The sequence below is a fragment of the Ruegeria sp. AM4 genome (assembly GCF_056540665.1).
Map to the genome: position 1 here is coordinate 278,544 of NZ_JBQFXD010000001.1, position 55,896 is coordinate 334,439.

Sequence of the window (55,896 nt, forward strand, 5' to 3'; positions counted from 1 at the left end):
AGGGTCCTGCGCGATCGGTTCGACCGGTTCCGGAGGCATGTTCAGCGCTTCGAGAATGGCCGGATCGGTGGCGGACGGGTCAACCTGCTCTTCGACCTCGGGCTCAACGGACAGTGCTTCGAGTATCGCCGCATCTGTGGCGCTCAACGGTTCCTCGACCTCTGCTTCAGGGGCTTCGGTTTCCGGTTCAACAGCTGCAACGTCGGTCTGCGGCGGTTCGATGACCTCGGATTCGGGGGTCGCCTGCGCTTGTTCCTCGACGGCGGGCGGGCTGTCCGGCCCCATGATCGACCACGCGCCCAGAGCCATGCCCAGAAAGACGGACGCCGCAACCGCCGGAATGGCATAGCGCGCAAGGTTTCGACGTGATGGTTTTGTTCCGCCTGCCAGAGCAGGTGTTGACCGGAACGCCTCGGGCCTGGTGGCACCGGCGATTGCATGCACTGGCATCTCCGGTTCGACAACCAGGCTGGGATCATCAGACGTTACCGTGTCGTTCGCAGCTGCGTGTTCGTCAGTCGTTTCTGCCACTACGGGCGCCGCCAACCCCTCGGGTGTTTCTGGCGCGACAACTTCGTCTGGACCTTCGGGGGTTTCAGCTACATTTGCGGGTGCATGTTCGTCAGTCGTTTCTGCCACCACGGGTAGCGCCAACTCCTCGGGCGTTTCTGGCGCAACAACTTCGTCTGGGCCTTCGGGCGTCTCCGCGACATCCGCAGGTACAATCTCGTCAGGCGTTTCTGCGTCAACGGCGGGTGTCGGCCCTTCAGATGTTTCCGGCTCAACAACTAGGTCTGACGCATCGGTCGTTTCCGTGTCGTTCGCCTGTGCTTGCTCGTCGGTCGTTTCTGCCTCAACGGCGAATGTTGGCTCCTCAGGCGGTTCCGCCTCAACAACTGAGTCTGGAGCTTCGACTGCTTCCACAACATCCGCAGGTGCAACCTCGTCAGGCGTCGCTGCTATGGTCGGCGTTGGCTGCTCTGACGTTTCTGACGCGGTCGCAGGGGCTGGCTGTTCCGGCATTTCCTGCTCAGCCGCAGGCAATTGATCCTCGAATGTTCCCGGCTCGGTGTCCGTTCCCTGATCCTCAGGCGCTTCAAGTTCGCTGGGTGTCGTCGGATCGACGATTGGTTCCGGCTCAGAGAGAATGGCATCGGGTTCGGAGGCGAGGGCATTGTCTACGTCGTCGGTCCCCGTCGGCACTGGCGGTGAAGCATCGGGCGCAGGGTCAGCCGCATCGACCGGCCATTCAAAACCGTGTCCGTGCAAGGGAGGTTCCGCCGTCTCGCCTGCTCGGAATGCTTCGGGGACAAATCCGTGTGCAACCGCAAAGGCGCGCGCTTCGTCCAGCGTCTGTCGGGCAACAGCGGCAACCTGTGTCTCGGGATCCGCCGCGACGGATGTATATGCAAGTTCCGACAGCGCATAGGGCGTCGCCTCTGCCAGCGTGATCTCGACTTTGGCGGCAGCGTCCTCGGGGCTCAATCCATCGGTGTCAACGGTCAGTAGGCGCAATTGATCAGGCGGGATGATCAGCGCGCATCCAAGGTGATTGGCCAGCGCGAATCCCTTATCCCGCAGCGCCTGCATCTGCTCGGCCAGATCGGGCACATCCAGCGGTACGGTTCCAACGCAGTACCATTCCCCATCCGAATGGTGATGCAGCGAGATGCCGTTTTCAGAAAATGACAGCGCAAAGGCGGGTTTCATAATCCGGATGAACCATAATTGTCAGTTTCATTGCAAACGCTTTGACGCCTGCCGCAAGAGCATAAAGCAGGAAGCTGCCGAGGGAAAGAAAAAGCCGCGATTCCCCCTTGCCGTGTATTGCCCCAAGACCCCATCTTTGGGTTACGTCAGCAGGAGGGATCACCTTGAAGACACTTGCCTTTTTGACAGCAATGACCGCCGCCGTGGCAGCCTTGCCCGCCCATGCGGAGGAAGGTCGCATCACCGTCAGCGGCACTGGGGTCGCATTGGCCGAGCCGGACATGGCCACATTGACCCTTGGCGTGACCAATCAGGAAGACGAGGCCGCAGCTGCGATGGCGGCAACCTCGGCAGCGGTGGCGCAGATTCTGAAACGGCTTGAGGATATGGGGCTTGAGGCACGCGATGTGCAGACCCGGGATCTGTCGCTGTCACCGGTCTGGGCCGGGCGCAGCGGGCAAGGCAACGAGCCGCCACGCATTACCGGCTTTACCGCGTCGAACCGCGTTCTGGTCCGGGTGCGCGATCTGGACAGCCTGGGGCAGATCATGGACGCCGTGATCTCGGATGGTGCCAATGACTTTGGCGGGCTGAGTTTCAGTGTGCAGGACCCAAAACCGCTTGAGGCCAACGCGCGTGCAAGCGCGGTCGCGGATGCGATGGCAAAGGCCGACCAGCTTGCCCAGGCAGCCGGGATCCAGCTGGGATCAGTGGTGTCGATCAGTGATCAGGCCAGCGGGGTTCGTCCGGTCGCCCAGATGCGAGAGATGGCGATGATGGATAGCGCCGGCGTACCCGTCGCGGGTGGCGAGGTATCGGTTTCGGTCAATATCCTGATGGAATTCGAAATCGCCGACTAAGTCAGGTGTCTGCCCGGGCCATCAGCGGCTGCCGTTGTTGGCCCGAGGCGTCGAAATTGTCGGACGACAGCCAGCTTTCAAAAGCTGCACGTATGCGGGGCCAGTCTGTATCAAGGATTGCATACCAGGCCGTGTCGCGATTGCGCCCTTTATAGTGGGTCGCCTGACGAAAGATGCCTTCGAAGGTGAAACCCAACCGCTCGGCCGCACGCCGTGACGGCGCATTCAGCGCGTCGCATTTCCATTCGTAGCGGCGATAGCCCAGCTCGTCGAACACGCGGCGCATCATCAAGTACATGACCTCGGTTGATTGCGGTTTGCGTTGCAGCAGGGGCGAAAAGTGGATGTGACCCACTTCAATCGCTCCGGCGGCAGGTTCGATCCTGAGATATGAGGCCATACCGACCGGAACCTCGTCCTGGTCCAGCACCGTATGAAACATCGGGTCGGCACCGGCGCAATTGGCCTGCGCCCATTCGACAAAACCGGCCTCGGCATCGAAGGGGCCGTAGGGCAGGTAGGTCCAGTTGCGACCGTCCATGTCATTGGCAAACGCCCGGTAAAGCCCGGGCGCGTGTCTGTTAATATCCAGTGGCACGACCGAGCAGAATTGACCCTGCATCGGCGTATAGGGCGGCGTCGGGCGAGGAAAATCGCCCGTCACAGGCTTGCCGATGGGTTGGCCCAGCTCGTTGGTGTCGTGCTCGGTCATGGCTCAGGCGCTGGCTTTGGACAGGGCCTGATCCAGATCGGCGATCAGATCGTCGGCGTCCTCGATCCCGATCGATACGCGCACCACGTTTGCGCTGGCGCCTGCCGCCTCTTGCTGTTCGGGAGTCAACTGGCGGTGGGTTGTCGAGGCAGAGTGGATGATCAGCGACCGGGCGTCGCCCAGATTGGCCACATGGCTGAAAATCTCGAGCGCGTTCACCAGTTTGATGCAGGCGTCATAGCCGCCCTTGACCGCGAAGGTGAACAAGGCACCGGCACCGCGCGGATAATGCGTTTTGACGCGCTCATGATAGGGCGAGGAGGGCAGGCCGGCATAGGTCACATATTCCACACGTTCATCAGCCTCGAGCCAGGCGGAAATCTTTTGCGCGTTCTCGACATGCCGTTCCATCCGCAGCGACAGGGTCTCGATACCCATCAGCGTATAGTGTGCTGCTTGCGGGTTCATGGTCATGCCCAGATCACGCAGGCCGATGGCGATACTGTGGAACGTGAAGGCAAGCGGGCCGAACGTCTCGTGGAACTTAAGCCCGTGATAGGCCGGTTCCGGCGTGCTGAGCGAGGGGAACTTGTCGTTCGCCGACCAGTCGAACTTGCCCGAATCCACGATGCAGCCACCGGTGACGGTGCCGTTGCCGGTCAGGTATTTGGTGGTCGAGTGTACAACCAGCGTCGCGCCGTGCTCGATCGGGCGGCACAGATAGGGTGTGGCCGAGGTGTTGTCGACGATCAGCGGAATGCCCGCGCCGTCCGCCACATCGGCAAGCGCGCGAATGTCGGTGACATATCCGCCCGGGTTGGCGATGGATTCGCAGAACACCGCGCGGGTGTTTTCGTCGATTGCGGCTTTGACGGCGTCAAGATCATCGGTGTCCACGAATTTTGCCGACCAGCCAAAACGTTTGATGGTCTGGCTGAATTGCGTGACCGTGCCACCATAGAGACGAGTCGAAGCAACCACATTGCAGCCCGGCCCCATCAGCGGAAACAGCGCCATGATCTGCGCCGCATGGCCCGAGGAACAGCACACCGCGCCAACGCCGCCCTCAAGTGTTGCCACGCGTTCCTGCAGAACCGCGACGGTGGGGTTGGTCAGGCGGGAATAGATGAACCCGACCTCTTGCAGATTGAAAAGTGCTGCCGCGTGGTCGGCATCGCGAAACACATAGGCCGTGGTCTGATAGATCGGTGTCTGACGCGCGCCAGTTGCCGGATCAGGGCGGGCGCCCGCGTGGATTTGCAGGGTATCAAAGCCGTATTGAGGGCCGTCAGACATATCGAAATCTCCTGTTGGAATCCTTGTTGCCAAAATGTCTAGGACATTGCCTGCGCATACACAACGGCGCTGTCAGCGCTGCCACAACCCCTTTGACTTGATGGTCTTGCGGATGACCTGTTCGCGCTGGGGCAGGTTGTCGCGATCAAACATGTCGCGGATTTTCCGGCCCTTGCCCTGGAAGATCAGCTTCTTCATCGGATCGTAGGTCTTGAGGACTTTTTTGATCTTGTTGGGGGCGCTGACCGTTTCCAGCACGTCGATCACCTGATCCCTTTCGCGTGCATAAAGCAGCGGGAACAGGCGATAATGGCAACTGACCGCACCATCCAGCAATCCACCGGGCAGGGCATCGCGCCCGCCGCCGAACGAATGGATCACAAGCGGCAGCGCCGCCTGGTCCAGCCAGGGGTCCAGAACCTGCCCGGTCAGTTCGGGGATATTCTCGTCACGAATGGCGCGCGCGTATTCAAGATAACGTTCGCCAAACAGTCGCGGGCATTTGTAATAGAAATAACCGGCATTGAAATACAGGAACCGCCGCCAGTATCCCTGCGGCTGGCTTGTATCCAGCGAGCTTTCGAAATCCAGCCCGAACCGGTCATAGAGCGCGCGCCATATCGCCTCGTACCCAGGGCCATAGAGCGTGGGCTTGGGCCAGGTCCCTTCCACCTTCAATGATGCGCCGGGGCGATCGAAATCAAAGGGGATCTCGGACAGCTCGCCCGTGATCAACGTGTCGCTGTCGAAGAAGACAAAGGGCTCACCCTCGGGCAATGCCAGCAACGCCTCGATCTTGTTGCCGTTCGGATAGCTTTCGCCGAAGACATGGTTGTTAAAGGGGACGATCTCGGCTCCCAGATGGTCCAGCGCTTTCAGGACGTCCGGGTTCTGAATGCTTGGGTTGCTGGCCCACAACGGCCCCGCCTGCGGGACAGCGACGATCAGGCGGCCGGAAAACCTGGGCGATGAATGCCGCAAGGAGGCGGCGAACAGCACCGCTTCGTACTGGACGCGGTTGTTTTGCCCGATCACGACGACGTTGAATTCAGGGGGCTTCGCCTGCATTAATGCGCTTTCTGGTTGTGGCCGGGTCGCGGCTCTGCTGCTTTGGGATTACATGATGCGGGATGGGCCGTCAAAACCTGATGCGCGCAATGGTTTGAAATTCGTAATCCAATCGCCATGTAATTTGGTATCAGCCAGACTGGAGGTTCTTCATGCGGGTCAATGCAGATTTCAGCCAACGTGTTGCGGTTCATTTTGACGACACCGAGTGGGTAGCGTCGCCGGCAGCCGGGGTCGAGCGCAAGATGCTGGACCGGATCGGTGACGAGGTCGCGCGCGCCACGACCATTGTTCGCTTTGCGCCCGGCAGCGCATTTGCTGCCCATACCCATGACGGCGGCGAAGAGTATCTGGTTCTCGACGGTGTCTTTCAGGACGAAACCGGGGATTTCCCGGTTGGCAGCTATGTACGCAATCCTCCAACAAGTTCGCACACGCCTTCGGCCAGCGAGGGTGCAACCATTCTGGTCAAGCTGCATCAGTTCGACCCTGACGATCGCACTCAGGTCCATCGCTCGGTCAACGGTTCAGGGAACGTAAAGCTGTTCAGCGACGCGCATGAGGATGTCGAAGTTCAGAATTGGCCCGCAGGCGCGACTCTGCCGTTGGAGGCCGACAAGGGACTCGAGGTTTTTGTGATCGAAGGCGGATTCGCCGAAAACGGCGAGGATTTTGGCCCATGGGACTGGTTGCGCCTGCCGCCGGGGACGCAATCCAGCGCTGTTGCCGGAGAAGGTGGCGCGCGGGTTTGGGTCAAATCCGGCCACCTTGGCGGGATGGTCTAAGCCGTCGCTGGCCCAAATTTCAGGCAAATCTCTGCTAAAACCGGGCTGATCGGCCCGGTTTTTCAATTTTTTGACCATTTGGCAAATTTTACCAATTGATAAAAAATTTGTTTGTGGCAAGCTGGGGTCATAACAAACATATCTACAGGGAGTAGAGTGATGGCACAGGGCCAGATGGCACCCGGCATCGTCGCCGGGCGGCTTTCCAGCGATGAGCTGACCTCGAATTTCACCGATCTGCATCCGCCACTGGCCCCGCACGAGGCTGCCGTGGCCGCTGATCGCTGCTATTTCTGCTATGACGCGCCATGCGTGACGGCCTGTCCAACGGATATCGATATTCCGTTGTTCATTCGGCAGATTCAGGCGGGACTACCGCAATCCGCCGGGCGGACGATTCTGGAACAGAATATTCTGGGCGGCATGTGCGCCCGCGTCTGTCCGACCGAGACACTTTGCGAAGAAGCATGTGTGCGCGAAACAGCCGAGGGCAAACCGGTCGAGATCGGACGTTTGCAGCGTTTTGCCACCGATGACGTGATGGCGTCTGGCGCACATCCATTTGAGCGTGCGCCGACCACCGGCAAGACCGTGGCGGTCGTCGGGGCAGGGCCTGCGGGTCTGGCCTGCGCGCATCGGCTGGCAATGCTGGGCCACGACGTGGTGATCCACGAATCCAAGCCAAAACCCGGCGGTCTGAACGAATACGGGATCGCTGCTTACAAATCGACCAACGACTTTGCCCAGGCCGAGGTGGACTGGTTGTTGAAGATCGGCGGTATCGCAATAGAAACCGGGTCCGCGCTGGGTCAGACGATCTCATTGGATGGGCTGACCGAAAACTACGACGCGGTGTTCCTGTCGATCGGTCTTGCGGGCGTGAATGCGCTGCGCTCTCCGGGTGCGGACAAGGATGGCGTGCGCAATGCGGTCGATTTCATTTCCGACGTACGGCAAGCCGGTGATCTGGCGCATCTGCCGGTCGGACGGAATGTTGTCGTGATCGGCGGCGGCATGACAGCGGTCGACGCGGCGGTGAAATCAAAACTGCTGGGTGCAGAGCACGTGACGATTGCCTACCGCCGCGACCGCGATGCCATGGGCGCCAGTCGGTACGAACAGGACCTTGCGGCTTCGCATGGGGTGCGCATCATGACCAATGTTCAGCCGGTTGCGGTCCACGGAAATGGCGCAACGGCCGAGATTGAGCTGGAATACACCTCCAGCACTGATGGCAGTCTGACGGGCACGGGTGAGATGATCCGCCTGCCTGCTGATCAGGTCCTGAAGGCGATTGGTCAGCAACTGGATGGCGCGCCCGACGGGTTGCAGCTCGACGGCAACAAGATCGCAGTCAGCGGGGCCGGGCGCACATCGTTGCAAGGCGTCTGGGCCGGGGGCGATTGTGCTGCGGGCGGTGACGATCTGACGGTGACTGCGGTTGCCCAAGGGCGCGATGCTGCGATGGACATCCACGCAACACTGGAATCGTGATAGGGTAAGGCACCCAATCCCCATTCCGTTGCCGAGGTATAGCCATGTCTCAGATAGAAGAAGCCGTTACCCGTCATTATACGACCGGAGCCTTGACCGACAGGGTTCGCGACGCGTTGATCGCCAGCGGCGTCGACCCGGATGCGGCGACGGTTGCCGATCTGAAAGCAGGTGATGAGTTCCATACCGGCGGCGTGGCGGCGACCGACAACCTGTTCAACCAGTTGTCTCCGACCCATGCGACCCGTGTACTGGATATCGGATGCGGCATCGGTGGCACATCGCGCTATGTTGCCGATCGCTACGACTCGACCGTCACCGGGGTCGATCTGACGCCTGAATTTGTCGAAACGGCCAAAGCGCTCAGCGACCTTGTGGGCCTGTCCGACAAGGTCGAGTTTCTGGAAGGCAGCGCGCTGGACATGCCCGTACCCGATGCCGGTTTCGATCTTGCGGTCATGCTGCATGTCGGCATGAACATCGAAGACAAGGCGGGCCTGTTCGCCGAGGTGTCGCGCGCACTGGCGACGGGTGGCACCTTTGCCTTGTTTGATGTGATGGGCGGACCGACCGAGGAACCGCTGGCCTTCCCACTGCCCTGGTCGACGCAGCCGGAAACGTCTTTCGTGCATGCGCCTGAGACCTACAGACAGGCCGCCGATGCGGCGGGCTTGACACTGGAAACCGAAAACGACCGCACCGACTTTGCGCTGGAATTCTTTGAAGAGGTGTTCGCCAAAATGGCCGAGGACGGGCCAGCGCCTTTGGGCATTCATCTGATGATGGGCGACACTGCGCCCGAGAAGTTCCAGAACTATGTCGCGAACCTGAAAGCCGGGCGCATTCGCCCGACAGAAATGATATTCAAGAAAACCGGCTGAGCCGGTGAGGAGGACCCAATGGCCGACCTGACAACAGACTTTCTGGGGATTTCCAGCCCGAACCCATACTGGCTAGCCTCGGCACCGCCAACGGACAAGGAATACAACGTGCGTCGCGCGTTCGAGGCCGGATGGGGTGGCGTGGTCTGGAAGACTCTGGGCTCAGAAGGCCCGCCGGTTGTAAACGTCAATGGCCCGCGCTACGGCGCGATTTATGGCGCGGACCGGCGCTTGCTGGGTCTGAACAACATCGAATTGATTACCGACCGGCCGCTTGAGGTGAACCTTGAGGAAATGGCACGGGTCAAGGCGGATTATCCTGACCGCGCCCTGATCGCCTCGATCATGGTGCCGTGTGAAGAAGGGGCCTGGAAAGCCATCCTGCCGCGCGTCGCCGAAACGGGTGCCGACGGAATCGAGCTGAATTTCGGCTGCCCGCACGGGATGAGCGAGCGCGGCATGGGATCCGCCGTAGGGCAGGTGCCGGAATATATCGAGATGGTCACCCGCTGGTGCAAGCAATACTATGACCGCCCGGTGATCGTGAAGCTGACACCGAATATCACCGATATTCGCAAACCAGCGGCTGCGGCCAGAAATGGTGGCGCGGATGCGGTGTCGCTGATCAACACGATCAATTCGATCACCAGCGTTGATCTGGACACGTTCAGCCCCGAACCGTCGATTGACGGCAAAGGCAGCCACGGCGGCTATTGCGGTCCGGCGGTCAAGCCGATTGCCCTGTCGATGGTGTCCGAGATTGCGCGAGCAGAGGCGACCCATGGCATGCCGATCTCAGGTATCGGCGGTGTCACCACATGGCGGGACGCCGCAGAGTTCATGTCGTTGGGATGTGGCAACGTTCAGGTTTGCACAGCGGCGATGACATACGGGTTCAAGATCATTGATGAACTGACCGCTGGCCTGTCCGAGTGGATGGACAAAAAGGGCTATTCCAACGTTTCCGAAATTGTTGGTCGCGCCGTGCCGAATGTCACCGATTGGCAGTATCTGAACCTCAACTACATCGCCAAGGCCAAGATCGATCAGGATCAGTGCATCAAATGCGGACGTTGCTATGCGGCGTGTGAGGATACCAGCCATCAGGCGATCTCGATGTCTTCGGATCGCGTGTTCGAGGTGATGGACGACGAATGCGTCGCCTGCAACCTTTGCGTTGATGTCTGTCCGGTTGAAGGGTGTATCTCGATGGAGCCAATGGCGGCTGGCGAGGTCGATCCGCGCACCGGTAGGACCGTGCAGCCGGATTATGCCAACTGGACCACGCATCCCAACAACCCGATGGCCAAGGCCGCCGAGTAGGGGAAACTGGTATCCCAAAACACTCGGTTCGGCGTTACACTGTTGCTGTCAGACATGATCGAAGGAGACTGTCATGCCAGCCGTACCGCCGGGCCGAAGCAAAGGTGGCAACAAAGTTTCGAAACTGGATCGGGACACGTCGAAAAAGAACGTTGCCTTGTCGAAGGCAAAGCAACGCGAAGCCATGGCTGCCAAGAATTTTGCGCAGCATCAAAAGCAGATCAAGAAAGACCGGGACGCAATCCTCAAGCTGAAAAAGTCTATCGACGGCATGATGGACAAGCTGAAAGAGGATCAGACACTGGATCGCCGCTTCATGGGTCAGGTGATCAAGAAAGTCAAAGCGCTGCAGAACTTCGACAAGTACGTCAAGGCATCGGCGCAACAGCACTCTGCCGGGGTTCAACAACCCAAAATGTACACCGCGATTGTCAAGGACGCGGGAAAAGTGCCCAAGATCAATACGGTCAATACCATCGGCGATTTCACGGTATTTCTGGCAATGGCGATTGTCATACTGAACCGCATATTGGCCATGAAACCGGCCAAATAACGTTCTGGGTCAGGGCGTTAGAAGTTTACGATAAAGTGTGTCGATAAACGGCTCGGCCCCTTCGAACGGATCTTCGTCCCCCAGAATGGCCCGCACCTGGACATCGAAATCCGCGTAATGCTGGGTCAGCGCCCAGATCGAAAAGATCAAATGATGCGGATGCAGGCGGGCGATTTTGCCTTCATCCATCCAGCGCGTCAGAATCTCGGTTTTTTCGTCCACCAGGGCTTTGAGTTCGATGGACAATGCCTCGTGAATACGCGGAGCACCCTGGACCAGTTCGTTGGCAAACAGACGGCTTTCGCGCGGCAATTCGCGGCTCATCTGCAGTTTGCGGTGAATGTAGGACAGGATCTCCTGCATTGGTTCCCCGTTCTCATCCAGATCGTGCAACGGGGCCAGCCAAACCTCGAGCAGACCAGACAATAGCGCCGTGTGGATCGCCTCTTTCGACGGGAAGTAATACAGAAGGTTTGGTTTGCTCAAACCGGCCTCGGTCGCGATCTGATCAACGGTCGAGCCGCGAAATCCGTTGGCAGAGAACACGTTCAGCGCGGCCTCGAGTATGGCCGCGCGGTTTTTCTTTTGGATGCGAGTCGGTGCGCGGTCTTTGGGCATATCTTCCGGTCGTCTCATTTTCCGCCAAACGGGCACCAAATATGCCGAAAATTCCAGCGGCGCCATGCAAATTCTTGACTGATGTCGAACCCGTGATAGCGTGAGTTTGACCAGATGGTCAAATCAAGACACGAATAGCGAGCAAAATTCGCAAGCAACAGGGAAAGACACTATGGCAGCTCCGGCGCAGAATCTCAGGATCAATGGCGACAGGTTGTGGGACAGCCTGATGGAGATGGCCAAGATTGGCCCGGGTGTTGCAGGGGGCAACAATCGTCAGACGCTGACGGACGAAGACGCCGAAGGGCGCGCGCTGTTTCAGAAATGGTGCGAGGATGCTGGCTGTTCGATGGGGCTGGACCAGATGGGCAACATGTTTGCCCGGCGCGAAGGCACTGACCCTGATGCGCTGCCGGTCTATGTCGGCTCGCATCTGGATACGCAACCCACGGGGGGCAAGTATGACGGTGTGTTGGGCGTTCTGGGCGGGTTGGAAATCATCCGAACGCTCAATGACTTGGGCATCAAGACCAAACACCCGATTGTGGCGACCAACTGGACCAACGAAGAGGGGACCCGCTACGCTCCGGCGATGCTGTCTTCGGGTGTGTTTGCCGGGATGCATACGCAGGATTGGGCCTATGACCGCGAGGATGCCGAGGGCAAGAAATTCGGCGACGAATTGAAGCGGATCGGTTGGCAGGGCGACGAAGAGGTAGGTGCCCGCAAGATGCATGCGTTCTTTGAATTGCACATCGAACAGGGGCCGATTCTGGAAGCTGAGGGCAAGGATATCGGCGTTGTCACCCATGGTCAGGGCCTGAGCTGGACCCAAGTTACTGTCACCGGAAAAGACGCGCATACCGGCTCGACCCCGATGCCGATGCGCAAGAACGCCGGGCTGGCGATGGCGCGGATATTGGAGAAAGTTGATGAGATTGCGTGGTCTCATGCCCCCCATGCCGTGGGCGCGGCGGGACATATCGACGTTTATCCCAACTCGCGCAATGTGATCCCTGGAAAGGTCGTATTCACTGTCGATTTCCGCTCGCCGGAATTGGAGGTGATCACCGATATGGAAAACCGGTTACGCGTCGCCGCCGAAGACATCGTCGACGAGATGGGCCTGCAAATCGAATTCGAGAAGGTCGGCGGCTTTGATCCGGTGAAGTTTGACGACGGTTGCGTGGCCGCCGTGCGCGACGCGGCCGAGCGGTTGGGGTATTCGCACACGGATATCATCTCGGGCGCGGGGCATGATGCCTGTTGGATCAACCGGGTGGCTCCGACGGCGATGGTGATGTGCCCGTGCGTGGATGGGCTAAGCCATAACGAGGCCGAAGAGATCAGCAAGGATTGGGCCGCAGCCGGGGCAGATGTGCTGTTCCATGCGGTCGTCGAAACAGCAGAAATCGTGGGATAGGGGGCGCTGCCGCCGTCGCCCATTGGGCGACTCCCCCGGGAAAATTTTGGCCAGATGAAGCAAGCGGCGCAGACCGCATCAGGGAGTTTAACATGAGCACTGTAATCAAGAACGGAACCGTCCTGACGGCGGATTTGACCTACAAGGCGGATGTGAAAGTCGAAGGGGGTGTGATCACCGAAATCGGGCGCGAACTAAAAGGCGATAAGGAGCTGGACGCGACCGGATGTTACGTCATGCCAGGCGGTATCGATCCCCATACGCATCTTGAGATGCCGTTTATGGGGACCTATTCCAGTGACGATTTCGAAAGCGGGACGCGCGCGGCGCTGGCAGGCGGTACCACGATGGTGGTCGATTTTGCGCTGCCAAATCCGGGCGAAAGCCTTTTGGATGCGCTGAAGCGCTGGGACAACAAGTCGACACGTGCGAATTGCGACTATTCGTTCCACATGGCGGTGACATGGTGGGGTGAGCAGGTTTTCAACGACATGAAAACCGTTGTCGAAGAGCGTGGCATCAACACATTCAAGCATTTCCTGGCCTACAAAGGCGCGTTGATGGTGAACGACGATGAGTTGTTCGCATCGTTCACTCGGCTGGCCGAGCTGGGTGGGATCGCCATGGTCCACGCCGAAAACGGGGATGTTGTCGCCGAACTCAGCGCCAAACTGCTGGCCGAAGGCAATACCGGGCCCGAGGCGCATGCCTATTCGCGCCCGCCGCAAGTTGAGGGCGAGGCGACCAACCGCGCCATCATGATCGCCGATATGGCGGGTGTGCCGCTCTATGTCGTGCATACGTCCTGTGAAGAGGCGCATGAGGCCATCCGGCGGGCCAAGATGCAGGGCAAGCGGGTCTGGGGCGAGCCTTTGATTCAGCACCTGACCTTGGATGAAAGCGAATACTTCCACCACGACTGGGACCATGCGGCGCGTCGGGTCATGAGCCCACCTTTCCGGAACAAGCAGCATCAGGACAGCCTCTGGGCAGGTCTGCATTCGGGCACGCTGAGCGTTGTGGCCACCGATCACTGCGCCTTTACGACCGATCAGAAACGCTATGGCGTTGGAGATTTTACCAAAATCCCGAATGGAACGGGCGGGCTTGAGGACCGAATGCCGATGCTGTGGACACATGGCGTAAATACCGGGCGTCTGACGCCTCAGGAATTTGTCGCGGTGACTTCAACAAATATCGCCAAGATATTGAATTGTTATCCGAAAAAGGGTGCAGTCCTTGTGGGCGCGGATGCGGATCTTGTGGTTTGGGATCCAGAGAAATCAAAGACCATCACGGCCGATACGCAGCAATCGTCGATCGACTATAACGTGTTTGAAGGCAAAGAGGTCAAAGGTCTGCCTCGGTTTACCCTGACCCGTGGTCAGATCGCCGTTCACGATGGCGAAATTCGGACACAGGAAGGTCACGGCGAGTTCGTCGCACGTGAGGCGAATAGCCATGTGAACAAGGCGCTGAGCACTTGGAAAGAGCTGACCGCGCCGCAGCCGATCGAACGAACCGGCATCCCGGCTACAGGCGTATGATACATGCGGGCCGCCCATTCGGCGGCCCAAAGTCAAGTGTTTTCAAGGCGATGGAATGACAACTGAAACAACGACCCAGCCCGTTATCGAGGCCAGGCAGCTGGACCTTACTTTCCAGACCAATGACGGGCCCATCCACGCGCTGAAGGATGTGAACCTGACGATCGACAAGGGTGACTTTGTCAGTTTCATCGGCCCCTCGGGGTGCGGCAAGACCACGTTCCTGCGCTGTATTGCGGCTTTGGAGACGCCGACAGGCGGCGCGCTGACCGTCAACGGGATGACCCCGGACGAGGCGCGGCGAAACCGGGCTTACGGCTATGTGTTTCAAGCGGCGGGGCTGTACCCTTGGCGCACCATTGCCAAGAACATCAAACTGCCGCTTGAGATCATGGGATATTCCGCGTCCGAGCAGGATGATCGCGTAAACAAGGTGTTGGAACTTGTTGATCTGAAAGGGTTTGGCGGAAAGTTCCCGTGGCAGCTTTCCGGTGGCATGCAGCAGCGGGCCAGCATTGCGCGCGCGCTTGCATTTGATGCCGACATCCTGCTGATGGACGAACCCTTCGGGGCTTTGGACGAGATCGTGCGGGATCACTTGAACGAACAGCTTCTGGCGCTGTGGGCGCGGACCGGCAAGACCATAGGGTTTGTCACCCACTCGATCCCCGAGGCGGTGTATCTGAGCACCAAGATCGTCGTCATGAGCCCGCGTCCGGGGCGGATAACGGATGTGATCGACAGCCCTCTGCCCAAAGAGCGACCGCTGGATATTCGGGATTCACCAGAATTCATCGAAGTGGCCCATCGCGTGCGCGAAGGGCTGCGCGCCGGGCACGGGGATGAGGTCTGATGCCGAGCGATGTGATCAGAAGGGCGACGCCAGATGATGTCCCGGCCTGCGCACATGTGATTGCCACTTGGATCGCGCAGACGGATTGGATGGTCGATGAATTGCCCGAAGCCGATTTGGCCAGGCTCATCCGCGAGGCCTTCCCCGCGCGCGAAATCTGGGTCGCGGGCGATCCGGTGGATTGCTACATGTCGGTTGATCCCGAGGCGCGAAAGGTTGGTGCCCTCTATTGCTTGCGCACCGGTCAGGGAATGGGTAAGCACCTGTTGGACAAGGCGAAATCAGGACGTGATTTTTTGTGGCTGACGACCCATGAGCCCAATGTGTCTGCCCAGAGATTTTATCGTCGCGAAGGGTTCATTGCGACGGGCACCGAACCGCCGGAACCGCCCGAGACATTGACGATCATTCGGATGGAGTGGCGGGTATGAAGCAGATCATTGCCGTTCTGACCGTCGTGGCCGTGATCGTGTTGTTCTGGTACGTGGCGAGCGTTCCGATGAACATCAAGGGCACTCTGACTGAACTGGAACGCGGCGGGGCTGAAGTGCAGCCGCCGACCGCAAGCGCACGCCGCGATCTGGGAGTGGTCGGGCTGGTCCTGAGCAACAGTTTCGCCATTCCCGCGACATGGGAGCAAAAGAAACCCCGGCTGCCGTCTCCGCATCAGGTGACAATCGAGCTGTGGGAAACCACGATCCTGAAAAAGATCACCTCGAAACGGTCGCTGATCTATCACGGATGGGTCACGCTGAGCGCGACGGTGCTGGGTTTTGTGATCGGCACCGGGCTTGGCATACTGCTGGCGGTCGGGATCGTGCATAGCCGGGTCATGGACCTGTCGGTCATGCCCTGGGCTATTGTCAGTCAGACCATACCCATTATCGCTCTGGCCCCGATGATTATCGTGGTGCTTTATTCTGTCGGCGTGCAGGGGATTATCCCAAAGGCGATCATTTCGGCCTATCTCAGCTTCTTCCCAGTGGTGGTCGGAATGGTCAAAGGGCTGCGCAGCCCCGATGCGATGCAGCTGGACTTGCTGCGAACCTACAATGCCAGCCACGGGCAGGGGTTCTGGAAACTGCGTCTGCCCGCGTCGATGCCTTATCTGTTCGCGTCGCTCAAGATCGGGATTGCGGCGTCTCTGGTCGGGGCGATCGTTGGTGAGCTGCCCACGGGTGCGGTGGCCGGTCTGGGCGCACGTCTGCTGGCGGGCAGCTATTACGGACAGACCGTGCAGATCTGGTCGGCCCTGTTTGCGGCGGCCATTCTGGCGGCCTGTCTGGTCGGGCTGCTTGGCCTGATCGAACGGGTGGTTCTGAAACGAATGGGGATGGCGCAATGATGCTTGTATTCTCAGCCCTGTTGGTTTGGATCCTTGGCTGGTGGCTGAACAGTCGGCTGGCCAGCGGGCCACAGGCCGACAGCCGCTTGGTGCGGTTTCTGGCCCCGCTGATCTTTGGGCTGACGATTGTTCTGGCGTGGGAGTTGATCGTGCGCGGGCTTGAGGTGCCTCTTGTCATCCTGCCCGCACCGTCGGCGATCGCTTTGCGCTTTGGTGACAGCCTGCCAATCCTCTGGGCGGACTTCGTGCAGACGATCCTGAAAGGTGCGCTCAGCGGCTACATCATTGGATGTGGTGCGGCGTTCCTGATGGCCATCGCGGTCGATCGCTGGGATTTCCTGCGATTGGGGCTGTTGCCGGTTGGGAATTTCGTCGCGGCGCTGCCGATCGTCGGAACCGCGCCCATTCTGGTCATGTGGTTCGGGTTCGACTGGCAATCCAAGTCTGCGGTCGTGGTGGTGATGGTTTTCTTTCCGATGCTGGTGAACACCGTTGCGGGCTTGCGCGAGGCCACCGCCATGCAGCGCGACCTGATGGAGACCTATGCCGCAACCTATTGGCAAAGCTTTCTGAAACTACGCCTGCCGGCGGCGATGCCGTTTATCTTCAACGGGTTGAAGATTTCGACGACACTTGCCCTGATCGGCGCTATTGTGGCTGAATTCTTCGGTTCACCCATCGTGGGGATGGGGTTCCGAATCTCGACCAGCGTGGGGCAATTGTCACTGGATATGGTCTGGGCCGAGATCGTGGTCGCCGCCCTTGCTGGAACTGCGTTTTATGGCCTTGTGGCCGGTATCGAAAAGGCGGTGACGTTCTGGCATCCGTCACAACGAGGATAACAAACAAAATTCAACAGACCCCGAAAACGGGGCACCCATAAGCAACTAGGAGAAGTGAAGATGAATAAGCTACTAAGCGGGGCGGTCGCAGCCTTCAGTCTGGCAGCCAGCACGGCGTTTGCGGCGGATGAGGTGACATTGCAACTCAAATGGGTCGGGCAGGCGCAGTTTGCCGGATACTTCGTGGCCGAAGCCAAGGGGTTCTATGACGAAGAGGGGCTGGATGTCACGATCAAACCCGGTGGCCCGGATATTGCGCCGGAACAGGTCATCGCCGGGGGTGGCGCTGACGTCATCACCACCTGGATGGCAGCCGGTCTTGCAGCACGCGAGCGTGGTGTTCCACTGGTCAACATCGCGCAGCCCTTCAAGACAGGTGGACTGCAGGTCAATTGCCTGAAATCGACCGGGGTCGAGTCGCCCGAGGATTTCCCGGGCCGCACGATGGGGGTCTGGTTCTTTGGCAACGAATATCCGTTCTATGCCTGGATGGCCTCGTTGGGTATCGAAACGGATGGGGCCGACGACAACGGGGTCACGGTTCTGAAACAGGCATTCTCGGCTGATCCGCTGATTCAGGGACAGGCGGACTGTATCTCGACGATGACCTACAACGAATACCGTCAGATCCTTCAGGCAGGGATCACACCCGAGGAACTGGTGACGTTTAACTATCTTCAGATGGGCTTTGGCATGTTGGAAGATGGTCTCTATGTCATGGAGGAAAACCTGAGCGATCCCGCATTTGTCGACAAGATGGAGCGCTTTGTGCGCGCGTCGATGAAAGGTTGGGAATATGCTGCGGCAAATCAGGAAGAGGCTGCTGAAATCGTGCTCGAGTTCGACGAGACCGGCGCTCAGGAACTCGACCATCAGGTCTACATGATGGGCGAGGTCGCCAAGCTGATCGAAGGATCAACCGGGGCACTGGACCCGGCGGACTACGAACAAACGGTCAAAACTCTGCTGTCTGCCGTGTCGACCGAAAACCCGGCGATCACCAAAGAGCCCGAAGGCGCATGGACACATCAGATCACGGATGCCGCGCTGAACTGACCGCTCTGACATCGCGAAATTCGACGCGGTCCCGGTAGGGGCCGCGTTTTCTTTTTGGACTGCCGCATTTGTGACTGTACTTGGTGTCAAACTGGCATAGTATTTCCATGTAAATGACCGCATCTAATGCGAAAAATCTCTAAAATGGAAGAAAATGCAGGGATTTGCATCAGAATTCGCAATGGCATCCGCTCTGATCCTGAAAGGGGATCCAGAGCTGTGGTCGATCGTGCTGTTGTCCTTGCGGGTTTCGCTGTTTGCGGTGCTGATTTCTGCGGTGATCGGTATGCCCTTTGGCGCGGCACTGGCGGTTGCTCGTTTCCCCGGTCGGCGGGCGATGATCGTGCTGATGAACGCTCTGATGGGCTTTCCACCGGTTGTTGTCGGGCTGCTTGTGTATCTGATGCTATCTCGGTCGGGGCCTTTGGGCGTGTTGGAACTGCTTTACACACCGACAGCTATGATCATCGCGCAGGTTGTTCTGGTCACGCCCATCGTCGCTGCGTTGACGCGGCAAGTGGTCGAAATGCTGGCCGAGGAATATGCCGAACAGCTGCGTTCGCTGGGCGTGTCACGGTTGGCCTCGGTGCCGGTACTGCTTTGGGATGCACGACTGGCATTGGTGACGGCTTTGCTGGCCGGGTTTGGCCGCGCTATCGCAGAAGTTGGGGCGGTGATCATCGTCGGGGGCAACATCAACCACGTCACGCGGGTTATGACCACCACCATCGCGCTTGAGACCTCAAGGGGTAATTTGGCGTTGGCGCTGGCACTCGGCGCGATCCTCATCGGGATTGCGATTGCAGTCAACGCGATGGTCAGTGCGTTGACCTTGCGCGCCGAACAGGAAGGTTTACGTCATGCGTGATCTTCCACTGGAAAGCGATACTGGGTTGCGGGTCCGCGATCTCTATATCGCCCGCAAGGGCAAGGTTTTACTGGACGTGCCGCAGCTCCGGCTGGAGGGGCCGGGTCCGACGCTGTTGCTGGGGCCAAATGGTGCGGGCAAGAGCTTGCTTTTGCGTTGTCTGCACGGGTTGATCTCGCCGGATCGCGGGGCTGTCCTGCAAGGGGACGTGCCTCTGGGTCCGATGCACAGGGCTCGGCAGGCAATGGTGTTCCAGCGCCCGGTGCTGCTGCGCCGCTCGGTCGCGGCCAATCTGGACTTTGTGCTGAAACGCAAGCGCCTGCCGCGCTCGGCGCGCAAGATGCAGATCGCCGAGTTGCTGACCGAAGGCGGGCTGGCGGACAAAGCCCGGCAATCCGCCCGGTCACTGTCGGGCGGCGAGGCGCAGCGCCTTGCCATTTTGCGTGCGCTGGCGCTGTCGCCGGATACCTTGTTTCTGGACGAACCGACCAGCGCGCTGGACCCCGGCGCGACCCAGACGATCGAAAAGATGGTCTTGCGCGCCTCGGCCCGGGGGGTGCGGATCGTAATGGTCACCCATGACATCGGGCAGGCACGCAGGCTTGCTGCGGACGTCGTTATGATGCAGGGAGGGCGCGTGGTTGAACATGGCGCCGCCCGGCAGGTATTGAACAGCCCGGAAACAGAGGCGGCGCGCCGGTATCTGGCGGGTGGGTTGGTTACATAATTCAGATTTGACGGAGAATTCGATGGTCCGAAACCTGATCCGCAGCGCGGCAATCGCGCTTGGTCTGCTGGCTTTGCCCGTCAGTGCGGACGAGCCGTTCATTATTTTGCAATCCACCACGTCGACCCAGAATTCAGGCCTGTTCGACCATATTTTACCTTGGTTTGAGGCGGAAACCGGCATCGACGTTCGAGTTGTCGCAGTCGGCACCGGTCAGGCGATCAAGAACGCGATAAACGGCGATGCGGATGTATTACTGGTCCACTCCAAAGCAGACGAACAAAGGTTTGTTGCTGACGGCTGGGGCGTTGATCGCTTTGACGTGATGTACAACGATTTTGTTCTGGTCGGGCCGAAATCGGACCCAGCCGGGGTCAAGGGCGGCAACGATATCATCCTTGCCTTGGCCGACATCTCCGTTGCCGAGGTCCCCTTTGCCTCGCGCGGGGATGACAGTGGCACCCACAAGGCCGAGATGCGGTTCTGGGCTGATGCAGGCGTCGACCCGACCGGGGATTCCGGCAGCTGGTATCGCGAAACAGGGTCCGGCATGGGCACGACGTTGAACGTGGCCAGCGGTATGGGGGCTTATGTCCTGACCGACCGCGCCACGTGGTTGTCCTTTGGAAACCGGGGAGATCTTGAGATTCTCGTAGAAGGCGATCCGCGCCTGTTTAACCAATATGGCGTGACCCTTGTGAATCCTGACAAGCACCCGGGCGTCCGGGCTACCGCCGGGCAGAGGTTCATCGACTGGCTGATCGGACCAGATGGGCAATCCGCGATCGAGACCTATACCTTGGATGGTGAGCAGTTGTTCTTCCCGAACGCACAGTGACGGCCTTTTCAGCCGCTGGCGCCGTTGTGGTGGATTTGCCCGAGACCTGACAGGTCATACCCGCCCAACTCTTGCGCGCGTTGAAGAAACCGCGGCGCATGCAGGAAGTCGATCAGCGTCAGCATCGGGGCTTCGAAAAAGGCCCTTCGCCAGATTGCAAGGTCCAGCCGTTCGGTATGGGTCGGCTGAAAATCCAGCCCGTAGAACCCACCAAGCGCACCAAGGCCAAAGCCAACCTCGGCCTTACCGTCGCGCAGGGCCAAAGCCAGCTCTTCTTCGGTGCGGGCGCAGTCGGGCAGGGCGTCAAGATCGTCGCGCGACAGCCCGTGCAACGCCAATTGCGTGTCGAACAGCCGCTGACTTGCGGCGCTGTCTTGCCGCAAAACGACCCGGCGGCCTTCGAGGTCCGCAAAGCCGCCCACGCCGCTGATGTCGGGGGCCAGCAGCAACCCGCGTTTGCGTTGCGCGATTTCATACAGGATCACCGGAGCTTCGCCCAGGGAATCCCTGATCGACCGCACGTTGAAACCGTCTTCCTCGTGAATGTGCAGAACCGTCGCTTGCGCGCTGCGCTCACGCAGGCGATTCAGCCCGTCAAATGAGCCGTCATAGTAGGTTGCAAGGCCAGATCCGCTTTCGCGCAGTGCCCAGTCCAGCAGCGGATCGTGACTGCCCGCGACAATCGGCGGCAAGGGTGGCTCGGCAACCTGCGGCCCCGACCGGGATGCGTTCAGCCACGCGACAACCTCGGCGCGGGGGAAGAGGAGTTTTCCCATGGCGCGCACACAAGGCACCTCGCCCGAGGAGGCAAGATCATAGGCTTTCCGCTCGCCAATGCGCAGCAGATCGGCCAGTTCGCGGGTGGTCAGGTATTCGGACATTCAGTCGAGGCGCACAGCAGGGCCAGACCCCGCATCCGCAGCGCTGAACCCGATCTGGTCCAGAGCGAAGGGCGCGGCAATGGTGATCACGACCATCGCGACGACGGCGGCAAGAAATGCTTTCATGGTCTCCTCCGGCTCAGTTGTCTGGCGCGGTTGCGCGGCGCAGAAAGGCGATCAGATCGGCGCGGTCCTGTGCCTGAGCGATACGTTGCATCGGCATCTTCGACCGCGGGATATAGTGATCCGGCCCCTCATCGAACAGAGCGTTGATAGTGTCTTCATTCCAAACGATATCAGAGTCTTGCAGCGTATCCGAGTACAAATATTCAGTCAGACTGCCTGCTTTGCGTCCGAAGATTTTGTGCAATGTCGGCCCTGCGCGCCGTTGACTGTCGGGAGTCAGGCTGTGGCAGATCGAGCATTTGCGCGCAAACTGGCGCTCGCCATTGCTCATTTGATCGGGGTTCTTCAAAAAGCTGGGCTCTGACGCGGCCATCTGATCCTGCTCGCCCAGATTGGCAATCGGCCAACTGTACATCGCCTGATCTATGCCCCCGGCGTGAAGGTTTTGACCATCGGTGGAAAATGCCAGCGCCCAGACCGGGCCGCGCAGAGTGGCGCGAAAATCCTGCGCAATGCGCCAGTCGCCGGTGTCGATCACCATGATGTAGCCTTCGCCGTCCCCGACTGCCAACAGGCTGCGATCAGGGCTGAGGGCCAGCGAAAGGATCGGACGGCGATCCAGGGTGAAATCACGCTCTTCACCTGTCGTCAGATCAAGGATGCGGGTCACACCATCCACTGCACCATAGGCCAGCCAGTTGTCCTGAATGTTCAGCACCAGTTCGTTGATGCCAAAGCCATGCTCGACCAGCCGGTCCGTTTCCTGAGCTTGGCTTACGTCCCATACACGCAGGGTCCCGTCGACGCCCGCAGAAAACAGTTGCGACCCGTCGGCAGAGAACACCACAGCGTTCACGCCGCTGCCGGTCGGCCCGAGAACTGATGGCTCTGACCCGTCAACCGGCCACAATCCGATGGTGCCATCCCAACTGGCCGTCGCCACATACGTCTTTGATGCCGCTACACTGACGATCTTTCCCTTGTGCCGACCGACGACTTGACCACCGGGCCACCGTCGCAGGGTGAAATCGTCGCCTGCGGAATAGATCGCCGTGCCGTTGAAAACAACGGAATTGACCGCAGCTTCGTGCCCTTCCAGCCATTCGGGGTCTTGATCCGTCCAAAGTCCGACCGAGTTGTCGAAACTGGCCGTTGCGATGCGCCCGTCCGGTGCGGTGGCGATCCCCATGATCGGCCCGCCGTGACCTTTGAGCGTGAAGAACTCGGACCAGGCGGGCAGGGGGACCAGGATTAGCGCCAGAACCAGCCCGCGCATTTACTCAGCAGGTGAGGCCGCTGCTTTGTCGGCCTCTTTTTCCTGCACCTCTTCCAGCCAGAGCGAATGATGCTCGCGCGCCCATTGCTCCTCGACCTCGCCGGTTCCCATCGCGTCAAACGCCCCTTCCATGCCGACCGAACCCAGATAGATGTGGGCCAGAATGATCGCGATGAAGGCGTAGGCGACCATGACGTGCCAGACCTGAGCGTATTGCATTTCTTCCTGCGGGGACATTTGGACCGGCAGGTTCAAGCCCAGCATTTGCGGGATGCCTGTGGTATTTGCGATCGAGAATGTCTTGGCGAACAGCGGCATTTCAAACGGGAACAGCAGCGACAGGCCGGACAGGCTGATCGAAACACCCAGCAGGATGCACAGCCAGAAGATAATCTTTTGCCCCGCATTGAACTTCTTCGCCGGAGGGTGGCTGCTCTTGGTAAAAAGACCACCTCCGGCAGCAAGCCATTTCAGGTCGACCCGGTTAGGAATGTTGTGCGAAATCCAGTTCACGGTGACGATGACCAAGCCCAGCATGAACGCCCAGGCCAGATTGTTGTGCAGCCATTTGCAGCCCTGAGCGATCGCTGCAAAGCCTTCCTTGCCAAAGACCGGAATCAGGAAATCCCGACCGTAAAGTGTCAGCAATCCGGTTATGCCGAGGATCACGAACGACCCCGCAAACAGCCAATGCCCAAACCGTTCGAAGCCGTTAAAGCGGGTGACGGTACGCCCGGTTTTTTCCCCATCAATTCGAATTCTCCCACGGATCAGAAAGAACAGTACCAGGACCGCCAGCATGCCACCGATTATGTAGGTCCCATATTCGCGCAGCGGACCGGTGCGGAAATTCAGCCACCACATGCCGCCGTCCTGTATCAATACGCTTGCAGCAGGGCCCTGAGACGACACCGTCACATCCGCCGAGCCATAGCGCAACGCGCGATACACATCGCTGTCCGAGGCGACGCCGCGTGTGCCAAGCTGTCCCAGCAGGCCCTCGGCATTGCCTTGCCCGGTGTTTTCCGAGCGATAGGTGTTATCCACCTTTTCGCCGCGCTGACGGGCCAGAATGTCCTCAAGTGTGGTTGCGCCCCCGGTTGCCGTCCTGTCAGAGGAAACCGGGGCTTCTGTCTCTTCGGATTGCGCAAGGGCGCTCTGGGTCAAGGTGACGGTAAGCAGCAATGCAATGAGTAGACGGAACATCTGAACCTCGGTCAAAATTCCCAAGCAGACGACCCGCGCGGGCGGGTCATCTGAATGTCATGCAGACGGCGCTTATCCGTCTTTCTGGTCGTAGGCCGTGCCCCAACCCCAGGCGCCCGAGCCGAAGCCGCGCGCCACAACGCGTTCGCGGTAAACGGCAGACACCACGTCGCCGTCACCGGCAAGCAGGGCCTTGGTTGAACACATCTCGGCGCAGATCGGCAGTTTGCCCTCGGCGATCCGGTTACGACCATATTTGGCGAACTCTGCGGTCGAGTGCGTTTCTTCGGGGCCACCGGCGCAGAAGGTACATTTGTCCATCTTGCCGCGTGATCCGAAGTTGCCCGCCTGCGGGTATTGCGGCGCGCCGAAGGGGCACGCGTAGAAGCAATAACCACAGCCAATGCACAGGTCCTTTGAGTGCAGGACGACGCCTTCTTCGTTCTGATAGAAGCAGTCGACCGGGCACACCGCCATGCAAGGTGCATCCGAGCAATGCATACAGGCCACCGAGATCGAGCGTTCGCCCGGATTGCCGTCATTGATCGTCACCACCCTGCGGCGGTTGATACCCCACGGTACCTCATGCTCGTTCTTGCACGCGGTTACGCAGGCGTTGCATTCGATGCAGCGTTCAGCGTCGCAGAGAAACTTTGCTCTAGCCATTATCGTCCTCCTTACGCTGCCCAGATTTTGCAGAGAGTACACTTGGTCTCTTGCATCTGGGTCACTGAATCATAGCCATAGGTCTGGGCGGTGTTGGTACTTTCACCCAGCACATAGGGATCTGCACCGGCGGGATATTTGTGCCGCTGGTCTTCACCCTGAAAATGGCCGCCAAAGTGGAACGGCATGAAGGCCACACCGGCACCAACCCTGTTGGTCAGCATCGCCATCACCTTGACCTTGCCGCCTTCGGGACCTTCGACCCAGACCTGCGATCCGTCGCGGATACCAAGGTTGTTGGCATCGCGAGGATTGATCTCGACGAACATGTCCTGCTGCAACTCGGCCAGCCACGGGTTCGACCGTGTCTCATCTCCGCCGCCTTCATATTCGACCAGACGACCAGACGTGAGGATTATCGGGTAATCCTTTGAAAAGTCGTTCTTCTGGATCGAAGCGTAAAGGGTGGGCAGGCGATAGGCATGCCGGTCCTCATAGGTCGGATAGTCCTCGACCAGATCGCGCCGCGGTGTATAAAGCGGTTCGCGATGCAGCGGGATCGGATCCGGGAAGGTCCAGACGACCGCGCGGGCCTTTGCGTTCCCGAAGGGCGCACAACCATGCTCGATCGCGACCCGCTGAATGCCGCCTGACAGGTCGGTTTTCCAGTTGGTCTTCGGACCAGCGACAGCGTCGATTGCCGCGCGTTCCTCAGCCGTGAGGTCTCCGTCCCAGCCGAGGTCCATCAGCATCTGCATCGTGAATTCAGGGTAACCATCCTGAATTTCCGATCCGGCGCTATAGACCCCTTCGGCCAGCAGGTTGTCGCCATCGCGTTCCACGCCGAAACGAGCGCGGAAGGTCAGGCCACCTTCGGCCACCGGTTTGGACATGTCATAGAGGTTCGGTGTACCCGTATGACCCATCTCGGCCGTGCCCCAGCAGGGCCATGGCAGGCCGTAGTACTCACCGTCGTTTGGTCCACCAACGGCCTGCAGCGTCGTTCTGTCAAACGTGTGCTGGTTGGCCATGTGGCTTTTCAGGCGTTCCGGCGATTGTCCGGTATATCCGATGGTCCAAAGACCGCTGTTGAACTCACGCGTGATGCTTTCAACATTCGGAGTCTCGGCGTCCTCCATCTCGATATTGCGGAAGAAGCGGTCTGCCCAGCCGAATTTATTGGCGAACTTGGCCATGATGACCTCGTCCGGCAGACTTTCGAACAGCGGATCAACCACCTTGTCGCGCCACTGCAACGAACGGTTCGATGCCGTGACCGAGCCACGGGTTTCGAACTGCGTACAGGCGGGCAACAGGTAGACGCCATCGGTGCGGTCATGCAGAACAGCGGAAACGGTGGGGTACGGGTCGATCACGACCAGCATGTCCAGCTTTTCCATCGCCGTCTTCATTTCCGTCATCCGGGTCTGCGAGTTGGGCGCGTGGCCCCACAGAACCATGGCGCGGACGTTGTTGTCCTGATCCATGTTGGCCGGGTCTTCCAGAACACCATCGATCCAGCGGGAAACCGGGATGCCGCGTTCGTTCTGAAGCGGTTTATCCTTGCCTTCCTTGTCTTTGATCGTGGCGAACTGGCCTGCCAGCCATTCGGGTTCTTCACCCCAGACACGAGCCCAGTGACCCCACGCACCTGCGGACAAGCCGTAATAGCCGGGCAGGGTGTGGGACAGAACACCAAGGTCGGTCGCGCCCTGCACGTTGTCATGGCCGCGGAAGATATTGGTGCCGCCACCCGAAGTGCCCATGTTGCCCAGAGCAAGCTGCAAAACGCAATAAGCGCGGGTGTTGTTGTTGCCGTTGGTGTGCTGCGTACCACCCATGCACCAGATCACCGTGCCTGGCCGATTGTTGGCCATCGTGCGCGCAACCCGCTTTAGCTGCGATCCCGGCGTTCCAGTGACGCGCTCGACCTCATCCGGGTTCCACTTGGCAACCTCTTCACGGATTTGGTCCATGCCCCAGACGCGGGTGCGGATGAACTCTTTGTCCTCCCAGCCGTTGTCGAAGATGTGCCAGAGGATGCCCCAGATCAGAGCTACGTCTGTACCTGGACGGAAGCGGACATATTCATCCGCATGCGCCGCCGTGCGCGTAAAGCGCGGGTCGCAGACGATCAGCGGCGCGTTGTTCTGCTCTTTCGCGCGCAGAACATGCAGCAGCGAGACGGGGTGCGCTTCGGCCGGGTTGCCGCCGATGATGAAGATGGCCCGAGAGTTATGGATGTCATTATACGAATTGGTCATGGCGCCGTAGCCCCATGTATTCGCAACACCCGCAACGGTGGTCGAGTGGCAGATACGCGCCTGATGGTCCACGTTGTTCGTGCCCCAGTAGGCGGCGAACTTGCGGAACAGATAGGCCTGTTCGTTGTTGTGCTTGGCGGAACCCAGCCAGTACACGCTGTCCGGCCCGGATTCCTCGCGGATGCTCATCATGCCGTCGCCGATCTCGTTGATCGCCTCTTCCCAGCTGATGCGCTTCCACTCTCCGCCTTCCTTTTTCATCGGATATTTCAGGCGGCGTTCGCCATGGGCGTGCTCGCGGACCGAGGCCCCCTTGGCGCAATGTGCACCCAGGTTGAACGGGCTATCCCAGCCGGGTTCCTGCCCGACCCAGACGCCGTTTTGCACTTCGGCCACGACTGTACAGCCAACCGAGCAGTGGGTGCATATGGATTTAATGTTTTCAACCGCGGCATTCGCCGCTGTCTGGGCGCTGGCTGGCGTCACGGTTCCACCCGTGGCGCTGATCGCGGCAAGACCGCCGATCGTCAGGCCCGAGCCACGCAGGAATGCGCGGCGATCGACGGTTTTCTCGCCGATTTGGGACAGGATACTTGTCCGCTGGGGGCGTCTCGCAACCCCGTTGGTCTTTTTCCTAAGCATTTCTTTCCTCCCTTGCGCGCCATGTGAGCCATGGCTGGCTTGGTACTGCTGCCGACGTCGGGGCCAATCGCAACCGTCAGTCGGGTTTGAAGGCGTCCGGTTCCAGAACCGGGTGCTTTCATGGTGTTAGAAGCGAGTGCTTTCTATGTACGCGCGCGTGTGCGCGGTGTCCTGGATGCGGGTTTCATCCGTTGGCAGCTCTGCCGCCTCGGCTTTCCCGGTCAGGCTGGCTGCGGCAACGGCAGCGGGCGCTGCGACACCAGTCAGTTTCAGGAAGTCGCGGCGGGTTGCGCCTTCTTCCTTGGTCTTGCTCATGGGCTCCTCCTGTCCCAATTGCGGTTTGGCGCCGTTTGGCACCGGCGAGTGGCGGGCTAGGCCGCCGTCATTCGGAACGCCTCGCGCTCGATCTCCATGAAGACCCGTCCGGCTGTGCCGACGGATGCATAGAGAACCGAGTTCTCGGCACCTTCCAAATCCGAATAGAAATGCGCGGCCCACGGGCCGATATGCTTGTTCCAGAAAGCGCGCTGGTCTTCCAACGAGGTGGCAGACCCAAAGCGACCAACGATCATGCCCGCCATCATCTCCATCAAAGATGCGATGTTGTCTTCGGGTTCGAACACGTTTTGCGCCCGCGTGATCCCGCGCGCGGCCATGTCGTTGCGAAGCTGCGCCAGAGGTTTCTCGTTCAGGAACCCGGTCAGATAAAAGCTGGCATAGGGCAAAAGCTCGCCACGCCCCAAGCCAATGAAAAGGGCGTTGAATTCGCGCTCGGCTGCGGCTGGCTTGGTGACTTTCGCGACGCGGGCCATGGCTTGAATGGCTTGTCCCAGATCGGTGTCATCGCCTGTCAAACCTGCCATCTGGTCCAGCCGCATCTGGTCAGGAGGACCGGCAAGCAGAAGGCCCAGAAAGTTGTAGAAATCCGCACGCAGACGATCCTCGGCCGAGACGTCTATTGTTTGCGCATCACTTGCGGTCATTCGGTCATCCTTCGAATTCAAAAACCATACGGCGCGGGGCGGGGGTGGTGTCGGGCTCTTCGTCCTCGACATCGTTTATTGTCAGCTTCACTGGCTGCTCTGTGTCTTCTGCATCGGCAACAATGACAGGCGGCTCTTCCTCGGAAGGTTCGGCTTCCAATTCGGTATCGTCTTCTTGCTCGGCAGCGGCCAACGCCTCGACATGGGCCAGCATGCCCTTGCCGACCTGATAGGCGGTCTGGATATTTTCGATAACGCAAGCGGCGTCGGTATAATCTTCGCCGTAATCGACCAGACCATCCACATTGGCCAGAACCGGGTTCAATCGCCACAAGCGACGCAACGCGCGACGGCGCAGTCGGTCGGGAACCGCTTTGGCCATAAAGCCCGAAACGTCATCGCCGGGTTGCAACGCATCGGGGTCAGGCAGGTCGAGTTCCGCGAGGATTTCGGCGTCCGTCTTATCCTCCAACTCCGCGTGTTGCTCCGCCAGTGCCTGCGCCTCGACCGTTGCCAGTTCAGCCTCAGTTTCGGCTTGAACGGCGGCCTTGCGGCGAGACCAGAAATCGCGGGGTTGGCTCATTGCAGCACCCGTCGCGGCGCGCGGTAAACGTCCGAGTCCTGACGAATGCGCGCATCACCTTTGCCGTCTTCGACCAGATCGGTGCGCTTCTTGTCGCGCCGGCGTTTGACAAAAACCTCGTCCTTGTGATGCTGCAAAGCAAAGTCGCGCACCCAGGCTATCAGCCCTTCGCTCATCGGAATTTTCTCGACGATCTCTTCACCGGTGTCGGCATAGTCCTGACCTTCGAACGGAGAGGCCGTGACCAGCACTGCATTCAGGGGGTGCTCGCCCTGCAGTTCATCGCGCAGCACCAGATACAGCGAGGGTTGCCCGTCGGACAGATTCACCATGTAAGCTTCGGTCTCGTCGACCCACAGGGTCAGGGGCAGGGTGGCCGCGTGATACTCGACAGCGTCACCCTCGCGGCGCAGTTCGACCCAATCGGCAGGACCCGCGCCGGGCAAGGCGGCAACCGCGCGCCAGTTCCAGCGGGCCCAACGGGTCACACCGGGTGTTTTGCGCACGATGATGCCGACGGGCATTTCAATCTGGCTTGCGGCCTTGGCCACTGGCTCCTCCCCGAGAAGGCTCTCCCCTGCCTTCTCTGTGATGTACTATGGTACATAAAGTGGCGCTGTGCCAAGTCCACTTCGGGCCGGAAAATGTCGCTTTCACCATTATTTTATTCGTTAACCAATCTCGGATCAGCGGCGGGTGCTGAAACTGTGAACAATAATGCATAAATCTTGTCCATCCGCCGGTGTTTGCATTGCCTCTTTCCGCTTTAGGTCTAAGGTGCTGTCAAGCAGCAAGCAGTCCGGGGGAGGGACATGGCCAGCAAGCTTATACTTTGTGACTGCGCGGGAACGCAGTCACTGGATGCCGAAGGTATTTCCCGGTCCTGCGACGCGACCTGTTCCAGGGTTCACACAGCGTTGTGCACGCAAGAGATTGAGGCCGCAGCGGAACTGATGCAGCAGGGTGATCAGGTGGTGATCGCTTGCGGGCAAGAACAAGCCATCTTTTTGGACCTGGCTGCGGAACTGGGCGTCGACCCGCCGGGTTTCGTCGATCTGCGCGATCGGGCCGGGTGGTCCGATCAAGGTGAGGATGCGATGCCCAAGATGGCGGCCCTGGCGGCCGAGGCGCTGTTGCCGCAGCCGGTGACATCCAGCGTCGATGTAGTCAGTGAAGGCACCTGTTGCATCATCGGCCCTGGTTCAGTTGCTTTTGAATTGGCGGAGCGTTTGTCAAACACGCTTGCCGTTACCGTGCTGGTTACGGATGAGGCCGAACCGCTTAGCCGGGCTTTCGACGTTGTTCGGGGAGACCTGCGCGATCTATCGGGTGCGCTGGGCGGGTTCGCGCTGCGGTTGGACAACGTGCAACAGCTTCTACCGGGCGGGCGTGGTGCGTTCACATGGACACCTCCACGTGACGGTGCAACCTCGCGCTGCGATATTGTGATTGACGTGACCGGCGCGGCGCCACTGGTTGCGGCGCCCGAAAAGCGCGAAGGGTATCTGCGCGCGGACCCGCGCGACGCGGTCGCAGTTGCACATTTGGCGTTTGAGGCCGCGCAATTGGTCGGCACTTTTGAAAAGCCGCTTTACGTGCGGCTGGATGAGACCCTTTGCGCCCATTCCAGAGCCGAGCAATTAGGGTGTTCCAACTGTCTGGATATCTGCCCGACCGGGGCCATCACGCCCGCAGGTGATCACGTCGCGATTGATCCGATGGTCTGCGCCGGATGCGGGTCCTGTGCGGCGCTTTGTCCGTCGACCGCAATTACATACGAAGATCCTCCGATCTCGGCGCTTCTGTCGCGGATGCATATTCTTGCGCGCACTTATCGACGGGCTGGGGGATCGGTACCACGTCTGTTGGTGCATGATGCCCACGGCGCGCAAATGATTCAACTGGCCGCCCGCTTTGGTCGTGGCCTGCCTTCGGATGTCATCCCGCTTGAGGTGAACACGATCTCGGGCTTTGGCCATGCTGAAATGTTGGCGGGGCTGGCGCATGGTTTTGCGCGTGTGGATGTGCTGCTGGCACCCACAACCGAGCGTGACGCTTTGGGTCGCGAGTTGATTCTGGCACAGGCCATCGGCGGTGAGGCGGGCCTGAGCCTGATTGACGAAGCTGACCCCGAAGCACTGTCCGAATTACTGTACGAACAGACTGCGCCCGCGCCCTTGGCCGATCCGGTATTGCCGCTGGGCAACCGACGTCAGATCGCCCGGTTGGCGGCGCAGGCATTGAATCCGAATGCGTCAGAACCGCTGCCCTTGCCCGAAAATGCACCCTACGGTGCGATCATGGTGAACACGGACAGTTGCACCTTGTGTCTTAGTTGCGTGTCACTGTGTCCCTCGGGTGCATTGATCGACAATCCGGACAAGCCGCAGCTGAACTTCCAGCAGGATGCCTGCCTGCAATGCGGATTGTGCCGCACGATCTGCCCTGAAGATGCCATTTCGCTGGTTCCGCAGTTCGACCTGTCGGACACCGCGTTGTCGCAGCAGGTTCTGAACGAAGAGGAACCCTTTGCCTGCGTCGAATGCGGTGCAGCATTTGGGGTCAAGTCTACGGTCGAGCGGATTATGGATAAACTGTCCGGCACCCATCCGATGTTTGCCACCTCGGATCAGGCGCGTCTGATCCAGATGTGCGACGACTGCCGCGTCAACGCGCAGTTTCAGAACCAGGACAACCCGTTTCAGGCTGCGCCCAAACCTCGGGTTGTTACCACCGACGACTATTTCTCAAAACGAAAGGATCACTGAAACTGCAGCGGCGCGCCAAGATCCGCCGCCTGCATCCCCGAGACGAAGGCAAGGATGGCCTCAAGGTCCTCAAGCGTCATCTCGACCGGGTGAATCGGCGACGGGCGGTCCACGGCAAAGGGCGGGGTCACATCCTCGACCTGTGTGAAAGCGGGGTGGGGGTTCAGGGCAAAAAAAGCCTCGAACCGTTCAGACCAGTCAGGCAGGGACCGCAGCACCGCGAAGGATGGCGTTGACCCCAAACCGTTCATGCGATTCTGAGGGCCGATCACGTGGCAGCGTCCACACAGCGAAAAGGACAACTCCTGTCCGCGCGCGGCGTCACCGTCTACGACCTGTTCGGTTTCAGTAATGGCAATTTCAATGCTGGCGCTGAACGGTTCACCTTGCGTCGGGGCAAAGCTTTCGACCGTTCGTTTGCCGATATCGGACAATAGCCAGTCACGAAACCGCGCCTGACGGGCGTCATCGCTGGTTTGAAGGTGATAAACCGTATCGCCGCGCTGAAACACCGGATCGCCAGAAGGGCCGGATGAAAGGACCATAACGCCGTTTTCGTCAGCCAAGACGCGTATCCCGGTCTTGAGAGAGAAGCGTGGAAGAATATGTTGCAAAAGACCCGAGTCTGATACTTCGTCCGGGGCCGCAAGACCTAACGCCTCTTGCGACCAAGAGGGGGTGGCAGAGAGCGTCAGGCTCAGGCACAAAAGGAAAACGCGCATGGCTCAGCCTAAAGGGCGACGGGCGAAGGCGTCAAATGACCAGAACGAGACGGAGATCACGCAATGAATATCAACCACATGGTTGGGCAGTACAAAGGGGCAAAGGCATGAGCGTTCGTGACGCCGTTCTGGCAAACCTGAAAAAAATCACTGACCCCGTAAGCGGTCAGGACATTGTCAGCGCCGGTGTGGTTCGCGCGTTGAACGTCGACGGCGACGCGGTGCGCTTTGTGCTCGAAATCGATCCCAAGATGGCCGAGCGGATGGAGCCGGTTCGCGCCGCCGCCGAACAGGCCGCGCAAATGGTTGATGGTGTTGCCAAAGTGTCCGCCATGTTGACCGCGCATTCCGACAAGGCGCCGCCGGATCTGAAGCCCAAGCCCAAACCGTCGCAGACCGGGCCGCAGGCTGTGCCGGGTGTTGATCGGATCATCGCCGTTGCCTCGGGCAAGGGTGGGGTTGGCAAATCCACCGTATCTGCCAATCTAGCCTGTGCTTTGGCGGCTGAAGGTCGGCGTGTGGGTTTGTTGGATGCCGATGTCTATGGGCCCTCACAACCCAGAATGCTGGGCGTTTCGGGTCGACCGGCCAGCCCGGATGGCAAAACGATCCTGCCGCTGCGAAATCACGGTGTCACCATGATGTCGATGGGTCTGATGACCAATGAAGGACAGGCGGTTGTCTGGCGTGGGCCCATGCTGATGGGCGCATTGCAACAGATGATGAGCCAGGTCCAGTGGGGCGCGCTGGATGTGTTGATCGTAGACCTGCCACCGGGGACCGGAGACGTGCAATTGACGCTCAGCCAGAAATTCAAGGTGGACGGGGCCATTGTCGTCTCAACCCCGCAGGACGTGGCGCTGATAGATGCGCGCAAGGGGATCGACATGTTCAATCAGCTCAAGACGCCCATCGTCGGGATGATTGAGAACATGTCCACGCATATCTGTTCGAACTGCGGGCATGAGGAACATATCTTTGGCCATGGCGGCGTCGCATCCGAGGCCGAGGCGCTGGGCGTACCCTTGCTGGGAGAGATTCCGCTGCATCTGGACATTCGCATGGCTGCCGATGGGGGTGCGCCCATTGTGGTCAGCAAACCCGACAGCGCGCAGGCCGAAGCCTTCCGCAAGGTTGCCCGCGACATGATCGCCAAGGGCCACGCATGAGCGAACCGGTCTTTCCCCCCTTGCTGACGGGTCACCCGGTGCAGGGTGGGGAGGACCCGTTCGAGCGCGCGCAGGCCATGGCCGCGCTGGGCTGCGATGCTGGTACGGTTGTCTACAACGTACAGGCGGATCGGCTGCGTGTTGCCATCGTTTTCGCGCCCGAAGTGCCGTTGCAGGACGCCATAGCGATGTTACCGCTCTGCGCGGTCGGGTTTCAGAATGCGCTGGGCGCGCTTGCTCCGCCCGAAGTGGCTGTGCATCTGGGATGGGATGGCTTGATCTGTGTAAACGGCGCCAAGTGCGGCCAGTTTCGGGCCGCTGCTTCGAACGGCGATCCGGACGACATGCCCGATTGGCTGGTGATTGGCTGGGAACTCGCCTTGCTGCAAACCAGCGACGCGCCCGGTGAAACTCCGGACGTCACAGCCCTGTATGATGAGGGCTGCGCCGATGTTTTGCCGACGCAGCTTGTGGAAAGCTGGTCGCGGCATATGCTGACATGGCTGAACCGGTGGCAGGACGAAGGCAACGCGCCTTTGCATGCCGAATGGATGGGGCTGCTGCGCGGCGTCGGCGAACCACTCGGCGATCAGGGTGTGTTCCTTGGCACGGATGAACGGTTCGGTATGCTGATCCGCGATGGTGCCGAAACGCATCTGCGCCCGTTGACGCACTTGTTGGAGACCGCCTGATGAAACTGGCCCGCGCTATTCATTTTGACGAAAGCGACATGAACGTCTTTCACTCTCCGGCCCGGACCGGAGAATGGTGCATTTCGGGCGGGTTCGAGTTCTCGAACTGGGGCGAGGCCGATCTGGAAGGCAAGGCGCGACAGGCCTTTGCCAATGGTTGGCTGGGGTTAGAGACATTTGGGCGCGTGACCTTTGTTGCTGTGACGCAGATAGAACCGGGCGAGGTTGAACAGATCGAACAGCATCTCGCCGAACATTTCGTGCGCCTGTATGGCGCACCATCGGTCGAGTCTGCCGTGGATGTGGCGCGTACCGAGATCGAGCACATGTCCGATATGTGCCAGGATCATCCGCCCAATACGCTGCTGACGGTTGCGCGTGAACTGACCGATGCTGGGGTGCACGAGGCGTTTCGCGTGATCACACCGCAGGAAACTCAGCTCGAGGCGCTGGCCGTTCACGGATCACTGGACGAGTGATCAGATCAGATCGGCAAAGCCGCCAAACTGCCCACGTTTGAAAATCAACCCCTGACCAGGCCGGTGCATCACGGTTTCGACGTGGCCGACCAGAATCAGATGATCGCCTGCGTCATGCACATCCGACAGGCGGCAGTCGAAGCGCGCCAAACAGTCTGACAGCCTCGGGCGACCGGCCTCATCGTTTTGCCAGTCGGCGTGCGAGAAATCGAACCCGTTTCGGGCAAAGGCCAGCGCCTGATCATGCTGGTCCTGTGCCATGACGTGGATGGCATAATGCTGACAAGTGCTGAACGCGTCAAAACGGTTGGAATCCTTGGCCAAACACCACAAGACCAACGGTGGATCCAGCGAGACAGAGGCAAATGAGTTCACCGTGATGGCGGCAGGCCCGTCGTCGGTATTGGTCGTCACCACCGTGACGCCGGTTCCGAAACATCCAAGCGCGTCACGGAATTCCAGACTTTGGTCAGGACCAGGGGTGAATGTGGTTTCCGTCATTGCGCGCTCGTCAATAGGTCTTGCATCAGGTGCCACGCGGCGCGCGGATTGTCTATGGAAAGCTGCGCCCGATCGGGAAATTCCCGTCAGTTCAGGTCTTCCAGCAACCGACCGTGTTTTCGGGTCTCGGTGATGATCGCGCCGAAGGTCGTCAGGCCGCGCGCGTTCAGCATCGGCAACATCCTGACCAGAACCTCGGCCGTGGCGACCGCATCGCCCAACGCTGTATGGCGCAACGCATCTGGAATGGTGATCTCAAGACGGTCACAAACCGCGTCCAGCGTGTGCGTTTCGCTGGCCCCGAACAGCACCGCAGACAGCAACACGGTGTCGAGGATCGGATGGTTCCATTCGACCTGCATTCTGGCCGCATGGCGGCGGAGAAAAGCCATGTCGAATGGTGCGTTATGCGCGACAATGACAGCGTCTCGGGCGAATTGGTGAAGCGTGCGACCGGCGATGATGATGTCCGGCGCGCCCTGAACCATGGCGTCACTGACCCTATGAACGCGGGTCGAGGCGGGCGGGATCGGAATTCCCGGATCGACCAGCGTATTCAATTGCTCACCGGTCACGATCCGACCTTTGACGACGCGGACCGCACCGATCTGAACAATCTCGTCCTTATGTGGCAGCAGGCCGGTGGTTTCGGTGTCGAAAACGACAAAACACAAATCGTTCAGGGCACGGTTCTCAAAGGCATCATCGACCGGCGTGTCGAGCAGGTCGAAATCGTAGACCAGCGGGCGGGCCTCATCAGGTTCGATCTGCGCCGCGCTGTCGTCGAAAATCAGCATATAGCCAGGCGCATTTCCCAACGGTTTCATTCGCGCGGAGAATGCCTGTTTACCTTCGGCGCTTGTGAGCGTGCAGGCGACCTCTTTTCCGGTCTTGTTCATCTTGGCGTAAGCATCCGTCAGACCGGTGCTTTCGAGATAATCGAACAGAGAGGCATTGAGGCGCGGATGCGCGATCTGTGCCAAAACCTCGGCGGCTTGCGCGTCGTAAAGGACGATCTGGTGTTTTGGTCCTGCTAGCAACATCGCAACGGGGATCTCGGTCAGCAATGCGGTCAACCGCTGTTTTTCGGCTGCTAGATGCGCGGTTTCCGCCGCCACGGCTTGGGCTGTGGTCATGGCTGTGTCGGCAACCTGATCGGCCAAACCGGCCGCGGCCGGGGCCAGATCGCCCAGATAGCGTGCCGCCTGAAGATCCAGATCGGTGCTGACGCCGGCGTGGGCCCGCGCGCGCAACTGCGCCGAAAGACGCTCGATCGGTTTGGCGACATTGTCATCGAACAAAAGCCAGACGCCGACAATCAGCGCAAGCAGGCCAAAGGCAATGAGTATTTCGGCAAAGACAAACGCCCCCTGAAGATCTGGGTCAGCCGTACGCTGATAACTGATCCAGAGCGCGACGGAACTGACCACAAGCCCACCAAGGGCAAGCAGGCAGAAAAACAGAAAAATCCTGATGCGCAGACTCAGGGTGTTCAACATGGTCAGACCCCACAGGTCGCCTCGATCAGCGGATCGTCACCCGTGACCTTGATCCAGCTTGCGTTCAGCAGGCGTCCGTCATCGCCGAACTCGGCCCCGTCCGCCAAGTTGGCGCGGCTGTTCTCGGCGCAGTTGACCGCGACCGGCACTTTGGACACGGGTGCCCAGCGGCCAAAGAAATACAGATCGACCAGCCGTTGGTCGGGAACCTCGCCATTGGTGCGAACCGAGACGGTGTCGATGGCGGCAAAACGATCCACGAACGGCACCGCATAAGTCCAGGGCCGATAGATGGCGCGGCTTTCAACCTCTTGCACGACCGAAAGTTCTTCGGGCAGCGTGTCGCGGGTGCGGTCATACCATGAGTATTCGCTGGCGATGGTCATCGCAATCATACCCGTCCCGGCGGCGACCGGCGCAGCCCAGCGGGGCAGGCGACCACCGGTCATCTTGTTCAGCACCATCACCACGCCCGCAAAGGCCATGCCCGCAAAAATCGTGCCGATCAATTCCAGAAACATCTTGTCTCTCCGTCGTTTGGGCGCGTTCGCCCGCTTAACTTACTTTCCGTGGGCCGGTCAGCCCAACATCCCTTTGCCGTGACCAACCGCCGACTGCATGGTTTTTACGACAACAAAAGCATCGCGCAGATGACTTCGCTCAAAATCCGACAATGAGGCAGGGGGCAGGTAATTGTCTGGCTCTTCTGCCGATTTCACCAGTTTGGCCTGATGGTTCAACCGCGTCTCGGCGATCAGGTCGTAGGCATCCATCAGGTCGCGCGCGCCCGAATGACTTAGAACCTCAGCGGTTTCCGCCGCTTTCAGACGGGCGCGGGTGTTGGCCTCGGTCAGTTGGCCTTGCAGGCTGTAGACTCTCGCAAGGTCGACCACCGGCACAACGCCATTGTGTTTAAGATCCAACGTGTTGCGATGCTCGCCCGAGCGGATGGTGGCGAAACCGCGCAACAGGCCCAAGGGCGGCGTGTGCTTCAGTGAATTCGAAATCATATGGGCCACGAAGATCGAGTTTGCATTGGCTTCAGACAGGGTTTCGGCCTGCAAATCCGCAAACAATTCGAACGCACCGCCGATCGGGCGCAGGTCGAACATGACAGACGCAAGCATCTGCGCCTCGGGGTTCGGTTTGCCGATCCAGCCGCGGAAGTACTCGCGCCAGACGCGCAGCGGCTGACACCAGCGCGGGTTCGTCGCCATCATGTCGCCGGGACAATAAAAGTACCCGCACACATCCAGCCCGTCCGAAACGAATTTCGCCAGATCTGCAAAATACGCCATGTCGCTATCGGTCGCGGCATCGTCCAGGATCAGACAGTTGTCCTGATCCGACACGCCTGTCTGTTCCTGTCGTCCTTGCGATCCGCAGGCGAGCCACAGATACGGCACCGGGGCAGGCCCGAGTTTGACCTCGGCCAGCGACAGTAAGCGGCGTGTGGCCGTATCCGCAATGTCGGTGATCAGGCGCGTGACGATCTCGTGCCGGTTGCCACCGGCCACAAGCTGCACAAGGAGTTGCGGTATTTCGGCAGTAACTTCAGCCATCTGTTCCGCCGTGCCGGCATGGGCGATGCGCCGGACCAATTCAGCCGAATTCACCGCCTGATAATGGGTCAGGTCCGTTTGAGTGACAACACCGACCAACCGACCACCCTCGGAAATCGGGATGTGGCCGATGCCACGCTCCATCATCACATGCAGCACGTCCGACCCGATGTCCGAGGGCGACAGCGTGATCGGATCAGGAGTCATGATGGCTGAAATGGGTGTGTCAGATGGCATGCTGTCAGCAACAAATTTGCCCGAGACATCACGCAAGGTCGCAATGCCCAGCAATGTGTCACCCTCGGTAACGCATAGCGATGAGATATGCTTGTCGCGCATCATCGTCGCCGCCTGTTGCACCGGCGTACCGGGCGGACAGGTTGCCGGGTCATGCGCCATCAGGACGTCTATGGAGCTGGTCGCAAGGCTTTGCGGACCACTGCGCTGACCACGCGTGCGGTTGAAGAATTTCGAGACAACCTCGTGATTGTCGATCAGGTCGCGCACCAATTCCGGTGGCAACACGATCAACACGGACGGCGTATGCGCGCGCGCCTTGGTGGCGGCTTTGCCGTCCTTCATCAGCCCGCGTTCACCAAAGGAATTTCGCAAGCCCAGATGCGACACGACCGAGCCGTTCTCGTCTGTAATTTCGACCTGTCCTTCGTAGATAACGAATACGCCGGGCAGGGTATGGCCCAACTCGTAGACGGGAAAGTCCTCGTCAACTTCCCAGACGTCGATCTGTTTTGCCAAATCGTCCAGCGTATCGGCAGGCAGGGCGTCATAGGGGTGAACGGATTTCAGAAACCGTGTGATCTGGTCGTGGGACAGGGGCATCAGCAGGCCTCGGGTGTCTGAAAGAAAAGCCCCGCCCGGTGGAGTGCCGGGCGGGTACAGTAAGTCGAAAGACGCGGCCCTTGAAGCTTAGCCAAGGCCCGCATCAGGCTCAATGATCCTGAGCTGCGCCCGCACCACGGGGAATGCGGATGCTTTCGACCATGTCCTTGATCTCCTGCGGGGTCTCTTTGGTCATGCCTGCAACAGTGTAGGCAACCGCAAAGTTGATCATTGCACCGATCGCGCCGAACGAGGTCGACTTGATCGGACCCAGCAACGGATCAGCATCGGTGAACGAGTTGGTGCCCGGAATGAACAGCCAGCCCTTGTGCAGGAAGATGTAGACCAGGGTTACGGTCAGACCAGCAAGCATACCTGCAACCGCGCCGGTGTTGTTGATGCGGGTCGAGAAGATCCCCATCATCAGCGCCGGGAAGATCGAGGCAGCCGCCAGACCAAAGGCCAAGGCAACCGTCTGTGCTGCAAAGCCCGGTGGGTTCAGACCCAGATAGGTTGCAACCAGAATGGCCACGGCCATTGCGATCCGCGCCGCAAGCAGTTCTCCTTTTTCCGAGATTTGCGGATTGATCGCACCTTTGATCAGGTCGTGGGATACCGCTGACGAGATCGCCAGCAGCAGGCCCGCAGCGGTTGACAGAGCAGCCGCAAGACCACCAGCCGCGACCAGACCGATCACCCAACCCGGCAGGTTGGCAATCTCGGGGTTGGCCAGAACCAGGATGTCACGGTTGAACTTGGTCAGCTCGTTCCCGACCCAGCCTTTTTCTTCCGCGATTGCGGTCATCGATTCAGACTTGTCATTGTAGTACTGAATCTTGCCGTCACCGTTCTTGTCTTCCCAATCCAGCAGGCCGGTTTTCTGCCATGTGGCCATCCAGTCATAGCGCGGATCGTTGTCGATTTCCTCGACAGACACAGCACCACCTTCGATGCCGCCATTGGGCCACATCATTTCGCTGATGTTCAGACGTGCCATGGCACCAACAGCCGGGGCGGTCAGGTACAGCAGCGCGATGAAGACCAGCGCCCAACCAGCGGACCAACGGGCGTCAGACACTTTGGGCACGGTGAAGAAGCGCATGATGACGTGGGGCAGACCGGCGGTACCGATCATCAGCGACAGCGTGAACAGCACCATGTTCAGCGTGTTCGAGTGGTGGGCGGTGTATTCGTTAAAGCCCAACTCGGTCACGATGGCGTCCAGCTTGGTCAGCAGAGGCTCACCGCTTGCGGTATCCCCAAACAGACCCAGCGCCGGAACAGGTGTGCCGGTCAGCTGCAACGAGATGAAGATCGCCGGGATGGTATAGGCGGTGATCAGCACGCAGTACTGAGCGACCTGAGTGTAGGTCACGCCTTTCATCCCGCCAAACACCGCGTAGGCAAACACAACGCCCGCGCCGATCAGCAGACCAGCAGTGTTGGACACTTCGAGGAAGCGGCCAAAGGCCACGCCAACGCCGGTCATCTGACCGATCACGTAGGTCACCGACGCAACGATCAGGCAGATAACCGCCACGATACGTGCGGTCTGGCTGTAGAAGCGGTCGCCGATGAATTCCGAGACGGTATATTTGCCGAACTTACGCAGATAGGGCGCCAGCAGCAGCGCCAGCAGCACATAGCCACCGGTCCAACCCATCAGGAAGGTCGAGTTGTCATAGCCGGTAAAGGCAATGAGGCCCGCCATCGAGATGAACGAAGCCGCAGACATCCAGTCCGCCGCTGTCGCCATGCCGTTGGTGACCGGGTGAATGCCGCGACCAGCGGCGTAGAATTCCGATGTGGAACCCGCACGGGCCCAGATCGCGATGCCGATGTAAAGCGCAAAGGACGCGCCCACAAACAGCAGGTTGATGGTAAACTGGTCCATGGCTCGCTTACTCCTCGTCCACGCCGTATTCAGCGTCCAGCTTGTTCATGCGCCAGGCGTAGTTGAAGATCAGCACCAGAAAGACCAGGATCGATCCTTGCTGAGCGAACCAAAAGCCCAGATCGGTACCGCCAACGGCGATGCCCGACAGCAGCGGACGCAGCAGAATGCCGAATCCAAACGACACCAGCGCCCAGATCGCGAGGCTGATGTAGATGAGGCGCAGGTTGGCCTGCCAATAGCCCTTGTCGGCTTCGGCAGTCTGCGCGGAGTTTGTAGATTGATCCGCCATCGCGGTTCCTCCTTCGCTTCCCTCATGGGCGGCCCGTGCCCAACTCCTCCAGTGCCGCAGGCCGCTTCTCGATTGTGCCGGACGCCAGGTTGGCGTCAGGCAAAACTCCACCGGTCCGCCAAGGCGGGTCCTTTGAAGTATTCCTGTGCTGGATCAAAGCCCCGTTCGTCCTTACGGGGGCTTATCTCCTCCCCTTAACTCATCGCGTCGCCTACAACCTGTTCCAGATCGCGGGCGATGTCGTCGATCTTGCCCATGGCGTCGACATGTTTCAGCACGTCATGGCCGTCGTAATAGTCAATCAGCGGTGCGGTCTGGGCATGATACGCCTTGAGCCGCGAGGCCACTGTTTCTGCATTGTCATCCGCGCGCCGTTTGAATTCCGTGCTGCCGCATTTGTCGCAGACACCCTTGACTGCCGGTGTCTTGAAGCTGTCGTGGTACCCCTCACCACATCCGGCGCAGGTGTACCGGCCCGAGATGCGGGTGACCATTTCGGCATCCTCGACCCCGAGGCTGATTGCGGCGCTGACCTTCTGCCCGGTTGCGGCCAGAAGCCCATCCAGAGCCTCGGCCTGAACTGTTGTGCGCGGGAAACCGTCCAGAATGACGCCTTTGGCACAGTCCGGTTCGGCCATACGATCGCGCAGGATGGCGATGACGATCCCGTCGCTGACCAGATCGCCGGCCTCCATCACCGCCTTGGCGGCAAGACCGGCCTCGGTGCCTGCGGCGACGGCATCGCGCAGCAGATCGCCGGTGCTGAGTTGTACAAGCCCGAACTTTTCTTCGAGCATGCGAGCCTGGGTACCCTTCCCGGCGCCCGGAGGGCCGAGAAGGATCAGAACGGCGGGGGTGGTGGTCGTGGCAGCGTCCATCACGTCCTCACTTGTTCGCACGGTTCTGGATCAGGTCATCGACCACCGATGGATCTGCCAGTGTCGACGTATCCCCGAGCGACCCAAAGTCGTTCTCGGCGATCTTGCGCAGAATGCGGCGCATGATCTTGCCGGACCGGGTCTTGGGCAGGCCGGGGGCCCACTGGATGACATCCGGGCTGGCAATCGGGCCAATCTCGGTGCGGACCCAGGTGCGCAGCTCTTTCAGCAGCTCATCCGAGGGCTCACGATCATTCATCAACGTGACATAGCAATAAATGCCTTGTCCTTTGATTTCATGAGGATAACCAACCACGGCGGCCTCAGCCACGGCGGCGTGGGCGACCAGTGCGCTTTCCACTTCGGCCGTGCCCATCCGGTGGCCGGAAACGTTGATCACGTCATCGACGCGGCCAGTGATCCAATAGTCGCCATCTTCGTCCCGACGGCAACCGTCACCGGTGAAGTAATACCCTTTGTAGTCCGAGAAATAAGTCTTCTCGAACCGTTCGTGATCGCCCCAGATTGTGCGCATCTGACCGGGCCAGCTGTCCTTGATACACAGAACACCTTCGACACCATTGCCTTCGATCTCTACTCCGGACTGCGGGTCCAGAACGACCGGTTCGATGCCGAAATAGGGCTTCATTGCTGCGCCGGGCTTCATCGCATGAGCGCCGGGCAGGGGGGTCATCAGGTGACCGCCGGTTTCGGTCTGCCACCAGGTGTCGACGATGGGGCAATTCCCCTTGCCGACAACCTCGTTGTACCAGTTCCACGCTTCGGGATTGATCGGTTCGCCGACGGTGCCCAGCACCTTGAGGTCGCTCAGATCATGCTTTTCGACCCATTCACTGCCCTGACCCATCAGCGCGCGGATCGCGGTGGGGGCGGTGTAGAACTGATTGACCTTGTGCTTGGCGCAAACCTCCCAGAAACGGCCCGCATCCGGGAAGGTCGGGACACCTTCGAACATCAACGTCGTCGCGCCGTTGGCAAGCGGTCCATAGACGATATAGCTGTGGCCGGTCACCCAACCGACATCGGCTGTGCACCAGTAGACGTCGCCTTCGTGGTAATCAAAGGTGATCTCTTGCGTCAGTGCTGCATACACCAGGTAGCCACCCGTGGTGTGAACAACGCCTTTGGGCTGACCGGTCGAGCCCGAGGTGTACAGAATGAACAGCGGGTCTTCGGCATTCATCTCTGCCGGAGCGCAGTAGTCATCCGCTTCCAGCGCCATCTCGTTGTAGTCGTAATCGCGCCCGTCGATCCAAGTGGTCTGACCGCCGGTGCGTTTGACCACCAGACACTTTACAGTGTCCTTGCAGTGCAGCAGCGCCGCGTCTGCGTTTGATTTGAGCGGCGTTTTACGGCCTCCACGCGGGGCCTCGTCCGCAGTGATGATGACCTTTGCGTCGCAGCCGTTGACACGGGCTGCCAGTGCGTCCGGTGAGAACCCGGCAAAGACAATCGAATGGATCGCGCCGATGCGGGCGCAAGCCAGCATGGCATAGGCCGCTTCGGGGATCATCGGAAGGTAGATAACGACCCGGTCACCCTTGCGAACACCCATCGATTCCAGAATGTTGGCCATCCGGCAGGTGCGGCGATGCAGCTCAGCATACGAGATGTGCTGGGCCGGGTCCTGCGGATCGTCCGGTTCCCAGATGATCGCTGTCTGATCACCACGCTTTTCCAGATGCCGGTCGAGACAGTTGGCCGATACGTTCAGCGTCCCGTCCGCGTACCAGTTGATTTTGACGGAGCCGAAATCATAGTTGACGTCTTTGACCTGGCTATAGGGCTTGATCCAATCAATGCGCTTTCCATGTTCGCCCCAAAATGCATCGGGATCACTGACCGAAGCCGCATACATCTCTGTATATTTGTCGGCATTGACATGCGTCCGCGCGACGGTTTCTGCGGATGGCGGATATGTCTTGGCATCTGCCTGGGCAGCGGTGGTCATTTTTGAGGCTCCTCCCTCTGGACTGAAATCATGTGGATCAATACTGCCTCACGAAAAGGCTGAATTGAACCGTCTCCTCCCGGGTTTGAATAATACGGCGATCAGAAAATAAATAAATAAAATGCCGTAATCCTTGAATTTGTTTGTAAAGAAATTTCTGTGCGAGCGCGGATTTTGTAAACAAATTGAACATCACGCGGTCAGCGCCCATAAAAATATGGAGATTTGGTGTAAAGAAAACGGGTTTGCATTCGTGCGGTCCTCGGCTCTCGTTCAGCCGGAGACATGGCCGATCCGCTCTACCGGCTGTCGGGGCAGGGGTTGGCAGGTCCCTAACGACGCGCTAGCTTCGTTTTCAAGCGCTCCGGGAAAGGGGCGCAGATAAGGGAGAGATCACAATGAACAAGATGTTGAGCGGCGCGGCCGTTGCCGCCCTGAGCTTGGCGTTTGTCAGCGAGGCCGCAGCGACGGAATGGAATGCCTCGGTCTGGGGCAAGCGTCGCGCCTTTACCGAACATGTCGAAAAGCTGGCTGAGCTGGTCAGCGAAAAGACCGGCGGCGAATTCACCATCAATGTCAGCTATGGCGGCCTGTCCAAACCGCGCGAAAATCTGGACGGGATTGAGATAGAAGCCTTTGAAATGGCACAGTTTTGCGCCGGTTATCACCGCGACAAGAACCGCGCGATCACGGTTCTGGAGCTGCCGTTTCTGGGTGTGAACACCCTGGAAGAAGAAGTGGCCGTCAGCCACGCGGTCTACGATCATCCCGCGGTCAAGGACGAGATGGCACAGTGGAACGCGCGGATCATCATGACCTCACCCATGCCGCAGTATAACCTTGTCGGCACCGGCGACCCGCGCGACCAATTGGCTGATTTCGATGGCATGCGTGTCCGCGCAACCGGTGGTCTGGGACAGGCGTTCGAGGCGGTGGGCGGTGTCCCAACCTCGGTGCCCGCAACCGAAGCCTATAACGCCATGGAATCCGGTGTCGTGGACACGGTCGCCTTTGCACAACACGCCCATTTGTCCTTTGGCACCATCAACGAGGCCGATTGGTGGACCGCCAACCTGAACCCCGGCACCGTCAACTGCCCGGTGGTGGTGAATATCAGCGCCTACGACGCGCTGTCCCCAGAACATCGCGAGGCTCTGGACAGCTCGATCGACGAGGCCATTGCGCATTACCTTGCGAATTACGGAGGCCTGCTTGAAAAATGGGACGGTGTTCTTGAGGAAAAAGGCGTTCAGAAGATCAATATCGACGACGCCGTGCTCGACGAATTCCGCGCCAAGGCCGCTGACCCGATCCGCGAAAAGTGGATTGCGGATATGTCGGCACAGGGTCTGCCGGCGCAAGAGCTCTATGATCTGGTTCAGGCCACCCTGCAACAGCAGCGCGGCGGCAACTGATCGACCTTGCCGGGTGCTTAACAGCGCCCGGCAGCTTTGAAGACAGGGGTTCACCGGAATGGCAGGACAGGCCACGGTGTTGGAAGACGGCAGCCTGATCAGCCGTCTGGACCAGCAATTGTTGCGACTCGAGCGGGCAATGGCCCTGCTCAGCGGGCTGGCGGTATTCGGCCTGATGGTGCTGGCCGTGATCTCGGTCAGCGGACGAAATGCGATGAACGCTCCATTACCCGGTTACGTCGACTGGATCGAGCAGGCCATGCCGCTGATCGCCTTCCTTGGCATCTCATATGTGCAGCGGGATGGCGGGCATATTCGTATGGATATCGTGATCTCGCGCCTTCGCGGTCGGGCGCTCTGGCTGTTCGAAACGATCTCGGTCGTGCTGATCCTGCTGCTGATGCTGGCGCTGGTCTGGGGCAGCTGGTCCCACTTCGACCGATCGTTTGATTTCAGCGCACCGCTTTGGAGTCGCGACAGCTCGATCGACATCGGCATCCCGCTTTGGCCCGCCAAGCTATTGGCTCCGGTGGCGTTTTCCGTGCTGTGTCTGCGGCTGGTGCTACAGGTCTGGGGCTATGGCAAAGCATTTGTTCTGGGGCTGGATCACCCCGTTGCCGTGCCGCTGATTCAGGACGCCGCCGCGCAGGCCGCTGCCGAAGCAGACCAGTTCGAAAGGCGATCGTAGCGCATGGATACGATAGAAATCGGACTTTGGGTCACGGGCGGTCTGCTGGTTCTAGTGGTCACGGGCATGCGTGTCGCCTTTGCCGCGGGATTGGCGGGGTTGATCGGGTTGATCTGGATTTTCTGGGCCAAGTTTGGCTACGACCCGGATCGGTTTGGCAAGGCCGTGACCGTTGCGGTCAAGACGGCGGGGCAGGTGCCCCATTCCAAGGTCGCCGCGCACACGCTCAGCCTGATCCCGACCTTTATCCTGATCGGTTACCTCGCCTATTACGCGGGCCTCACGCGCGCTTTGTTCGAGGCTGCCAAACGCTGGATCGCCTGGGTTCCGGGCGGGTTGGCGGTATCGACCATCTTCGCCACTGCGGGATTTGCCGCCGTGTCGGGCGCATCGGTCGCGACCTCGGCCGTCTTCGCCCGGATTGCGATCCCCGAGATGCTGAGCGTGGGGTACAACAAACAATTCGCAGCCGGGGTCGTGGCGGCAGGGGGAACGCTGGCCTCGCTTATTCCACCATCGGCAATTCTTGTGATCTACGCGATCATCGTCGAGCAGGATGTGGGCAAACTGCTGCTGGCGGGCTTTATCCCGGGCGCGTTCTCGGCAGTGATCTATGGGCTGCTGATTGTCGGCATTGCCGTGGTCTTCAAAACCGTAGGCCCGCCGGTGACCGGGTTCTCGTGGAAGCAGCGCTTTGCGGCCTTGCCCGGAGCGCTGCCGATCGTGGCGGTGATCCTGATCATCATCTGTTTCGTCTACAACCCGTTCGGAGACAAAGCCTGGGGCACACCGACCGAGGGCGGCGCTATCGGGGCGTTCATCGTTTTCTGCTTTGCCCTGATCAACGGCATGCGCTGGCCCGAGCTGAAGTCGGCACTGCTGGAAACGGCAAAACTGACCGCGATGATTTTTGCGATCATCTGGGGCGTTCTGATCTACGTCCGCTTTCTGGGGTTCGCCGATCTGCCGGGGGTATTTTCGGACTGGATCACATCGCTTGAAATGTCACCGATGCTGATCCTGATCTGCATTCTGTTGGCCTATGCGGTGCTGGGCATGTTCATGGATGCAATCGGCATGCTGCTTTTGACCCTGCCCGTGGTCTATCCCGCCGTCATGGCGTTGAACGGGGGTGAGAGCGTAAGTGCGGCCGAAAGTGCTTTTGGCATGTCGGGTACAATGTGCGCCATCTGGTTTGGGATACTGGTGGTGAAAATGGCCGAGTTCTGCCTGATCACCCCACCTATCGGCCTGAACTGTTTTGTCGTTGCCGGGGTTCGCCCGGATCTAAGCGTGCAGGACGTTTTCAAGGGCGTCACGCCATTCTTCATTGCCGACGCGCTGACGATTGCGTTGCTTGTGGCCTTCCCCGGTATCGTATTGTACCTGCCGTCTTTGGCGGGGTAACGGGTGGGGAAGTTGCCGGGGGGCAACGCCCCCACCTCAAACGGTTATTCAGCGCGCATCAGCATTCCGAACAGATCGCGCGGATCATCCGGGTCCGCCAGCATATCCAATGGTTCAAAGAATTCAGTACCTTCGATGGCTTGCTTGACGTAGCGCAGGGCCGAGAAGTCTTCGATTGCAAAGCCAACGCTGTCGAACAGAGTGATCTGGCGGTCATCTTTGCGGCCCGGTACCTGATCGGTCATGACCTGCCACATCTCGATCACCGGGTGGTTGGCCTCAAGCGCCTGAATTTCACCCTCGATCCGGGTTTGTTCAGGGTATTCGACGAAAATCTCCGAGCGCAACAGAATGTCCTTGTGCAATTCGGTCTTGCCGGGGCAGTCGCCGCCGATAGCGTTGATATGCACTCCGGGCCCGACCATGTTGTCGGTCAGGATCGTGGCGTATTTCTTGTCCGCGGTGCAGGTGGTGATGATCTGCGCGCCTTCGATGGCATCTTCGGGCGTTTTGCAGGGCACGACGGTCAGCCCCTTGCCCTGCAGATTGGCGGCGCATTTGGCCGTTGCGTTGGCGTCGGTATCATAGAGCCGCACGGTGTCGATACCGCACATCGCCTTGAAGGCAAGACATTGGAATTCCGACTGCGCACCGTTGCCGATCATTGCCATCGTGGTCGCCGATTTCGGCGCCAGATAGCTGCCCACCAGTGCCGAAGTCGCCGCCGTGCGCAGCGCGGTCAGCATCGTCATCTCGGTCAGCAAAGTCGGATAGCCGGTATAGACGTCGGCCAAAAGGCCGAATGCGGTCACGGTCTGCAACCCTTCGGATGTGTTCTTGGGGTGGCCGTTGACATATTTGAAGCCATAGGCCTCGCCATCCGAGGTCGGCATCAACTCGATCACGCCATGTGGCGAATGGGCCGGAATACGAGGGGTCTTGTCAAAGTTCTCCCAACGTTTGAAATCGGCTTCGATCTGCGCCGCAATCTGGGTGATCATCTTTTCGAGGCCGACGTGATGCACAAGCCGCATCATGTTGTCGACGGAAACAAAGGGCACAAGGGCTTTTTCAGAGGGTTGCATCATTCTCTCCTAGCGGCGGGACAGGTGAATACCGGCAATCATACAGCGCACGGAGCCACCGGCAGTTTCAATAGTGGGAACGGACAGCGGTAGCGGTGTTGCGCTGGATTCGATGGCGGAAATCTGCTCGGGACTCAGCGCCCGCAAGGCGCGCGAGGACAGGGCCAGCACAAGGCCATTTGTCCCGCTCAGTTCAATCGCGTTGCCAGCGAATTCGGCGATTTGTTCGTGGGAAAGGTCAATGACCGTGCGACCGGATTCCTCCAGCCGAGAGCGTACGGTCGCGCGACGTTCGGCATCAGAGATCATATCCAGGCAAATCAGGGCATACTGCGTGCCAATGCCCATCAGAACATTGGTGTGATACACATCACGCCCTTGACTGTCCTGCGCTTCAAACGCGATGGGTTCGTAGTTGAAGTGAGTGCAGAATCTTTCCAAAAGAACCGGATCAGCACGGTTGGATTTCACCGTATAGGCAATGCGACCCACGTGATCCAGGACCATCGCCCCCGTGCCTTCCAGCGCCAGATTGTCCTGTTCGAGACCCGAGTAGTCGATGATGTCCTGAACCCGGTACTCGTGCTTCAGCATTTCGATGACATCAGCGCGACGTTCACGTCGGCGCGAAGGCACGAACATCGGATACACCGCCACATGACCGCCGGGGTGGGTAGAGAACCAGTTGTTCGGAAAAACGCTGTCTGGCGTATCCCGGTGACCGTCGTCATCGAAGACGTGAACCTTCACTCCGGCATTTCGTAGATTTTCAACCGCCTGGTCGTGCTCGTCCCTGGCGGCGTCAGATGTGGACTGCGCTGATCTGTTCGCCAGCGTTTGAAAGGCATTGTCGTGACTGGTTTCCGGGTTCGACGCAAAGGCATGCGGTCGGACCATCACGACAGCGGATGGTGACTGAAGTGAGTGCATCAGAAACTCCGTGTCGGGCGATCGAATATGCGGCGTCCCATCAGCGAGGCTGCCAGATCGACCATAAGTTTTGCGGTGCGACCGCGCTCGTCCAGAAACGGGTTCAACTCGACCAAATCCAACGAGCAGACCAAACCGCTTTCGTGCAGCAGTTCCATCACCAGATGGGCTTCACGCTCGGTTGCACCACCGGGTACGGTTGTCCCAACGGCCGGAGCGATCGCCGGGTCCAGAAAGTCGACATCCAGCGAGACATGGAGAATCCCGTTCTCGGAACGGACCTTTTCGAGAAAGGCAATCAGAGGTGCTTTGATCCCGTGTTCATCGATGCTGCGCATATCGGCGAGCATGGCGTGATCCTTCTCGAGCAGCGCGCGCTCGGCGGGATCGACGGACCGCAACCCGATCATCCCGACGCGATGGGTCGGGACCGGCGCGATCAGGGGCGGGAAGGCGTCAAACCCCGGTTGACCCGTTACATAGGCCACAGGCGTTCCGTGCAGATTGCCGCTGCTGGTACTGCTGGGCGAATGAAAGTCGCTGTGGGCGTCCAGCCAAAGCACAAAGAACGGTCTGCCGATCCGCTCGGCATGCGCCGCCATGCCCGAGACTGTTCCCATCGACAAAGCGTGGTCGCCACCCAGAATGACCGGCATGCCGTGCGGGGCGGCCTCTTGCACAGTGCGCGACAGGGCTGTGGTCCAGCCGACACATTCCGGCAGGCTAAACAGGTGCGTGTCTTCCGGTATGTCAACCGGGTCCGGCGAGGTGTCGCCCATATCCTTGACCTGATGCCCCAAGTCGCTGAAGGCGGGGACTATTCCGGCAACACGATAGGCATCGGGCCCCATCCGGCACCCTTGTCGCCGTTTGCCCGAGTCCATCGGTGCCCCGATAATGTTAAGAGATTTTTGGTCCATATGCCTATTTACCGACGCAAGATGGGTTGCGAGAAGGGATCAAATTGCTCAAAAAGAAAGCCAGACACTCGGAATGGGAACCTGACTTGGACGATTTGGATAACAGGCTTCTGAACGCCCTGCATCGCGACGCCCGTGCGTCGCTGTCGGAACTGGCGGAAACCCTTGGCGTCACGCGCACCACGGTACGCAGCCGTCTGCAACGCCTCAAACAATCGGGTGAGATCGTGGGCTTTTCGGTGGTCACACGCAGCGGTGTTGCGGAAAGCCCGGTGCGCGGATTGATGATGCTTGAGATCGAGGGGCGCGGGACCGAGCGGATCATGTCGCGTATCGCGGCGCTGCAACAGGTGAGGGCGGTGCATTCGACCAATGGCAGTTGGGATCTGATCGCCGAGATTGGCGCCGAAACGCTGGCAGAGCTGGACGGCATCCTGTTCCAGATCCGCCGCATGGACGGAATTAAACGGTCCGAGACCAACCTGCTGCTGTCCACCCGCAAGGGCCGATCCTAGCGCTGCTGGCGGTAACGCTTTGACCTGTCTGAGATTTGTGCCAAGCTTGGGCAAAGCCTGGTCCCAACAGGCAGCGCAAATGCAGGATCCGTTTGATGACAACAGAGGCAGCTCAAGACGAATCGACGCCCGGACGGTGGGCGGAAAAGATCACCACGCTGCTGGAAAAACCCGTTATCCGTATCGCGGTGCCTGTCCTGATCACTCTGATCGCGCTTGTCGTTTTGCATGAGCTCTCGGCGCATGTGAAATGGTCCGAGGTCAAGGCAGATGTAGCAGGCACGCCTTGGCGCATACTGTTCTTTGCCTTTTGCTGGACGGCCGTCAGCTTTGTTTCTCTGTCGTTTTACGATGTGCTCGCGGTGCAAAGCGTGGCGGAAGGCAAAGTGCCCCTGCCGGTCGCCGGGATGGCCGGGGCCAGCGGGTATGCGGTGTCGAACTGTCTGGGATTCTCCTACATCACCGGAACCGCGATCCGCTATCGTATCTATGCCTCACTCGGCTTGGATCTGGGGCGCGTCGCCGGGGTCATTGCGACGTCCTGGGTGGCCTTCTGGATGGGGCTGGTGCTGGTTCTGGGCCTGTTACTGACGGTTCATCCTGATGGGATATCAAATGCATTGCCGATCAGTGAAACGTTTGAGACCGCGATTGGGTTGAGCCTGTTGACCGGGCTGGTTGTCCTGTTTGTCTGGCTGTCGCGCGGAGGGCGCAGGTTTTCCTTTGCTGGCATCGGGTTTAACCTGCCCGGCGGCAAACTGGCCAGCTTGCTGACCATTGCCGCGATAGGCGACCTGTTCGGCGCCTCGATGGCTTTGTACGTACTGATGCCGGACGATCTTGGCGTCGGTTATCCCTATTTCTTCACGATCTACATCGCAGCCATCGCGGTCGGGATCCTTAGCCACGCACCGGGCGGGTTGGGGGTTTTCGAGGCGACCCTGATCGCGGGGCTGGGCGCGTCCGGGCGGTCCGACGTGATCGCGGCGCTGCTGCTTTATCGGGTCATCTACACATTCCTGCCTTTTGCAATAGCGACCCTGTCCATCGCCATCGCCTCGGCGCTGACACAACGGCACCGGATCGGCGGGGCAGCAACCTGGGTGTACCGGGCGATCCGGCCGATCGTGCCGATGGTCGCCGCCGGGGTGGCCGCCGTGGCTGGCGTGATCCTGCTGGTATCGGGTGCGCTGCCCGCCAGCTCACAAAACCTGGGCGTACTGCGCGAGGTTTTGCCGCTGTCGTTTGTCGAGGCTTCGCATCTTGCCGGCAGCGCGATTGGAGTTTTGTTGCTGCTGGTCTCACGCGGCTTGTTCCGCAAGCTCTACCGTGCCTGGGTCGTGGCGATGCTGCTGATGGTGGCGGGGTTCTTTGCCTCGCTGGCCAAAGGACTGGACACGCATGAGGCCGTGTCGATGCTGGCCACCATAGGCTTGTTGGCGATGTTCCGGGGCGCGTTCTACCGGGTTAGTGGAGCGTCGATCTTTCGCCTGAATATCCCGTGGTTGGTCAGTGTGATCGCCTTGCTGGCTGTAATCTTCTGGATCGGGCTGTTCGCCTATTCCCATGTCGAATATCAGAACGCTCTGTGGTGGGATTTTGCCTGGAAAGGCGACGCCTCGCGGTTCTTACGGTCAAGCCTGGTGGTGGCAGTGATCGTGGGGATTGTTGCCGTGACCTCTCTGTTCGGACGTGACATCCCGGCGCCGGTACGAACCGAGATACCACCCGTTGTCGCCCAGCTTGCCTTGGAAAGCGAAGATACCGAGGCGCAGATTTCGCTGACCGGCGACAAGCAGTTCCTGATTGCTCCGGACGAAAGCGCCTTTCTTGCTTATGCGGATACCGGCAATGCGCTGATCACCAAGGGTGAGCCGGTTGGCGACGAAACCGCAGGCCAGCAGTTGATTTGGCAATTGCGCGAGAGGGCCGACCGCGAGGGCAAGCTGTGCGCCTTCTACAGCGTCTCGACAAAGTATCTGCCGACATTCCTGGACCTCGGCCTGTCGATCCTGAAGATCGGCGAAGTCGCGCGCGTGCCGCTCAAGGATTTCTCGTTGGACGGAAAGTCCCGCAAACGGTTCCGGCAGGCCAAGAACCGGGCCGAACGCGAAGAGTTCGTGTTCGAGATCATCCCAAAAGAGCAAATGGCCCCGGTCTTACCGGAACTGCGGCAGATTTCAGACGACTGGCTTGCGCAAAAGGCGGGTGAGGAAAAGGGGTTCGCCCTTGGTGGCTTTGACGATGACTACCTGTCCTATTTTGATTTTGCCGTGCTGCGCGACAGCAAAACCGGCAAGATCTGGGCCTTTGCCAATCTGTTTCAGGGTGGAAACAAGTCCGAGCTGTCGCTGGACTTGATGCGCTATGAACCCGACAGCCCCAGCTTTGTCATGGACGCGTTGTTTGCGAACATGATGGTTTGGGGATCGGAGCAGGGGTTCCATTGGTTCTCGCTGGGGGCGGCACCGTTTTCGGGGATCGAGAACCGGCAGCTGGCCTCGCTTTGGAACCGGATCGGAGGGTTCGTCTACGAACATGGCGAGCAATTTTATCATTTCGAAGGCCTGCGCGCGTTCAAACAGAAATTCGACCCGGAATGGAGTCCCAACTATCTGGCGAGCCCCGGCGGTCTGGCCGCGCCGCGTATTCTTTATGAGGTCAATATCCTGATCTCGGGCGGCTTGCGCGGGCTGACCAAATAGGGATCAGTTCAGGCTTGCCCGCGTCGGGGTCTGTTCCAGAAGATCGCCCCAATCCGTGCGATACGCCATCTCGGCCAGAACGGTGTCGGGCAGGAACTCTCGGTTCTGCCTGATTTGCCAGCCGCCACCCAGCCCTTTGTAGACGGCAACCAGATTGGCCGAGACCTGCTGGCGCGCCTCAATCAGATTGGCTTGCGACCGGAGCAGGGTAGTCTGGGTGTTCAGAATGCGCGAATAGCTGGCGATGCCGTCGCGGTACTGATCAATGGCGATCTCAGCCGCACGGCGCGATGCCTCGACACTGCGTTGGTAAAACGTGACCTGCTTGCGAGCCTCGCTATAGGCGACCATCGCGCTTTCGACCTCGGAATAGGCGGTCAGAACCGTGTTCTGATAGTTGGCGATCAGCGCCTGATAGGCCGCGTCCTGCGCGCGGACGTTGTTCTGGATACGGCCATAGTTCAGCACGTTCCAGACCACTCCGGCGCTGGTCAGCCCGGTGACGCTGCTGGAACTGAACAGGTCGCGCCCGCCAGAGGCCTGCAAGCCGAAAGAGCCTGACAAAACGAATTGCGGATAAAGATCCGCCATGGCGATCCCGACCTGTGCGGATTGCGTTGCTGCGGCCAGTTCAGCGGCGCGTACGTCCGGTCGGCGGCGCAGCAATTCGGCTGGAACGCCAACCGCCACATTGGATCGCGCCGTCGGAATCCGCCCGGAATTGCCCAGCAATCCGGACATCCGCGACGGGGTGGTGCCAAGCAGAACCGCAAGCGTGTTCTTGGCCTGTTGCAGATCGCTCTCCAATTCGGGCACAAGTGCTTTGGTGTTGTTCAGCAGAGCGGTGGATTCCTGAACGTCCAATTCGGTGGTTACGCCGTTGTTGAAACGCAAATTCGTCAAGTCCAGCGACTCTTGCTGCAACTGGATATTTTCGCGGGCAACGGCAAGCGCCTCCTGCAACGAGCGGATGTTGATGTAGAGCGCGGCGACATCGCCGGTCAGTGTCACCAGCGCATCGTCGTAATTGGCCACTTGCAGGGCCAAATTCGAGCGCGCAGCCTGAATGCCCCGGCGTTGTGCGCCCCAGACGTCCAGCTCCCATTGCGCATCAAATCCGACCTGCGAGGTTGAAAACTCGGTGTCCAGCGGGATGATGCGCCGGATGTCTGAGATCGGGCCGAGGTTTTCGCTGATCCGGCGTTGTTCCAACGATCCGCCTGCGACCTGCGACTGCGGATAAAGCTCGCCAAAGGCGATGCCCAACTGCGCGCGCGCCTGAAGCACCCTTGCACCGGCGACTTGCAAGCTGAGGTTCTGGGCGTAGGCTTCGGCAATCAACCGGTTGAGTGTCGGGTCGTTGAAGGTTTCCCACCATTTGACCACCGGCGCGCTGCGCGAGGTCAGGCCGCTGGCGTTTGCGCCGGGATTGTTGGCCTCCATCCACTGTTTCACCACCGGAGAGTTCGGGCGCACAAAGTCCGGCCCCACCGGCGCGCAGGCCGCAAGTGTTGCAGCGCAAAGAACGGAGCCCATC

The 55,896-nt window shown here is 59.6% G+C and carries 53 protein-coding genes (2 of these 53 running past the window's edge); 25 read left to right on the forward strand and 28 right to left on the reverse strand.

The genetic code is table 11. The features are described 5' to 3' along the window. Window positions 1-1,710, reverse strand: partial view of a hypothetical protein gene (locus ACR0JA_RS01380; RefSeq protein WP_480568903.1) — the 5' portion only. It extends 942 nt beyond the left edge of the window; 1,710 of the gene's 2,652 nt are visible here — the first part of the coding sequence; it begins with the start codon at window positions 1,708-1,710; its stop codon lies beyond the left edge, outside the window. A 164-nt stretch (window positions 1,711-1,874) separates the two neighbouring features. On the opposite strand from ACR0JA_RS01380, the gene ACR0JA_RS01385 reads away from it, so the two are divergent. After that, window positions 1,875-2,570 (forward strand): SIMPL domain-containing protein, encoded by a 696-nt coding sequence (locus ACR0JA_RS01385; RefSeq protein ID WP_480568906.1) that lies wholly within the window; start codon window positions 1,875-1,877, stop codon window positions 2,568-2,570. Between the two features lies 1 nt (window position 2,571). Here the strand turns inward: ACR0JA_RS01385 and ACR0JA_RS01390 are convergent, their stop codons facing one another. The 3 genes from ACR0JA_RS01390 to ACR0JA_RS01400 form a co-directional block, all read right to left on the reverse strand. Beyond that, on the reverse strand, window positions 2,572-3,282 hold the full coding sequence (locus ACR0JA_RS01390) for a GNAT family N-acetyltransferase (RefSeq protein WP_480568909.1): 711 nt from the start codon (window positions 3,280-3,282) through the stop codon (window positions 2,572-2,574). 3 nt (window positions 3,283-3,285) lie between these two features. After that, entirely contained in the window at window positions 3,286-4,578 is a 1,293-nt protein-coding gene (locus ACR0JA_RS01395; protein ID WP_480568912.1) for an O-acetylhomoserine aminocarboxypropyltransferase/cysteine synthase family protein, read from the reverse strand. A 72-nt stretch (window positions 4,579-4,650) separates the two neighbouring features. Continuing rightward, entirely contained in the window at window positions 4,651-5,646 is a 996-nt protein-coding gene (locus ACR0JA_RS01400; RefSeq protein WP_480568915.1) for a hypothetical protein, read from the reverse strand. 152 nt (window positions 5,647-5,798) lie between these two features. Between ACR0JA_RS01400 and ACR0JA_RS01405 the strand changes: the two genes are divergently transcribed. The 5 genes from ACR0JA_RS01405 (at window position 5,799) to ACR0JA_RS01425 (ending at window position 10,682) form a co-directional block, all read left to right on the forward strand. After that, window positions 5,799-6,431 (forward strand): cupin domain-containing protein, encoded by a 633-nt coding sequence (locus ACR0JA_RS01405; RefSeq protein ID WP_480568917.1) that lies wholly within the window; start codon window positions 5,799-5,801, stop codon window positions 6,429-6,431. Window positions 6,432-6,590: 159 nt separating this feature from the next. Further along, on the forward strand, window positions 6,591-7,925 hold the full coding sequence (locus ACR0JA_RS01410; protein WP_480568920.1) for an NAD(P)-dependent oxidoreductase: 1,335 nt from the start codon (window positions 6,591-6,593) through the stop codon (window positions 7,923-7,925). Between the two features lie 44 nt (window positions 7,926-7,969). Further along, window positions 7,970-8,806, forward strand: a complete 837-nt coding sequence (locus tag ACR0JA_RS01415; RefSeq protein WP_480568923.1) for a class I SAM-dependent methyltransferase — start codon at window positions 7,970-7,972, stop codon at window positions 8,804-8,806. 18 nt (window positions 8,807-8,824) lie between these two features. Further along, window positions 8,825-10,129 (forward strand): NAD-dependent dihydropyrimidine dehydrogenase subunit PreA, encoded by a 1,305-nt coding sequence (gene preA, locus ACR0JA_RS01420; RefSeq protein WP_480568926.1) that lies wholly within the window; start codon window positions 8,825-8,827, stop codon window positions 10,127-10,129. Between the two features lie 73 nt (window positions 10,130-10,202). Next, window positions 10,203-10,682 (forward strand): hypothetical protein, encoded by a 480-nt coding sequence (locus ACR0JA_RS01425; RefSeq protein WP_480568928.1) that lies wholly within the window; start codon window positions 10,203-10,205, stop codon window positions 10,680-10,682. Between the two features lie 9 nt (window positions 10,683-10,691). Here the strand turns inward: ACR0JA_RS01425 and ACR0JA_RS01430 are convergent, their stop codons facing one another. Continuing rightward, complete coding sequence (locus tag ACR0JA_RS01430) at window positions 10,692-11,300, reverse strand: TetR family transcriptional regulator C-terminal domain-containing protein (protein ID WP_480568931.1); 609 nt, start codon at window positions 11,298-11,300, stop codon at window positions 10,692-10,694. Window positions 11,301-11,472: 172 nt separating this feature from the next. Between ACR0JA_RS01430 and ACR0JA_RS01435 the strand changes: the two genes are divergently transcribed. From ACR0JA_RS01435 to ACR0JA_RS01480, 10 genes are all read left to right on the forward strand, one after another. Next, window positions 11,473-12,723, forward strand: a complete 1,251-nt coding sequence (locus ACR0JA_RS01435; RefSeq protein ID WP_480568934.1) for a Zn-dependent hydrolase — start codon at window positions 11,473-11,475, stop codon at window positions 12,721-12,723. A gap of 92 nt (window positions 12,724-12,815) precedes the next feature. Continuing rightward, on the forward strand, window positions 12,816-14,270 hold the full coding sequence (hydA, locus tag ACR0JA_RS01440; protein ID WP_480568936.1) for a dihydropyrimidinase: 1,455 nt from the start codon (window positions 12,816-12,818) through the stop codon (window positions 14,268-14,270). A gap of 55 nt (window positions 14,271-14,325) precedes the next feature. Beyond that, complete coding sequence (locus tag ACR0JA_RS01445) at window positions 14,326-15,123, forward strand: ABC transporter ATP-binding protein (RefSeq protein WP_480568938.1); 798 nt, start codon at window positions 14,326-14,328, stop codon at window positions 15,121-15,123. Next, on the forward strand, window positions 15,123-15,554 hold the full coding sequence (locus ACR0JA_RS01450; protein ID WP_480568941.1) for an N-acetyltransferase family protein: 432 nt from the start codon (window positions 15,123-15,125) through the stop codon (window positions 15,552-15,554). Before ACR0JA_RS01445 ends, ACR0JA_RS01450 begins: the two co-directional genes overlap by 1 nt. Next, entirely contained in the window at window positions 15,551-16,468 is a 918-nt protein-coding gene (locus ACR0JA_RS01455; protein ID WP_480568944.1) for an ABC transporter permease, read from the forward strand. Before ACR0JA_RS01450 ends, ACR0JA_RS01455 begins: the two co-directional genes overlap by 4 nt. After that, on the forward strand, window positions 16,465-17,310 hold the full coding sequence (locus ACR0JA_RS01460) for an ABC transporter permease (protein ID WP_480568947.1): 846 nt from the start codon (window positions 16,465-16,467) through the stop codon (window positions 17,308-17,310). The genes ACR0JA_RS01455 and ACR0JA_RS01460 overlap by 4 nt, the downstream gene beginning before the upstream one ends. 60 nt (window positions 17,311-17,370) lie before the next feature. Continuing rightward, a complete protein-coding gene (locus ACR0JA_RS01465) occupies window positions 17,371-18,366 on the forward strand; it encodes an ABC transporter substrate-binding protein (protein WP_480568950.1) in 996 nt (331 codons plus the stop codon). Window positions 18,367-18,520: 154 nt separating this feature from the next. Next, a complete protein-coding gene (locus ACR0JA_RS01470; RefSeq protein WP_480568953.1) occupies window positions 18,521-19,234 on the forward strand; it encodes an ABC transporter permease in 714 nt (237 codons plus the stop codon). Beyond that, a complete protein-coding gene (locus tag ACR0JA_RS01475) occupies window positions 19,227-19,961 on the forward strand; it encodes an ATP-binding cassette domain-containing protein (protein ID WP_480568956.1) in 735 nt (244 codons plus the stop codon). The genes ACR0JA_RS01470 and ACR0JA_RS01475 overlap by 8 nt, the downstream gene beginning before the upstream one ends. A gap of 22 nt (window positions 19,962-19,983) precedes the next feature. After that, on the forward strand, window positions 19,984-20,799 hold the full coding sequence (locus ACR0JA_RS01480) for an ABC transporter substrate-binding protein (protein WP_480568958.1): 816 nt from the start codon (window positions 19,984-19,986) through the stop codon (window positions 20,797-20,799). Between the two features lie 8 nt (window positions 20,800-20,807). On the opposite strand, the gene ACR0JA_RS01485 is transcribed toward ACR0JA_RS01480, so the two are convergent. The 10 genes from ACR0JA_RS01485 to ACR0JA_RS01530 form a co-directional block, all read right to left on the reverse strand. Next, on the reverse strand, window positions 20,808-21,680 hold the full coding sequence (locus ACR0JA_RS01485) for a substrate-binding domain-containing protein (RefSeq protein WP_480568961.1): 873 nt from the start codon (window positions 21,678-21,680) through the stop codon (window positions 20,808-20,810). Further along, window positions 21,681-21,806: a hypothetical protein gene (locus ACR0JA_RS01490; protein WP_480568964.1), complete on the reverse strand. Its 126-nt coding sequence runs from the start codon at window positions 21,804-21,806 to the stop codon at window positions 21,681-21,683. Window positions 21,807-21,819: 13 nt separating this feature from the next. Continuing rightward, complete coding sequence (locus ACR0JA_RS01495) at window positions 21,820-23,082, reverse strand: c-type cytochrome (RefSeq protein ID WP_480568966.1); 1,263 nt, start codon at window positions 23,080-23,082, stop codon at window positions 21,820-21,822. Beyond that, window positions 23,083-24,288 carry a formate dehydrogenase subunit gamma gene (locus tag ACR0JA_RS01500; RefSeq protein WP_480568969.1) on the reverse strand — a complete coding sequence of 402 codons (1,206 nt, stop codon included), beginning with the start codon at window positions 24,286-24,288 and terminating at the stop codon, window positions 23,083-23,085. 72 nt (window positions 24,289-24,360) lie between these two features. Next, complete coding sequence (gene fdh3B, locus ACR0JA_RS01505) at window positions 24,361-24,954, reverse strand: formate dehydrogenase FDH3 subunit beta (RefSeq protein WP_010439472.1); 594 nt, start codon at window positions 24,952-24,954, stop codon at window positions 24,361-24,363. 11 nt (window positions 24,955-24,965) lie between these two features. Further along, on the reverse strand, window positions 24,966-27,860 hold the full coding sequence (locus ACR0JA_RS01510; protein ID WP_480568972.1) for a formate dehydrogenase subunit alpha: 2,895 nt from the start codon (window positions 27,858-27,860) through the stop codon (window positions 24,966-24,968). A gap of 126 nt (window positions 27,861-27,986) precedes the next feature. Then, on the reverse strand, window positions 27,987-28,175 hold the full coding sequence (locus ACR0JA_RS01515) for a twin-arginine translocation signal domain-containing protein (RefSeq protein WP_480568975.1): 189 nt from the start codon (window positions 28,173-28,175) through the stop codon (window positions 27,987-27,989). A gap of 56 nt (window positions 28,176-28,231) precedes the next feature. Beyond that, the gene (locus ACR0JA_RS01520) at window positions 28,232-28,843 is read right to left on the reverse strand and encodes a TorD/DmsD family molecular chaperone (protein WP_480568978.1); all 612 of its coding nucleotides are present in this window, start codon (window positions 28,841-28,843) and stop codon (window positions 28,232-28,234) included. Between the two features lie 4 nt (window positions 28,844-28,847). Next, entirely contained in the window at window positions 28,848-29,426 is a 579-nt protein-coding gene (locus ACR0JA_RS01525; RefSeq protein ID WP_480568981.1) for a DUF3306 domain-containing protein, read from the reverse strand. Then, window positions 29,423-29,977: a DUF3305 domain-containing protein gene (locus tag ACR0JA_RS01530; protein WP_480568984.1), complete on the reverse strand. Its 555-nt coding sequence runs from the start codon at window positions 29,975-29,977 to the stop codon at window positions 29,423-29,425. Before ACR0JA_RS01530 ends, ACR0JA_RS01525 begins: the two co-directional genes overlap by 4 nt. A 261-nt stretch (window positions 29,978-30,238) precedes the next feature. Between ACR0JA_RS01530 and ACR0JA_RS01535 the strand changes: the two genes are divergently transcribed. Then, complete coding sequence (locus ACR0JA_RS01535) at window positions 30,239-32,194, forward strand: 4Fe-4S binding protein (protein ID WP_480568987.1); 1,956 nt, start codon at window positions 30,239-30,241, stop codon at window positions 32,192-32,194. Here the strand turns inward: ACR0JA_RS01535 and ACR0JA_RS01540 are convergent. Then, entirely contained in the window at window positions 32,188-32,916 is a 729-nt protein-coding gene (locus tag ACR0JA_RS01540; protein WP_480568990.1) for a hypothetical protein, read from the reverse strand. The genes ACR0JA_RS01535 and ACR0JA_RS01540 overlap by 7 nt on opposite strands. Window positions 32,917-33,023: 107 nt before the next feature. Between ACR0JA_RS01540 and ACR0JA_RS01545 the strand changes: the two genes are divergently transcribed. From ACR0JA_RS01545 to ACR0JA_RS01555, 3 genes are read left to right on the forward strand one after another with little or no spacing between them, the layout of a single operon-like run. Then, window positions 33,024-34,085 (forward strand): Mrp/NBP35 family ATP-binding protein, encoded by a 1,062-nt coding sequence (locus ACR0JA_RS01545; protein ID WP_480568993.1) that lies wholly within the window; start codon window positions 33,024-33,026, stop codon window positions 34,083-34,085. Further along, a complete protein-coding gene (locus ACR0JA_RS01550) occupies window positions 34,082-34,777 on the forward strand; it encodes a biotin/lipoate--protein ligase family protein (RefSeq protein WP_480568996.1) in 696 nt (231 codons plus the stop codon). The genes ACR0JA_RS01545 and ACR0JA_RS01550 overlap by 4 nt, the downstream gene beginning before the upstream one ends. Next, window positions 34,777-35,256, forward strand: a complete 480-nt coding sequence (locus ACR0JA_RS01555) for a DUF6505 family protein (protein ID WP_480568999.1) — start codon at window positions 34,777-34,779, stop codon at window positions 35,254-35,256. Before ACR0JA_RS01550 ends, ACR0JA_RS01555 begins: the two co-directional genes overlap by 1 nt. Here the strand turns inward: ACR0JA_RS01555 and ACR0JA_RS01560 are convergent, their stop codons facing one another. From ACR0JA_RS01560 to acs, 8 genes are all read right to left on the reverse strand, one after another. After that, complete coding sequence (locus ACR0JA_RS01560; RefSeq protein WP_480569002.1) at window positions 35,257-35,757, reverse strand: flavin reductase family protein; 501 nt, start codon at window positions 35,755-35,757, stop codon at window positions 35,257-35,259. Between the two features lie 86 nt (window positions 35,758-35,843). Then, window positions 35,844-37,256, reverse strand: a complete 1,413-nt coding sequence (locus tag ACR0JA_RS01565) for a 3'-5' exonuclease (RefSeq protein ID WP_480569005.1) — start codon at window positions 37,254-37,256, stop codon at window positions 35,844-35,846. A gap of 2 nt (window positions 37,257-37,258) precedes the next feature. Next, complete coding sequence (locus ACR0JA_RS01570; RefSeq protein WP_480569008.1) at window positions 37,259-37,777, reverse strand: hypothetical protein; 519 nt, start codon at window positions 37,775-37,777, stop codon at window positions 37,259-37,261. A 57-nt stretch (window positions 37,778-37,834) separates the two neighbouring features. Beyond that, window positions 37,835-39,658, reverse strand: coding sequence for a DUF294 nucleotidyltransferase-like domain-containing protein (locus ACR0JA_RS01575; RefSeq protein WP_480569011.1), 1,824 nt, complete (start codon window positions 39,656-39,658; stop codon window positions 37,835-37,837). Between the two features lie 109 nt (window positions 39,659-39,767). Then, window positions 39,768-41,552, reverse strand: a complete 1,785-nt coding sequence (locus tag ACR0JA_RS01580) for a sodium:solute symporter family protein (RefSeq protein WP_480569014.1) — start codon at window positions 41,550-41,552, stop codon at window positions 39,768-39,770. A gap of 7 nt (window positions 41,553-41,559) precedes the next feature. Next, the gene (locus ACR0JA_RS01585; protein WP_480569017.1) at window positions 41,560-41,844 is read right to left on the reverse strand and encodes a DUF4212 domain-containing protein; all 285 of its coding nucleotides are present in this window, start codon (window positions 41,842-41,844) and stop codon (window positions 41,560-41,562) included. 194 nt (window positions 41,845-42,038) lie between these two features. Next, window positions 42,039-42,722 (reverse strand): adenylate kinase, encoded by a 684-nt coding sequence (locus ACR0JA_RS01590; RefSeq protein ID WP_480569020.1) that lies wholly within the window; start codon window positions 42,720-42,722, stop codon window positions 42,039-42,041. Between the two features lie 7 nt (window positions 42,723-42,729). Continuing rightward, window positions 42,730-44,694, reverse strand: a complete 1,965-nt coding sequence (gene acs, locus ACR0JA_RS01595; protein WP_480569023.1) for an acetate--CoA ligase — start codon at window positions 44,692-44,694, stop codon at window positions 42,730-42,732. 398 nt (window positions 44,695-45,092) lie between these two features. Between acs and ACR0JA_RS01600 the strand changes: the two genes are divergently transcribed. The 3 genes from ACR0JA_RS01600 to ACR0JA_RS01610 are packed head-to-tail and all read left to right on the forward strand — an operon-like array spanning window position 45,093 to window position 48,204. Then, window positions 45,093-46,109 carry a C4-dicarboxylate TRAP transporter substrate-binding protein gene (locus ACR0JA_RS01600; RefSeq protein ID WP_480569026.1) on the forward strand — a complete coding sequence of 339 codons (1,017 nt, stop codon included), beginning with the start codon at window positions 45,093-45,095 and terminating at the stop codon, window positions 46,107-46,109. A gap of 58 nt (window positions 46,110-46,167) precedes the next feature. Beyond that, window positions 46,168-46,797 carry a TRAP transporter small permease subunit gene (locus tag ACR0JA_RS01605; RefSeq protein ID WP_480569029.1) on the forward strand — a complete coding sequence of 210 codons (630 nt, stop codon included), beginning with the start codon at window positions 46,168-46,170 and terminating at the stop codon, window positions 46,795-46,797. 3 nt (window positions 46,798-46,800) lie between these two features. Next, window positions 46,801-48,204, forward strand: coding sequence for a TRAP transporter large permease (locus ACR0JA_RS01610; protein WP_480569031.1), 1,404 nt, complete (start codon window positions 46,801-46,803; stop codon window positions 48,202-48,204). 44 nt (window positions 48,205-48,248) lie between these two features. Here ACR0JA_RS01610 and ACR0JA_RS01615 read toward each other — a convergent pair whose 3' ends face one another. From ACR0JA_RS01615 to rocF, 3 genes are read right to left on the reverse strand one after another with little or no spacing between them, the layout of a single operon-like run. Beyond that, entirely contained in the window at window positions 48,249-49,292 is a 1,044-nt protein-coding gene (locus tag ACR0JA_RS01615) for an ornithine cyclodeaminase (protein WP_480569034.1), read from the reverse strand. Window positions 49,293-49,298: 6 nt separating this feature from the next. Continuing rightward, window positions 49,299-50,219 carry a citrulline utilization hydrolase CtlX gene (ctlX, locus tag ACR0JA_RS01620; RefSeq protein ID WP_480569037.1) on the reverse strand — a complete coding sequence of 307 codons (921 nt, stop codon included), beginning with the start codon at window positions 50,217-50,219 and terminating at the stop codon, window positions 49,299-49,301. Further along, window positions 50,219-51,139 carry an arginase gene (gene rocF, locus ACR0JA_RS01625; RefSeq protein ID WP_480569040.1) on the reverse strand — a complete coding sequence of 307 codons (921 nt, stop codon included), beginning with the start codon at window positions 51,137-51,139 and terminating at the stop codon, window positions 50,219-50,221. Before rocF ends, ctlX begins: the two co-directional genes overlap by 1 nt. 86 nt (window positions 51,140-51,225) lie before the next feature. Between rocF and ACR0JA_RS01630 the strand changes: the two genes are divergently transcribed. Beyond that, window positions 51,226-51,654, forward strand: a complete 429-nt coding sequence (locus tag ACR0JA_RS01630) for an Lrp/AsnC family transcriptional regulator (protein WP_480569042.1) — start codon at window positions 51,226-51,228, stop codon at window positions 51,652-51,654. Between the two features lie 95 nt (window positions 51,655-51,749). Continuing rightward, on the forward strand, window positions 51,750-54,359 hold the full coding sequence (mprF, locus tag ACR0JA_RS01635) for a bifunctional lysylphosphatidylglycerol flippase/synthetase MprF (protein ID WP_480569044.1): 2,610 nt from the start codon (window positions 51,750-51,752) through the stop codon (window positions 54,357-54,359). Between the two features lie 3 nt (window positions 54,360-54,362). Here mprF and ACR0JA_RS01640 read toward each other — a convergent pair whose 3' ends face one another. Next, window positions 54,363-55,896 carry the 3' portion of an efflux transporter outer membrane subunit gene (locus ACR0JA_RS01640; RefSeq protein ID WP_480569047.1) on the reverse strand. Its footprint extends 17 nt past the window's final position, so 1,534 of the gene's 1,551 nt are visible here — the last part of the coding sequence; its start codon lies off the right edge, out of view; its stop codon occupies window positions 54,363-54,365.

What these genes read in the sequence shown, in the direction of transcription:
- ACR0JA_RS01445 (WP_480568938.1), top strand. Translation starts at nt 14,326, where the DNA reads ATGACAACTGAAACAACGACCCAGCCCGTTATCGAGGCCAGGCAGCTG.
- ACR0JA_RS01395 (WP_480568912.1), bottom strand. Translation starts at nt 4,578, where the DNA reads ATGTCTGACGGCCCTCAATACGGCTTTGATACCCTGCAAATCCACGCG.
- ACR0JA_RS01425 (WP_480568928.1), top strand. Translation starts at nt 10,203, where the DNA reads ATGCCAGCCGTACCGCCGGGCCGAAGCAAAGGTGGCAACAAAGTTTCG.
- ACR0JA_RS01410 (WP_480568920.1), top strand. Translation starts at nt 6,591, where the DNA reads ATGGCACAGGGCCAGATGGCACCCGGCATCGTCGCCGGGCGGCTTTCC.
- ACR0JA_RS01470 (WP_480568953.1), top strand. Translation starts at nt 18,521, where the DNA reads ATGCAGGGATTTGCATCAGAATTCGCAATGGCATCCGCTCTGATCCTG.
- ACR0JA_RS01450 (WP_480568941.1), top strand. Translation starts at nt 15,123, where the DNA reads ATGCCGAGCGATGTGATCAGAAGGGCGACGCCAGATGATGTCCCGGCC.
- ACR0JA_RS01475 (WP_480568956.1), top strand. Translation starts at nt 19,227, where the DNA reads ATGCGTGATCTTCCACTGGAAAGCGATACTGGGTTGCGGGTCCGCGAT.
- ACR0JA_RS01565 (WP_480569005.1), bottom strand. Translation starts at nt 37,256, where the DNA reads ATGTTGAACACCCTGAGTCTGCGCATCAGGATTTTTCTGTTTTTCTGC.
- ACR0JA_RS01615 (WP_480569034.1), bottom strand. Translation starts at nt 49,292, where the DNA reads ATGATGCAACCCTCTGAAAAAGCCCTTGTGCCCTTTGTTTCCGTCGAC.
- ACR0JA_RS01435 (WP_480568934.1), top strand. Translation starts at nt 11,473, where the DNA reads ATGGCAGCTCCGGCGCAGAATCTCAGGATCAATGGCGACAGGTTGTGG.
- mprF (WP_480569044.1), top strand. Translation starts at nt 51,750, where the DNA reads ATGACAACAGAGGCAGCTCAAGACGAATCGACGCCCGGACGGTGGGCG.
- ACR0JA_RS01490 (WP_480568964.1), bottom strand. Translation starts at nt 21,806, where the DNA reads ATGAAAGCATTTCTTGCCGCCGTCGTCGCGATGGTCGTGATCACCATT.
- ACR0JA_RS01520 (WP_480568978.1), bottom strand. Translation starts at nt 28,843, where the DNA reads ATGACCGCAAGTGATGCGCAAACAATAGACGTCTCGGCCGAGGATCGT.
- ACR0JA_RS01570 (WP_480569008.1), bottom strand. Translation starts at nt 37,777, where the DNA reads ATGTTTCTGGAATTGATCGGCACGATTTTTGCGGGCATGGCCTTTGCG.
- ACR0JA_RS01405 (WP_480568917.1), top strand. Translation starts at nt 5,799, where the DNA reads ATGCGGGTCAATGCAGATTTCAGCCAACGTGTTGCGGTTCATTTTGAC.
- ACR0JA_RS01415 (WP_480568923.1), top strand. Translation starts at nt 7,970, where the DNA reads ATGTCTCAGATAGAAGAAGCCGTTACCCGTCATTATACGACCGGAGCC.
- ACR0JA_RS01390 (WP_480568909.1), bottom strand. Translation starts at nt 3,282, where the DNA reads ATGACCGAGCACGACACCAACGAGCTGGGCCAACCCATCGGCAAGCCT.
- ACR0JA_RS01525 (WP_480568981.1), bottom strand. Translation starts at nt 29,426, where the DNA reads ATGAGCCAACCCCGCGATTTCTGGTCTCGCCGCAAGGCCGCCGTTCAA.
- ACR0JA_RS01485 (WP_480568961.1), bottom strand. Translation starts at nt 21,680, where the DNA reads ATGTCCGAATACCTGACCACCCGCGAACTGGCCGATCTGCTGCGCATT.
- hydA (WP_480568936.1), top strand. Translation starts at nt 12,816, where the DNA reads ATGAGCACTGTAATCAAGAACGGAACCGTCCTGACGGCGGATTTGACC.
- ACR0JA_RS01500 (WP_480568969.1), bottom strand. Translation starts at nt 24,288, where the DNA reads ATGTTCCGTCTACTCATTGCATTGCTGCTTACCGTCACCTTGACCCAG.
- ACR0JA_RS01515 (WP_480568975.1), bottom strand. Translation starts at nt 28,175, where the DNA reads ATGAGCAAGACCAAGGAAGAAGGCGCAACCCGCCGCGACTTCCTGAAA.
- ctlX (WP_480569037.1), bottom strand. Translation starts at nt 50,219, where the DNA reads ATGCACTCACTTCAGTCACCATCCGCTGTCGTGATGGTCCGACCGCAT.
- ACR0JA_RS01580 (WP_480569014.1), bottom strand. Translation starts at nt 41,552, where the DNA reads ATGGACCAGTTTACCATCAACCTGCTGTTTGTGGGCGCGTCCTTTGCG.
- ACR0JA_RS01605 (WP_480569029.1), top strand. Translation starts at nt 46,168, where the DNA reads ATGGCAGGACAGGCCACGGTGTTGGAAGACGGCAGCCTGATCAGCCGT.
- ACR0JA_RS01555 (WP_480568999.1), top strand. Translation starts at nt 34,777, where the DNA reads ATGAAACTGGCCCGCGCTATTCATTTTGACGAAAGCGACATGAACGTC.
- ACR0JA_RS01600 (WP_480569026.1), top strand. Translation starts at nt 45,093, where the DNA reads ATGAACAAGATGTTGAGCGGCGCGGCCGTTGCCGCCCTGAGCTTGGCG.
- rocF (WP_480569040.1), bottom strand. Translation starts at nt 51,139, where the DNA reads ATGGACCAAAAATCTCTTAACATTATCGGGGCACCGATGGACTCGGGC.
- preA (WP_480568926.1), top strand. Translation starts at nt 8,825, where the DNA reads ATGGCCGACCTGACAACAGACTTTCTGGGGATTTCCAGCCCGAACCCA.
- ACR0JA_RS01510 (WP_480568972.1), bottom strand. Translation starts at nt 27,860, where the DNA reads ATGCTTAGGAAAAAGACCAACGGGGTTGCGAGACGCCCCCAGCGGACA.
- ACR0JA_RS01430 (WP_480568931.1), bottom strand. Translation starts at nt 11,300, where the DNA reads ATGCCCAAAGACCGCGCACCGACTCGCATCCAAAAGAAAAACCGCGCG.
- ACR0JA_RS01465 (WP_480568950.1), top strand. Translation starts at nt 17,371, where the DNA reads ATGAATAAGCTACTAAGCGGGGCGGTCGCAGCCTTCAGTCTGGCAGCC.
- ACR0JA_RS01480 (WP_480568958.1), top strand. Translation starts at nt 19,984, where the DNA reads ATGGTCCGAAACCTGATCCGCAGCGCGGCAATCGCGCTTGGTCTGCTG.
- acs (WP_480569023.1), bottom strand. Translation starts at nt 44,694, where the DNA reads ATGACCACCGCTGCCCAGGCAGATGCCAAGACATATCCGCCATCCGCA.
- ACR0JA_RS01460 (WP_480568947.1), top strand. Translation starts at nt 16,465, where the DNA reads ATGATGCTTGTATTCTCAGCCCTGTTGGTTTGGATCCTTGGCTGGTGG.
- ACR0JA_RS01575 (WP_480569011.1), bottom strand. Translation starts at nt 39,658, where the DNA reads ATGCCCCTGTCCCACGACCAGATCACACGGTTTCTGAAATCCGTTCAC.
- ACR0JA_RS01495 (WP_480568966.1), bottom strand. Translation starts at nt 23,082, where the DNA reads ATGCGCGGGCTGGTTCTGGCGCTAATCCTGGTCCCCCTGCCCGCCTGG.
- ACR0JA_RS01400 (WP_480568915.1), bottom strand. Translation starts at nt 5,646, where the DNA reads ATGCAGGCGAAGCCCCCTGAATTCAACGTCGTCGTGATCGGGCAAAAC.
- ACR0JA_RS01545 (WP_480568993.1), top strand. Translation starts at nt 33,024, where the DNA reads ATGAGCGTTCGTGACGCCGTTCTGGCAAACCTGAAAAAAATCACTGAC.
- ACR0JA_RS01550 (WP_480568996.1), top strand. Translation starts at nt 34,082, where the DNA reads ATGAGCGAACCGGTCTTTCCCCCCTTGCTGACGGGTCACCCGGTGCAG.
- ACR0JA_RS01590 (WP_480569020.1), bottom strand. Translation starts at nt 42,722, where the DNA reads ATGGACGCTGCCACGACCACCACCCCCGCCGTTCTGATCCTTCTCGGC.
- ACR0JA_RS01535 (WP_480568987.1), top strand. Translation starts at nt 30,239, where the DNA reads ATGGCCAGCAAGCTTATACTTTGTGACTGCGCGGGAACGCAGTCACTG.
- fdh3B (WP_010439472.1), bottom strand. Translation starts at nt 24,954, where the DNA reads ATGGCTAGAGCAAAGTTTCTCTGCGACGCTGAACGCTGCATCGAATGC.
- ACR0JA_RS01610 (WP_480569031.1), top strand. Translation starts at nt 46,801, where the DNA reads ATGGATACGATAGAAATCGGACTTTGGGTCACGGGCGGTCTGCTGGTT.
- ACR0JA_RS01455 (WP_480568944.1), top strand. Translation starts at nt 15,551, where the DNA reads ATGAAGCAGATCATTGCCGTTCTGACCGTCGTGGCCGTGATCGTGTTG.
- ACR0JA_RS01585 (WP_480569017.1), bottom strand. Translation starts at nt 41,844, where the DNA reads ATGGCGGATCAATCTACAAACTCCGCGCAGACTGCCGAAGCCGACAAG.
- ACR0JA_RS01560 (WP_480569002.1), bottom strand. Translation starts at nt 35,757, where the DNA reads ATGACGGAAACCACATTCACCCCTGGTCCTGACCAAAGTCTGGAATTC.
- ACR0JA_RS01540 (WP_480568990.1), bottom strand. Translation starts at nt 32,916, where the DNA reads ATGCGCGTTTTCCTTTTGTGCCTGAGCCTGACGCTCTCTGCCACCCCC.